50 protein-coding genes, 4 tRNA genes and 2 pseudogenes (1 of these 56 cut by a window edge) are annotated in these 55378 nt (G+C 62.7%); 36 read left to right on the top strand and 20 right to left on the bottom strand.

The window, feature by feature from the left end; all coding sequences use genetic code 11:
- Positions 1–321: 321 nt before the first annotated feature.
- Positions 322–2130: an SbmA/BacA-like family transporter gene (locus ACFY9W_RS18615; protein ID WP_391132832.1), complete on the top strand. Its 1809-nt coding sequence runs from the start codon at positions 322–324 to the stop codon at positions 2128–2130.
- Positions 2131–2251: 121 nt separating this feature from the next.
- Here the strand turns inward: ACFY9W_RS18615 and ACFY9W_RS18620 are convergent, their stop codons facing one another.
- Both ACFY9W_RS18620 and ACFY9W_RS18625 read right to left on the bottom strand, forming a co-directional pair.
- Positions 2252–3454 (bottom strand): MFS transporter, encoded by a 1203-nt coding sequence (locus ACFY9W_RS18620; protein ID WP_391132835.1) that lies wholly within the window; start codon positions 3452–3454, stop codon positions 2252–2254.
- Between the two features lie 84 nt (positions 3455–3538).
- Positions 3539–3853 carry a helix-turn-helix domain-containing protein gene (locus ACFY9W_RS18625; RefSeq protein ID WP_391132838.1) on the bottom strand — a complete coding sequence of 105 codons (315 nt, stop codon included), beginning with the start codon at positions 3851–3853 and terminating at the stop codon, positions 3539–3541.
- A 402-nt stretch (positions 3854–4255) separates the two neighbouring features.
- Between ACFY9W_RS18625 and ACFY9W_RS18630 the strand changes: the two genes are divergently transcribed.
- The 4 genes from ACFY9W_RS18630 to ACFY9W_RS18645 all read left to right on the top strand — a co-directional run bounded on the left by ACFY9W_RS18630 (position 4256) and on the right by ACFY9W_RS18645 (position 8785).
- Positions 4256–6496 (top strand): FepA family TonB-dependent siderophore receptor, encoded by a 2241-nt coding sequence (locus ACFY9W_RS18630; protein WP_391132841.1) that lies wholly within the window; start codon positions 4256–4258, stop codon positions 6494–6496.
- Positions 6497–6651: 155 nt separating this feature from the next.
- The gene (locus ACFY9W_RS18635) at positions 6652–6939 is read left to right on the top strand and encodes an iron transporter (RefSeq protein WP_391132844.1); all 288 of its coding nucleotides are present in this window, start codon (positions 6652–6654) and stop codon (positions 6937–6939) included.
- Positions 6936–8456, top strand: coding sequence for a PepSY domain-containing protein (locus ACFY9W_RS18640; protein WP_391132847.1), 1521 nt, complete (start codon positions 6936–6938; stop codon positions 8454–8456). The genes ACFY9W_RS18635 and ACFY9W_RS18640 overlap by 4 nt, the downstream gene beginning before the upstream one ends.
- The gene (locus ACFY9W_RS18645; protein ID WP_391132850.1) at positions 8453–8785 is read left to right on the top strand and encodes a DUF3325 family protein; all 333 of its coding nucleotides are present in this window, start codon (positions 8453–8455) and stop codon (positions 8783–8785) included. The genes ACFY9W_RS18640 and ACFY9W_RS18645 overlap by 4 nt, the downstream gene beginning before the upstream one ends.
- 104 nt (positions 8786–8889) lie before the next feature.
- On the opposite strand, the gene ACFY9W_RS18650 is transcribed toward ACFY9W_RS18645, so the two are convergent.
- A complete protein-coding gene (locus ACFY9W_RS18650; RefSeq protein ID WP_391132853.1) occupies positions 8890–9981 on the bottom strand; it encodes a pyridoxal phosphate-dependent aminotransferase in 1092 nt (363 codons plus the stop codon).
- Between the two features lie 163 nt (positions 9982–10144).
- On the opposite strand from ACFY9W_RS18650, the gene ACFY9W_RS18655 reads away from it, so the two are divergent.
- On the top strand, positions 10145–10684 hold the full coding sequence (locus ACFY9W_RS18655) for a histidine phosphatase family protein (RefSeq protein WP_391132856.1): 540 nt from the start codon (positions 10145–10147) through the stop codon (positions 10682–10684).
- Between the two features lie 3 nt (positions 10685–10687).
- Here the strand turns inward: ACFY9W_RS18655 and ACFY9W_RS18660 are convergent, their stop codons facing one another.
- Both ACFY9W_RS18660 and ACFY9W_RS18665 read right to left on the bottom strand, forming a co-directional pair.
- Positions 10688–11473 (bottom strand): sulfite exporter TauE/SafE family protein, encoded by a 786-nt coding sequence (locus ACFY9W_RS18660; protein ID WP_012271535.1) that lies wholly within the window; start codon positions 11471–11473, stop codon positions 10688–10690.
- A 105-nt stretch (positions 11474–11578) separates the two neighbouring features.
- The gene (locus ACFY9W_RS18665) at positions 11579–12172 is read right to left on the bottom strand and encodes a helix-turn-helix domain-containing protein (RefSeq protein WP_391132859.1); all 594 of its coding nucleotides are present in this window, start codon (positions 12170–12172) and stop codon (positions 11579–11581) included.
- A 114-nt stretch (positions 12173–12286) separates the two neighbouring features.
- Here ACFY9W_RS18665 and ACFY9W_RS18670 point away from each other — a divergent pair, with 114 nt between their 5' ends.
- The 3 genes from ACFY9W_RS18670 to ACFY9W_RS18680 all read left to right on the top strand — a co-directional run bounded on the left by ACFY9W_RS18670 (position 12287) and on the right by ACFY9W_RS18680 (position 15076).
- Complete coding sequence (locus ACFY9W_RS18670; RefSeq protein WP_391132862.1) at positions 12287–13423, top strand: FAD-dependent oxidoreductase; 1137 nt, start codon at positions 12287–12289, stop codon at positions 13421–13423.
- A 12-nt stretch (positions 13424–13435) separates the two neighbouring features.
- The gene (locus tag ACFY9W_RS18675; RefSeq protein ID WP_391132865.1) at positions 13436–13813 is read left to right on the top strand and encodes a Rid family hydrolase; all 378 of its coding nucleotides are present in this window, start codon (positions 13436–13438) and stop codon (positions 13811–13813) included.
- Positions 13814–14011: 198 nt separating this feature from the next.
- On the top strand, positions 14012–15076 hold the full coding sequence (locus tag ACFY9W_RS18680) for a hypothetical protein (RefSeq protein ID WP_391132868.1): 1065 nt from the start codon (positions 14012–14014) through the stop codon (positions 15074–15076).
- 155 nt (positions 15077–15231) lie between these two features.
- Here ACFY9W_RS18680 and mcpA read toward each other — a convergent pair whose 3' ends face one another.
- On the bottom strand, positions 15232–17118 hold the full coding sequence (gene mcpA, locus ACFY9W_RS18685) for a methyl-accepting chemotaxis protein McpA (protein WP_391132871.1): 1887 nt from the start codon (positions 17116–17118) through the stop codon (positions 15232–15234).
- Between the two features lie 142 nt (positions 17119–17260).
- Entirely contained in the window at positions 17261–18139 is an 879-nt protein-coding gene (locus ACFY9W_RS18690) for a LysR substrate-binding domain-containing protein (RefSeq protein WP_391132874.1), read from the bottom strand.
- 102 nt (positions 18140–18241) lie between these two features.
- Here ACFY9W_RS18690 and ACFY9W_RS18695 point away from each other — a divergent pair, with 102 nt between their 5' ends.
- On the top strand, positions 18242–18670 hold the full coding sequence (locus ACFY9W_RS18695) for a PACE efflux transporter (RefSeq protein ID WP_391132877.1): 429 nt from the start codon (positions 18242–18244) through the stop codon (positions 18668–18670).
- Positions 18671–18688: 18 nt separating this feature from the next.
- On the opposite strand, the gene ACFY9W_RS18700 is transcribed toward ACFY9W_RS18695, so the two are convergent.
- From ACFY9W_RS18700 to ACFY9W_RS18715, 4 genes are all read right to left on the bottom strand, one after another.
- Positions 18689–19750: a hypothetical protein gene (locus tag ACFY9W_RS18700; protein WP_391132880.1), complete on the bottom strand. Its 1062-nt coding sequence runs from the start codon at positions 19748–19750 to the stop codon at positions 18689–18691.
- A gap of 113 nt (positions 19751–19863) precedes the next feature.
- The gene (locus ACFY9W_RS18705; RefSeq protein ID WP_391132883.1) at positions 19864–20532 is read right to left on the bottom strand and encodes an FCD domain-containing protein; all 669 of its coding nucleotides are present in this window, start codon (positions 20530–20532) and stop codon (positions 19864–19866) included.
- A gap of 16 nt (positions 20533–20548) precedes the next feature.
- Entirely contained in the window at positions 20549–21253 is a 705-nt protein-coding gene (locus tag ACFY9W_RS18710; protein WP_391132886.1) for an FCD domain-containing protein, read from the bottom strand.
- A 44-nt stretch (positions 21254–21297) separates the two neighbouring features.
- Positions 21298–22611, bottom strand: coding sequence for a C4-dicarboxylate transporter DctA (locus tag ACFY9W_RS18715; protein WP_284355841.1), 1314 nt, complete (start codon positions 22609–22611; stop codon positions 21298–21300).
- Between the two features lie 309 nt (positions 22612–22920).
- Here ACFY9W_RS18715 and ACFY9W_RS18720 point away from each other — a divergent pair.
- Together ACFY9W_RS18720 and ACFY9W_RS18725 are read left to right on the top strand one after the other, a co-directional pair.
- Positions 22921–23349 (top strand): annotated as a pseudogene (locus tag ACFY9W_RS18720) (PAS domain-containing protein); the annotation flags it as partial.
- Between the two features lie 789 nt (positions 23350–24138).
- Positions 24139–24633 (top strand): annotated as a pseudogene (locus ACFY9W_RS18725) (methyl-accepting chemotaxis protein); the annotation flags it as partial.
- A gap of 4 nt (positions 24634–24637) precedes the next feature.
- Here the strand turns inward: ACFY9W_RS18725 and ACFY9W_RS18730 are convergent.
- Entirely contained in the window at positions 24638–26386 is a 1749-nt protein-coding gene (locus ACFY9W_RS18730) for a sigma 54-interacting transcriptional regulator (protein WP_391132890.1), read from the bottom strand.
- A gap of 223 nt (positions 26387–26609) precedes the next feature.
- On the opposite strand from ACFY9W_RS18730, the gene ACFY9W_RS18735 reads away from it, so the two are divergent.
- From ACFY9W_RS18735 to ACFY9W_RS18760, 6 genes are read left to right on the top strand one after another with little or no spacing between them, the layout of a single operon-like run.
- The gene (locus ACFY9W_RS18735) at positions 26610–27704 is read left to right on the top strand and encodes an ATP-binding cassette domain-containing protein (RefSeq protein WP_391132894.1); all 1095 of its coding nucleotides are present in this window, start codon (positions 26610–26612) and stop codon (positions 27702–27704) included.
- A complete protein-coding gene (locus ACFY9W_RS18740) occupies positions 27704–28801 on the top strand; it encodes an ATP-binding cassette domain-containing protein (RefSeq protein ID WP_391132897.1) in 1098 nt (365 codons plus the stop codon). Before ACFY9W_RS18735 ends, ACFY9W_RS18740 begins: the two co-directional genes overlap by 1 nt.
- Positions 28798–29661: an ABC transporter permease subunit gene (locus tag ACFY9W_RS18745; RefSeq protein ID WP_391132900.1), complete on the top strand. Its 864-nt coding sequence runs from the start codon at positions 28798–28800 to the stop codon at positions 29659–29661. The genes ACFY9W_RS18740 and ACFY9W_RS18745 overlap by 4 nt, the downstream gene beginning before the upstream one ends.
- Before the next feature lie 3 nt (positions 29662–29664).
- Complete coding sequence (locus ACFY9W_RS18750) at positions 29665–30465, top strand: ABC transporter permease subunit (RefSeq protein WP_391132903.1); 801 nt, start codon at positions 29665–29667, stop codon at positions 30463–30465.
- A 12-nt stretch (positions 30466–30477) separates the two neighbouring features.
- Positions 30478–30750: a DUF2160 family membrane protein gene (locus ACFY9W_RS18755; protein ID WP_391132906.1), complete on the top strand. Its 273-nt coding sequence runs from the start codon at positions 30478–30480 to the stop codon at positions 30748–30750.
- 39 nt (positions 30751–30789) lie between these two features.
- Positions 30790–32529 (top strand): carbohydrate ABC transporter substrate-binding protein, encoded by a 1740-nt coding sequence (locus ACFY9W_RS18760; protein ID WP_391132909.1) that lies wholly within the window; start codon positions 30790–30792, stop codon positions 32527–32529.
- Between the two features lie 172 nt (positions 32530–32701).
- Here ACFY9W_RS18760 and folD read toward each other — a convergent pair whose 3' ends face one another.
- A complete protein-coding gene (gene folD / locus ACFY9W_RS18765; RefSeq protein ID WP_391132912.1) occupies positions 32702–33556 on the bottom strand; it encodes a bifunctional methylenetetrahydrofolate dehydrogenase/methenyltetrahydrofolate cyclohydrolase FolD in 855 nt (284 codons plus the stop codon).
- 270 nt (positions 33557–33826) lie between these two features.
- Between folD and ACFY9W_RS18770 the strand changes: the two genes are divergently transcribed.
- From ACFY9W_RS18770 to ACFY9W_RS18785, 4 genes are all read left to right on the top strand, one after another.
- Positions 33827–33903, top strand: a tRNA-Arg gene (locus ACFY9W_RS18770).
- Positions 33904–33944: 41 nt separating this feature from the next.
- Positions 33945–34020 (top strand) — tRNA-His (locus ACFY9W_RS18775).
- Positions 34021–34072: 52 nt separating this feature from the next.
- Positions 34073–34157 (top strand) — tRNA-Leu (locus tag ACFY9W_RS18780).
- Between the two features lie 44 nt (positions 34158–34201).
- Positions 34202–34277 (top strand) — tRNA-His (locus ACFY9W_RS18785).
- 76 nt (positions 34278–34353) lie between these two features.
- Here the strand turns inward: ACFY9W_RS18785 and ACFY9W_RS18790 are convergent.
- Entirely contained in the window at positions 34354–34656 is a 303-nt protein-coding gene (locus tag ACFY9W_RS18790; protein WP_391132915.1) for an XRE family transcriptional regulator, read from the bottom strand.
- Positions 34653–35009 (bottom strand): type II toxin-antitoxin system RelE/ParE family toxin, encoded by a 357-nt coding sequence (locus tag ACFY9W_RS18795; protein ID WP_391132919.1) that lies wholly within the window; start codon positions 35007–35009, stop codon positions 34653–34655. The genes ACFY9W_RS18790 and ACFY9W_RS18795 overlap by 4 nt, the downstream gene beginning before the upstream one ends.
- Before the next feature lie 206 nt (positions 35010–35215).
- On the opposite strand from ACFY9W_RS18795, the gene ACFY9W_RS18800 reads away from it, so the two are divergent.
- The 7 genes from ACFY9W_RS18800 to ACFY9W_RS18830 all read left to right on the top strand — a co-directional run bounded on the left by ACFY9W_RS18800 (position 35216) and on the right by ACFY9W_RS18830 (position 44239).
- Complete coding sequence (locus ACFY9W_RS18800) at positions 35216–35515, top strand: DUF6388 family protein (protein WP_391132922.1); 300 nt, start codon at positions 35216–35218, stop codon at positions 35513–35515.
- Between the two features lie 246 nt (positions 35516–35761).
- Positions 35762–37075: a trigger factor gene (gene tig, locus ACFY9W_RS18805; protein WP_391132925.1), complete on the top strand. Its 1314-nt coding sequence runs from the start codon at positions 35762–35764 to the stop codon at positions 37073–37075.
- 91 nt (positions 37076–37166) lie between these two features.
- A complete protein-coding gene (gene clpP / locus ACFY9W_RS18810; RefSeq protein ID WP_012271562.1) occupies positions 37167–37808 on the top strand; it encodes an ATP-dependent Clp endopeptidase proteolytic subunit ClpP in 642 nt (213 codons plus the stop codon).
- Positions 37809–37916: 108 nt separating this feature from the next.
- Positions 37917–39200 carry an ATP-dependent Clp protease ATP-binding subunit ClpX gene (gene clpX / locus ACFY9W_RS18815; protein WP_391132928.1) on the top strand — a complete coding sequence of 428 codons (1284 nt, stop codon included), beginning with the start codon at positions 37917–37919 and terminating at the stop codon, positions 39198–39200.
- A 164-nt stretch (positions 39201–39364) separates the two neighbouring features.
- Entirely contained in the window at positions 39365–41761 is a 2397-nt protein-coding gene (lon, locus tag ACFY9W_RS18820; RefSeq protein WP_391132931.1) for an endopeptidase La, read from the top strand.
- A gap of 152 nt (positions 41762–41913) precedes the next feature.
- Positions 41914–42186, top strand: coding sequence for a nucleoid-associated protein HU-beta (gene hupB / locus ACFY9W_RS18825; RefSeq protein ID WP_003250246.1), 273 nt, complete (start codon positions 41914–41916; stop codon positions 42184–42186).
- 181 nt (positions 42187–42367) lie between these two features.
- Entirely contained in the window at positions 42368–44239 is a 1872-nt protein-coding gene (locus ACFY9W_RS18830) for a SurA N-terminal domain-containing protein (protein WP_391132934.1), read from the top strand.
- Between the two features lie 177 nt (positions 44240–44416).
- Here the strand turns inward: ACFY9W_RS18830 and ACFY9W_RS18835 are convergent, their stop codons facing one another.
- Positions 44417–45457, bottom strand: coding sequence for a patatin-like phospholipase family protein (locus ACFY9W_RS18835; RefSeq protein ID WP_391132937.1), 1041 nt, complete (start codon positions 45455–45457; stop codon positions 44417–44419).
- A 180-nt stretch (positions 45458–45637) separates the two neighbouring features.
- Between ACFY9W_RS18835 and ACFY9W_RS18840 the strand changes: the two genes are divergently transcribed.
- The 3 genes from ACFY9W_RS18840 to ACFY9W_RS18850 all read left to right on the top strand — a co-directional run bounded on the left by ACFY9W_RS18840 (position 45638) and on the right by ACFY9W_RS18850 (position 47585).
- Positions 45638–45916, top strand: coding sequence for a lipoprotein (locus ACFY9W_RS18840; protein WP_003250254.1), 279 nt, complete (start codon positions 45638–45640; stop codon positions 45914–45916).
- Positions 45917–45930: 14 nt separating this feature from the next.
- A complete protein-coding gene (locus tag ACFY9W_RS18845) occupies positions 45931–46698 on the top strand; it encodes a CHAD domain-containing protein (protein WP_391132941.1) in 768 nt (255 codons plus the stop codon).
- 89 nt (positions 46699–46787) lie between these two features.
- On the top strand, positions 46788–47585 hold the full coding sequence (locus tag ACFY9W_RS18850) for an acyl-CoA thioesterase domain-containing protein (protein WP_391132944.1): 798 nt from the start codon (positions 46788–46790) through the stop codon (positions 47583–47585).
- Between the two features lie 120 nt (positions 47586–47705).
- On the opposite strand, the gene ACFY9W_RS18855 is transcribed toward ACFY9W_RS18850, so the two are convergent.
- The 3 genes from ACFY9W_RS18855 to ACFY9W_RS18865 all read right to left on the bottom strand — a co-directional run bounded on the left by ACFY9W_RS18855 (position 47706) and on the right by ACFY9W_RS18865 (position 50535).
- Complete coding sequence (locus ACFY9W_RS18855; RefSeq protein WP_391132947.1) at positions 47706–48074, bottom strand: Mpo1-like protein; 369 nt, start codon at positions 48072–48074, stop codon at positions 47706–47708.
- A gap of 75 nt (positions 48075–48149) precedes the next feature.
- Positions 48150–49628, bottom strand: a complete 1479-nt coding sequence (locus ACFY9W_RS18860; protein ID WP_391132949.1) for a methyl-accepting chemotaxis protein — start codon at positions 49626–49628, stop codon at positions 48150–48152.
- 109 nt (positions 49629–49737) lie between these two features.
- Positions 49738–50535: a TatD family hydrolase gene (locus ACFY9W_RS18865; protein WP_391132952.1), complete on the bottom strand. Its 798-nt coding sequence runs from the start codon at positions 50533–50535 to the stop codon at positions 49738–49740.
- A gap of 158 nt (positions 50536–50693) precedes the next feature.
- On the opposite strand from ACFY9W_RS18865, the gene ACFY9W_RS18870 reads away from it, so the two are divergent.
- The 4 genes from ACFY9W_RS18870 (at position 50694) to greB (ending at position 53702) form a co-directional block, all read left to right on the top strand.
- Positions 50694–52112, top strand: a complete 1419-nt coding sequence (locus ACFY9W_RS18870) for a transglycosylase SLT domain-containing protein (RefSeq protein ID WP_391132955.1) — start codon at positions 50694–50696, stop codon at positions 52110–52112.
- 113 nt (positions 52113–52225) lie between these two features.
- Complete coding sequence (locus ACFY9W_RS18875; RefSeq protein ID WP_284355863.1) at positions 52226–52663, top strand: DoxX family protein; 438 nt, start codon at positions 52226–52228, stop codon at positions 52661–52663.
- A gap of 246 nt (positions 52664–52909) precedes the next feature.
- Positions 52910–53218 (top strand): hypothetical protein, encoded by a 309-nt coding sequence (locus tag ACFY9W_RS18880; RefSeq protein ID WP_391132958.1) that lies wholly within the window; start codon positions 52910–52912, stop codon positions 53216–53218.
- 10 nt (positions 53219–53228) lie between these two features.
- Positions 53229–53702 (top strand): transcription elongation factor GreB, encoded by a 474-nt coding sequence (gene greB, locus ACFY9W_RS18885; protein ID WP_391132961.1) that lies wholly within the window; start codon positions 53229–53231, stop codon positions 53700–53702.
- A gap of 126 nt (positions 53703–53828) precedes the next feature.
- On the opposite strand, the gene ACFY9W_RS18890 is transcribed toward greB, so the two are convergent.
- Positions 53829–55378 carry the 3' portion of an FtsX-like permease family protein gene (locus ACFY9W_RS18890; protein ID WP_391132964.1) on the bottom strand. The gene runs 958 nt beyond the window's last position, so only the last 1550 of its 2508 coding nucleotides appear in the window; its start codon lies off the right edge, out of view; it ends in the stop codon at positions 53829–53831.

The following is a 55378-nucleotide window of genomic DNA, read 5'->3' on the forward strand; positions in this document are numbered from 1 at the left end:
TTTCCCCATGTGAGAGTAGGTCATCGTCAAGATTCATTTCGCAAAACCCCTATCTGCGCATGCAGGTAGGGGTTTTGTCTTTGTGGGCCAAAAAAAGTCCCCTGGCCTCACAACAATCCCTGTGGGAGCGGGCACGCCCGCGAACACCGGCGCAGCCGGTGCCATCCACCGCGTCTCATGCTTCGCGGCTAAAGCCGCTCCCACAGGGACCGCGCCAGCTTCTGTAATCGCGCAGAGCAATCATGAAACCTGCGTCATGTATGCCTGCCGACTCACTGCTCAATGCTACGCTCGCGGAAATACTCAGCGCGGATACCCACCATGGACATGAACTGGCACCAGGCCCTGCAGGAAAGCCTGATCTGGCTTGCAATCGCCTCGTTCATCACCCTCATCTGCTTTGCTGCTGCCGCCACCGTGGCCGTACGTTGTACGCGCTGGGGCAGCCAGTTCTGGCAGCTTGCCGGGCCCTATTTCAGTTTCAGGCGCAGTTGGCGGCCGCTATTGGTGTTTGCGCTGCTGCTGGTGTTAACGCTGTTCTCGGTGCGCCTGAACGTGCTGTTCTCGTTCTGGTACAACGGCTTCTACAGCGCCTTGCAAGGCCTTGATCAAACCGCTTTCTGGTACCTGCTCGGCGTCTTTGCCGTATTGGCTACCATCCATGTGCTGCGCTCGTTGTTCACCTTCTATGTAACCCAGGCATTCAGCATTCATTGGCGAGTGTGGCTCACGGAGCGCCTGACCCACGACTGGATGCGCGGCGATGCCTACTACCGTGGCCAGTTCCTCGCCGAGCCGGTGGACAACCCCGACCAGCGTATCGAACTGGACGCCAACGCTTTTGTCAGCAACTCGGTAACCCTCGCCCTGGGCGCGGTCAGTGCACTGGTGTCGCTGGTAGCGTTCACCGGGATCCTCTGGGGGCTGTCGGCACCGTTGACCGTTGCCGGTGTGGAAATCCCGCGGGCGATGGTGTTTGCCGTGTACCTGTATGTCATTGTCGCCACCTGGATAGCCTTCCGCCTCGGGCGGCCTCTGATCCGCCTGAACTTCCTTAACGAGAAGCTCACCGCCAACTTCCGTTACGCGCTGATGCGCCTGCGCGAGAATGCCGAGAACATTGCCTTCTACCAGGGTGCCCTGGTAGAGCGGGGGACGTTGCTGGGCCGCTTTGGCGCGTTGATCGTCAATGCCTGGGCACTGGTATTCCGGAACCTGAAGTTCAGCGGTTTCAACCTAGGGGTAAGCCAGGTGGCCGTGGTATTCCCGTTTATCCTCCAGGCACCGCGCTTTTTCAGTGGGGCAATCAAGCTGGGCGATGTCATGCAGACTTCCCAGGCCTTCGGCCAGGTGCAAGATTCGCTGTCGTTCTTCCGTGAGTCCTACGATTCCTTCGCCCAATACCGTGCCACCCTCGACCGTCTGACCGGTTTTCTTGAAGCCAACGAACAGGCAAGTGCCCTGCCACGTGTCATCACCGAGCACCAGGCACATGCTCTGCAGATCACCCAGCTGCAAGTGCTGCGCCCGGACGGGCACGCCCTTATTGCCGACTTGGACCTCAGCCTACACGCCGGCCAGGCGCTGTTGATCAAAGGCCCTTCGGGAAGTGGCAAAACCACCTTGTTGCGTGCACTGGCGGGCCTTTGGCCCTACGCCGAAGGTGAAGTCCGGCGGCCGACAGGCCATCAAGCGCTGTTCCTGTCGCAACGCCCGTACTTGCCCTTGGGTGACTTGCGGACCGTTATTGCCTACCCGGCGACCAGCAAGCCTGAAGATGAAGCGCGCATGCAGCAGGTATTGCGCCAGGTCAACCTGGCCCACCTGGCCGAGCGGCTGAGCGTTAGCTGCGATTGGTCACACATTCTCTCGGTGGGTGAGCAGCAGCGCCTGGCGTTCGCTCGAGTGCTGTTCAACCGGCCGCAGGTAGTGTTCCTTGACGAGTCCACCTCGGCGATGGATGAAGGCCTGGAGCATACACTGTATTCGTTGCTGCGCACGGAGATGCCGGGCGCGCTGCTGGTCAGTATCGGCCATCGGAGCACGCTGGCGGGGTTCCATACGCACCGGCTGGAGGTGGATGGTCAGGGCGGCTGGTCATTGCTCAAGCAAGCTGTGCAACCTGCGTAAGCCTCACATGTATCTGGTCAGGACAGTGGGTGACAGCATGCAGGGCGCCGGCATCGTCCGCGGCGACCTGGGCGTGGTCGCCTTCAGCGTGCGTAGCCATGGTCCGGCGGCTTGGGCTGGCTCAGCGCAACAGCGTTACCCCCAGCAGGGTGGCGCTGGCAAACCCCGCGCCAACCAAAAAGGTTGCCTGGAACCCCGCACCATCCCACAACAACCCGGCCACCACGCTGGCCACCAGCAGCGCCACCCCGGTCAGCAGGTTGAACAAGCCGAAGGCGGTACCACGGAGGTTGGCGGGCGCGCTGTCGGCAATCATGGCTGCGAAGATGCCCTGGCTGAAGCCCAGGTGCAGGCCCCAGGCCGCCACCCCCAGGGCCAACCCGACCCAGCCCGGCAGCAGGGCCAGCAGCAGGTCGGCGACAATCAGCAGCCCCAGCCCTGTCATCAGCACTCCACGGCGGCCCACGCGGTCCGACAGCACCCCGGCAGGGTAGGCCGACACTGAGAAGGCCAGCGCCATCAGCACCAGCACCGCCGGCGCCCACATCGGCGCCAGGCCCATGTCCTGTGCACGCAGCAGCAAGAACGCCTCGCTGAAGCGAGCCAGGGTGAACAAGGTGGCCAGGCCGACAAGTCGCCAGTAGGCTGGCTCCAGGTGCACCAGTTCGTGCAGTGCCAGAGGGGCGCGCACCGGGCTTCTCGTGGTCGGCATTTCGGGTTCGCGTACGAAGACGACGAGGATATAAACCGCCACCAATGCGGGGATCACCGCCACCCAGAATACAGCCTGGAAATGGCTCGCGGTCAGCCACATCAACACCATCGCCAGCAGCGGCCCAAGGAAAGCCCCGACCGTATCCAGCGCCTGGCGCAGCCCGAAGGCGGCGCCACGCAACTCAGGCGGCGTGGCATCGGCCACCAGTGCATCGCGTGGCGCCCCACGAATGCCTTTGCCGACCCGGTCGACGAAGCGTGCCGCGGTCAACCACTCCACGCCGCCAGCCATGGGGAATACCGGCTTGGTCAGCGCGGCCAGGCCGTAGCCGATTACCGTCAGCAGCTTGCGCTTGCCCAACCGGTCGCTGAGGGCGCCGGAGAACACCTTGGTGATCGATGCGGTGGCTTCGGCAATGCCTTCGATAACACCCACCGCTACTACCGAAGTGCCGAGCACCGTGACCATGTACAGCGGCAGCAGGGCGTGGATCATCTCCGAGGAAATGTCCATGAACATCGATACGAACCCCAGCGCCCAGACGCTACGCGGGATTCTCGGCAGGGTTCTGCTGGCACTTGCTGAGCGGCTTTCTTCATGGCTGCGCATCTGGGGCCTCGGCAGAATTGCTACGTTCGAAACTGTAGTAGCCGGTGCGCGGATTTTCGCCGGGACACTCATTCAGGGACTCAGTCAACGCCCCTGAAGCACTTCGCGAAAAACGTCGGGGCGAGAGGCAGCAATATGGAGGAGGGACCGAGCGGCACCGGATGGTGAACGCCGACCCTGCTCCCATTCCTGAAGCGTACGCACCGAAACACCTAGCATTTCGGCAAACCTGGACTGGGAGAGCCCTGTTCTGCTGCGTGCCTCGGCGGCCTCGGTTACCTCTACCTGAAGTACCGCACCATAGCGGCCAGCTTTCACATCGCGAATGGACTCCAGTAATTCCTCACCGATGTTACGGCTGGCATCCCTCAGTCTCAGTTCGTTTTCAGTCAGGGGCATGGTTGAACTCCTTTTAGTGCAATCCAATGTTAGTTGATGTCGCGATTTTGCTTTGTTCGTCTGAGCTCAAGCAGCGTGAGGATGTATCGACTGGTTGCTGATCAGCCCGTTCCTGCTGAAATCGCCAGGGCCGCTGTGCGCGGCTCATCGCATGCAAGCCAGCTTCTACAAGGGCCGTACAAGCAATTGCCTGTTGCGCACGGCCACTGCTCTACTCCGCGTTCCAGCAAAGTTCCGTTACAAACATGTAAACTTCGTAAATAAGATTTACTCGCATTTGCAGCGCCCTATATTTACCACCCCTGTTGGCCACCAAACTGTGTTTGCGAGGCCGGTGGGCGAGGGCTCCCGGTTTCCAACAGGGATGTGCCGTTTCGCTCATGAATCGCAGGAGATGTACCCATGCAGTGCAGAACTTCACCCAATAGCCTGGCCCTGGCGTTCGTCGCGCTGGCGTCGCCGGCCATGATGGCCACCGCGGCTGAAGCCGAGGAGCAGCGTGCGGGTGAGGTGCTGGAAGTGCCGGTCGCCGAGAACGCGCTGGTGATCCAGGACACCCTGGTCACAGCCGAGCGCGAGGCCCGCCAGGCCCTGGGGTCGTCGATCATCACTGCCGAAGACATCAAGCGCCACCCGCCGTCCAACGACCTGTCCGACATCATCCGCCGCGAGCCCGGTGTCAACCTGACCGGCAACAGCGCCAGCGGCGCACGGGGCAACAACCGGCAGATCGACCTGCGTGGCATGGGCCCGGAGAACACCCTGATTCTCATTGACGGCAAGCCCTCCAGTGCACGCAACGCTGTGCGCTATGGCTGGAACGGCGACCGCGATACCCGCGGTGAAACCAACTGGGTGCCGGCCGAAGCGGTCGAGCGCATCGAGATCCTGCGCGGGCCGGCGGCTGCACGCTACGGCTCCGGCGCCATGGGCGGGGTGGTCAACATCATCACCAAGCGCCCCACCGACGAGCTCAAGGGCAGCGTCAGCCTGTACACCCAACTGCCGGAAGACAGCGCCGAGGGTGCCAGCCAGCGTGCCAACTTCAACCTTGGCGGCGGCCTTACCGATAATCTCGGTTTCCGGCTGTATGGTGGCCTGGCCAAGACCGACGCCGACGACCTGAATATCAACGCCAGCCATGCCAACAGCGCACTGGTTGCCGGCCGCGAAGGTGTGCGCAACAAAGACATCAACGGCCTGCTGAGCTGGAAGCTCAACGACGAGCATCGCCTCGAAGCCAGCGCAGGCTACAGCCGCCAGGGCAACATCTACGCTGGCGACACCATGAACAGCAACGGCGGCAGCGACGTCGCGCTGATTTCCAGCCTGTATGGCCACGAAACCAACGTGATGCAGCGCAGCACCTACGACCTGACCCACCTGGGTGATTTCACCTGGGGCACCAGCAAAACCACCCTGGCCTATGAATACGTGCGCAACTGGCGCCTCAATGAGGGCCTGGCCGGTGGCCCGGAGGGGGCGATCAACGACAGCGGTGCGGCGATGTCGCGGCTGCGCAACACCCGCTTGAGCAGTGAGGTCAACCTGCCGTTTGCAGTAGGCAGCACTGAGCACGTGCTGACCCTGGGCGGCGAGTACCTGTACGAGTCGCTCAACGACCAGGGGTCGTTCCGCCCGCAAAGTTTCGACCCGAGTGCCTCGGGCAGTGACGCGATCAGCGGCTTCGACCGCAGCGAAACCAAAATGACCGCCAAAAGCTACGCGTTGTTCGTCGAAGACAACATCGTCATCGGCGACACCACCGTGACGCCAGGCCTGCGCTTTGACCACCACGAGATGTTTGGCGACAACTTCAGCCCAAGCCTGAACCTGTCGCACAAGCTGACCGAGGCACTGTCGGTCAAGGGCGGTATCGCGCGCGCCTACAAGGTGCCGAACCTGTACCAGTCCAACCCCAACTACCTGCTCTACAGCCGCGGCCAGGGCTGCAGTGTGCAGCAGACCAACTCCGGCGGCTGCTACCTGCAAGGTAACGCCGACCTCAAGCCGGAGATCAGCGTCAACAAGGAAATCGGCCTGCTGTACGACCGCGGCACCTGGCGTACCAGCGCTACCTATTTCCGCAACGACTACAAGAACAAGATCATCGGCGGTACCGATGTGCTCTACGCCATCAACAGTGGCCGCCGCGTGACCCAGTGGGAGAACGCGGGTGAAGCGCGGGTGGAAGGCATCGAAGGCAACTTCTTCATCGAGTTGACGCCGAGCCTGGACTGGAACACCAACCTGACCTGGATGCTTGACAACGACAACCGCGAGACCGGAGAGCCGCTGTCGGTGATCCCGGAATACACCGTCAACACCACCCTCGACTGGCGTGCCACCGAGCAGCTGTCGTTCCAGGTGGCGGGCACCTACTTCGGCAAACAGAAGTCGCCGACCTACAACTACCGCACTCAGCAGGACTACGACCAGGCAGCGCAGCAGGACGTCGAGGCCTATGGCCTGGTGGATCTGAGTGCCGGGTACAAGTTCAACGCCAACTACGACGTGCGGGTAGGGGTGAACAACGTGTTCGACAAGCAGATCCTGCGGGGCGGCAATGCCAGCAGTTCGGGGGCCAACACCTACAACCAGCCGGGCCGGGCGGTGTTTGCTGCGCTGAATATCAACTTCTGACACAAGGGGCCGCTTTGCGGCCCTATCGCCGGCAAGCCAGCTCCCACAGGTACCGCACAGCATTCGAACCTGGTGCAATTCTTGTGGGAGCTGGCTTGCCGGCGATTGGCTGCGCAGCAGCCCCGGCCTCATCACCGGACCTCAAGGAATCTCCGATGATCAACCTCCCAGCCTGGCTGCTGATCCTTTCCCGCAGCGCCGCCGCACTGCTCGGCGGCTATGCCCTCAGCTACGCCGCCACTGCATGCCTGGCCCGCATCCTGCCGCTGTCTGCCGTAGACGCGATCATTGTCGCGACCCTGCCTGCGTTCATTTTCTACACCGCTGCCATCCTCTGGGCTTTCGCCTGCCGTGATGCCCTGCGCGCCTGGGCGCCGCTGGCGCTGGCTGCGCCCCTTGCCCTGATTGGCTTCTGGCCGCTGGTACTGGAGCGGCTGGCATGAAGAGCACCTTTACCCAATCGATGGCCTGGCTGCACACCTGGGCCGGGCTGGTCTTCGGCTGGCTGCTGTTCGCAATCTTCGTCACCGGTACCCTGGCGGTATTCGACAAGGAGCTCAACCACTGGATGCAGCCGGAAATTCCGGCCACCCAGGTGTCCCAGGCCGACGCTGCACAGCGTGCCATCGCGTACCTGCAGGCCCATGAGCCGCAGGCGGGCAACTGGGGCATCAGCCTGCCAAGCGAGCGTTCGCCTGGGCTGCGTGTGTCCACGGGTGACCGGCGCCATGGCGTTGGCGTACAACTCGACCCACTCACCGGGGAAGCCATCGAGGTGCGTGACAGTGTCGGCGGCAACTTCTTCTTCCGCTTCCACTTTACCCTCGACCTGCCACGCAACTGGGGCATCTTCGTGGTCGGCGCGCTGGCGCTGGTGATGCTGGCGGCGTTGGTCACCGGCATCGTCATCCACAAGAAGATCTTCAAGGAGTTCTTCACCTTCCGGCCGAACAAGGGCCAGCGCTCGTGGCTGGACTTTCATAACGCCAGCGCGGTGCTGTTGCTGCCATTCCACCTTATGATCACCTACACAGGCCTGGTGATCTTCATGCTCATCTATATCCCCGCCGGGGTTGATGCGCTGTTCGCCGGTGACAACCGTGCCTACTTCCAGGCCCAGGGCAATGCCCGCGTGGAGCAGCCCCGTGGCCTTGCCAGGCAGCCGGCTGCGCTGGTCGATGTGGCACCGCTGCTGGCCCGGGCCGAGGCGCAGCTGGGGCCGCTGGGCGGCTTGAATATACGCAACCCGAACACAGCGGCGGCGCGTATCGAAATTCGCCCCGAGTTGGGCAACCGCATCGCCTTGGCCAAGGGCCAGGCCATGGTCTTTGATGGCGTCAGCGGGGCGTTGCTCAGCGACGTGCCGCAGTGGCGCGCGGCCCCGCTTACCCAACGGGTCATGGTCGGGCTGCACTTTGCCCAGTTTGGCGGCTACCCGATGCGCTGGCTGTACTTCATCTGCGGGCTGGTCAGTTGCCTGATGATCGCCAGCGGCCTGGTGCTGTTCTGCGTGAAACGCGGGCGTAAATACGCCACTGCCACCGCCGAGGGTTCAGCGCGACGCTGGTACCGGGTTGCCGAGGTGTGCAATGTGGCTTTCATCAGTGGCCTGTTGCTGGCCTGCGTGGGGCTGTTGTGGGCCAGTCGCTTGCTGCCCGTTGAGTTGGCGCAGCGTGAGGGCTGGGAAGTGCGTGCGTTCTTTGGCGTATGGCTGTTGGCGTTGTTGCATGCCGGTATCAGGCCGGCACGCCGGGCCTGGGTTGAGCAACTGCTGCTGGCGGCATTGCTGTGCATCGGGCTGGGTGCGTTTGGCGGCCTTGAGGACGCGATGCGCCTGGGGGTGGCGGCCTGTGCGTTGGTGCTGGGCATATTGCTTGGGCTTGCGGCCTGGCGGGTGCGGCAAGCGCAGCCCGTGCAGCAGAAGGCCGGGGCAGGGCGACGACAGGAGGCTGAGGCATGATGATGTGGATTACAGGCGGCGTGCTGTTTGCCTACGCGGGCATGCTCGGGTTGTGCCAAGGGCTGGAGCGGCATTACAAACAGGTATGGAACCGGGCTTGCCCGCGCGTGTTGCGAATCGGCCTGCGCGGTGCAGGGTGGTTGGCGTTGCTGGCCAGCCTGGTGCTGTGCGCCCGGGCCTGGGGTTGGGCCATGGGGCCGGTGGCCTGGTTTGGCGCGATGTCGCTGGCAGGGATGCTGTTGGTGATGCTGCTGCCGTACTGGCCAAGGCTGGCGGTGAGGTTGGTGATGGCGTTGCCTGTTTGGGGGCTGATTGTGATGATGACCTGATCTGGCCTCATCGCCGGCAAGCCAGCTCCCACAGGATTACCGCAGCCTGTCATGCCAGTGCAGTACCTGTGGGAGCTGGCCTGCCGGCGATGAGGCCCCCGCGGTCAGCCAGGCACCACCTTGGCGAACGCCGCGCGAAAGCGCTGCATGTCTCGCTCATCGCCCACACTCACCCGCACCCAGTTCGGCCAGCTCGGCCAGATTCGCCCCACCAGCACGCCTTGCTCTGCCAGGCGCTCGACCACCGGCTGCCCGGGCCCGCGCATATCGATCATGAAACAGTTGGCCTGCGACGCAGTACAGCGCCAGCCGCGTTCGGCCAGCCAGCCGATGGTCTGGTCGCGCATGCGGGCGTTGTCGGCCTTGCGCTGCGGCACCAGCTGGCGGTCCTGCAAGCTGGCCAGGCCTGCCAGCAAGGTGGGGGCTGCCGCGACATTCTGGCCGTCAAACGCTTCCAGCCGCTGTAGCAGCGGTGCCTGGCCAATCGCCAACCCCAGGCGTGCGCCCGCCATGCCGTACAGTTTGGAAAACGTCTGCAACACCAGTAGCTCTGGGTGGTCATTGACCAGATCGATGCAACTCTGTGCATCGCTGAAATGAATGTAGGCCTCGTCCACCAGCACCACGCTACCTGCCGGCTTGCGCGCCAGCAGCCGTTCGATGTCCTGGCGTGGGGTAACGGTGCCGGTGGGGTTGTTGGGGTTGCACAGGTAGATCAACCCCGCTGCCGGGTCGGCCGCCAGCATGGCGTCGACATCATGGGCGAACCGGGCATCGAGGGCGATGCTGTGCACCCGGGTGCCACGCCCCACGGCGGCTTCGGCTGGCGCTTCATAGGACGGTTCCGGGACCACGAGGCTGCGTGACCCGGTGAACGCCATCACCGCGTGCTGCAACGCCAGCTTCGAACCGCAGAACACTTTCACCTGGTCCGGCGTCAGACCGTGTTCGGCGGCGAACAGGTCGATCAACCGGTATTGCGCATCATAGGGGTAGCGCCCACACAGGCCGATACCTTCTTGCATGGCTTCGCGCGCCGCCGGGCTTGGGCCCCAGGGGCTTTCGTTGTAGTTGATGCGTGCCGGGCCGCCATTGGTAGCCGGGGAGGGTGATGCAGCGTTGGCCCAGTTGATCTGCCCGAGCAGCGGCAAGGCCATGCCCAGGCCCACCAGCGAGCGACGTGTCATTGCGGTCATGCGTCGACGTCCCTGTTGTCATTGGTCACTTCAGGGACGAAGTTCGGCCGCAGGAATTAATGGTGGCAAATCGCTGCTGGCGTGGTCGGCATCGACATTGTTGCAGCCAAACGCTTTGCGGCATGCTAAACCTTGCGCCCCAGCCTGCCACGAGAAACGCCTGGTGAAAGCCACCCGCCTGACCCTGATCTGCCATGCCCTGACCCAGGCCCAGAAGACCGGGCGCCTGCACTGTGCCGGCGACGGTATCCTGCCACTGGCGCAACCGCCGGCAGCCACCCTGCCTGGTGTGCAACTGCTGACTGCGCCGGAGCGGCGCGCCTTAGAGACGGCAGCATGGGTGTCGGGGCCGGTGCGGGTCGAGCCGGCCTTGGCCGATTGTGACCTGGGGGGGTGGAAGGGGCTGGCATTGAAGCAGTTGCAGGCCGAGCAGCCTCAGGCACTGGCGCAATGGCTACACGATCCGGCAAGTGCGCCGCACGGGGGGGAGTCATTCGCCGCGCTTTGTCAGCGCGTGGCGGGCTGGTTGGCAAGCTTCGACAAGCCGGGCGAATGGCTGGCGGTAACCCACCCCATGGTCATCCGCGCCGTGCTGGTACACGTGCTGGGCTGCCCGATGAGTGCCGGGCAGCGTATTGATGTATTGCCGCTGTCACGCCTGGCGTTGAGCTTTACCGGGCAGTGGCGCCTGCGCCTGGTTTGAGCTTCAGAACGCCAGCTTGTAGCCGATCAGCAGCAGCATCGCCGCCAGGCATGGGCGCAACACGCGGTCGGAGATCCGCCCGGTGAGGTGGCTGCCCAGGTAGATGCCCGGCAGCGAGCCCAGCAGCAGGTAGCCCAGCAGCGACCAGTCCATGTTGCCCATGCCCGCGTGGCCCAGGCCTGCGACCAGGGTAAGCGGCACGGCGTGAGCGATTTCGGTACCGACCAGGCGGCGGGTGACCAGGAACGGGTACAGCAGGAACAGCGCCACGGTACCCAGTGCACCGGCACCGATAGAGGTGAGGGTGACCATCACCCCCAGCACCACGCCAGTCAACACGGTGAGGATGTTCAGGCTGCGATCACTGAGGTGGTAGTGGTCACCGGCATGGCGGCTGGCAAAGGCTTGCAGGCGTGATTTGAACAAGATGGCCAGTGCAGTCAGGATCAGCACCACCGCCAGGCCTTGCTTGATGATGGCGTTGAGCGCCGAGGTGTCGGTGTGCAGGGTGCTGAGGAACCACAGGGTCAGCGCAGCGGCGGGTACGCTACCCAGGCTGAGCAGGCCGGTGATCTTCCAGTCAATGTTCTTCTGGCGCGCATGCACCCAGACACCACTGGCCTTGGTGATTGCCGCATAGAGCAGGTCGGTGCCGACGGCCGTAGCCGGGTTGATGCCAAACCACAACAGGATCGGGGTCATCAGCGAGCCGCCACCTACGCCGGTCATGCCGACGATGAAACCCACAACCAGTCCAGCAATGGTGAAACCAAAAGAACCTACATCCATACGCTACTCGACTGCCCAACTTTGCCCGTTATCGGATGCAGCCAGCATATAGATTTTTTTATAGCCAAATAGACTTGTTCGTTATTAGGTTATAACCGCGTCGGCTTAACGATCGGTCATCACCACCATCACGTGGGCATCGCCGCCGTCCTCGCTCTCGGACAGGTAGATGTGCCCCACCTGGCTGTCGAAGTAGGCGGTCTCCTGCGGCCCGATACTCACAGCTTCGCCGGTCTCGAATTCGATGCGTACGCGCCCGCTCAGCACCAGCGCGAACTCTTGCCCGGGGTGGCGGATAAAATCGTCGAACTGGCCGCGTTCACGGGCGATGATGCGGGCATAGGCCGGGGTCATGCGGCGTTCGGGGAAGTCGCCGGCGATGGGGTGGTAATCGTAAGTGCCGGTCGAATAGCCCGCCGCCGCCGGCAACGAATCGACCACCACGGTCACGGGTACCGGTGCGCTGACCGTAGCGCCGGAGCGGAACAATTGAGCGATATCGACATTCAAGGCCCGGGCAGCGGCGGCGAGCTTTTCATAGCTGACCGATACCTGCGCCAGCTCCATCTTCGACAAGGTGGACAGCGGTACGCCACTGGCTTCGGACAATTGCTTGAGGGTCATCTGGCGCGCCTTGCGCACCTGGCGCAGGCGCTGGCCGACTACAGCACGGTCCAGCAGGGGTAGGGCAGCGGGCATTCAGGGTTCTCGGCATACGGCATTGGTCGGGCATCTTACCTTGGGCACTTGCGTATTTCTAAATTCTCATATATTAGAATTCTCATAAATGATAATTCATTGGCAGGAGCGTTCATGACCCCGACCTACGACACCCTCATCATCGGTGCCGGCATTGCCGGTGCCTCACTGGGCTATCGCCTGGCCGGGCAACAGCGGGTGCTGCTGCTGGAGCGTGAGTCGCAGCCTGGCTACCACTCGACCGGGCGTTCGGCCGCCATGTTCATGGAGGCCTACGGTACCCCGCAGATCCAGGCGCTGACCCGCGCCAGCCGGGCGTTCTACGAGTCGCCACCGCAAGGGTTCTGCGAGCACCCGTTGCTGGAACCGCGTGGCTGCCTGTACGTGGCCAACGTGGAGCAGCGTGCGCTGCTTGAACAGACCCACGCGCAAAACCTGGCCAACGGCACCGAGGTCAGCCTGCTGGACCGCGATGCCGCCCTGGCCCTGGTGCCGAGCCTGCGTGGCGAATGCCTTGCCGGCGCGGTGCTTGAGCCCGGCGCCATGGACCTGGATGTGCATGCGCTGCACCAAGGCTTCCTGCGCGGCTATCGCGCCGCAGGTGGTGAGCTGCGTTGCAACGCCGAGCTGATCCAGGCCTGGTACCTGGACGACCTGTGGCAGGTGGAACTGGGCGATGGCAGCCGGGTGCAGGCGCGCCAACTGGTGAATGCCGCAGGCGCCTGGGCCGACCGCGTGGCCGAGCAGTGCGGTGTGGCACGTATCGGCCTGCAACCGTGCCGGCGCAGCGCGTTCACATTCCCCGGCCCGGCAGACCAGGACTTCGCCCGCTGGCCAGCGGTGATCGGCGTCGACGAAAGCTTCTACTTCAAACCCGATGCCGGGCAGCTGCTGGGGTCACCGGCCAATGCCGACCCGGTCGAACCCCAGGACGCCGCCCCTGAAGAGTTCGATGTGGCGTTGGGCATCTACAACATCGAGGCCATGACCACCCTGGCGATTCGCCGCCCGAGCCACACCTGGGCCGGGTTGCGTTCGTTCGTCGCCGATGGCGATCTGGTGATCGGCTTCGATGCGCAAGCCCCCGCGTTCTTCTGGCTGGCGGCACAAGGTGGCTATGGCATCCAGTCGGCTGCAGGCGCCTCGCGCCTGGCGGCCGATTTGCTGCTTGGCCAGCCCCTGTGTCCTGGCCTTGTCAGCCAGGGTGTGGCGCCCGAGCGCCTGTCCCCGGCCCGTTTCCAGCAACCTTGAAAGGAACATCCCATGAGCAATGATATCCAGCGTTTCCCCAGCAGCCTGCCGTTCCCGTTCTCCCGTGCAGTGAAGGCGGGTGGTTTCCTGTTTCTCTCTGGCCAGGTGCCCATGACTGCCAGCGGCGAAGTCGTGCTCGGTGACATCCAGGCCCAGACCCGCGCTGCCTGCGAGCGTATTGCCGAAAGCCTGGCGGCGTGCGGTGCGCGTTTCGACCAGGTGGTAAAGGCCACGGTATGGCTGTCGGACATGAGCCACTTCGCCGGTTTCAACGAGGTGTACAAGGAATTCTTCGGCGCGGCGCTGCCGGTGCGTTCGACGGTGGCCTCGGCATTGGCGCTGGGGGTGGACGTGGAAATCGAAGTGCAGGCGTTTGTCGGCCAAGCATGACCGAGGCACGAACCCATGTGGGAGCGGGCGTGCCCGCGAAAGAGCCAACACGGTGGATGGCACCGGCTTTGCCGGTGTTCGCGGGCACGCCCGCTCCCACAAGGGTTGCGCAAGCCTTGAGATTTCGGAGCAACACAGCTGCTCCTGCAAAAGGCATGCGGTGGCGGTAAGACAACAACAATAAATCCAGAGGTTCACATGCAAGAGCAACTGAAGATTGCCGGCGCATTTGTCGGCGTGATCGTGGGGGCGGGGTTCGCTTCGGGGCGGGAACTGTTGTTGTTCTTTGTCGATTTCGGCGTGTGGGGGCTGGTTGGCGCCATGGTCAGCGCGGCCCTGTTCACCTTCCTCGGGATGGCCCTGGCCGGGCTGGGCAACCGCCAGCAGGCCACCTCGCACAAGGATGTGATCCAGGCCATCTGCGGCCGCCACCTGGGCCTGTTCGTCGACTGGCTGATCACCTTCTTCATGTTCGCCGTCACCGTGGTCATGCTGGCCGGTGGGGGTGCGCTCCTGGAGCAGCAGTTCGGCATACCGGCGTTGACCGGTAGCGTGCTGGTGACGCTGGTGGTAGTGGGCATTGTCTGCCTGGACGTGCGCAAGGTGATTCTGGCCATTGGCGCCATCACTCCGCTGTTGATCCTGGTGGCATCGGCGATCGCGTTGTATGCCGTGTTCACCCGCGAGCAGAGCTTCGCTTCGCTCGATCACCTGGCCAGCCAGCAGCAGGCCGGCACCCGTCACTGGCTGTTGGGCGCATTTTTGTATGTGTCGTACAACATCGTTGCGGGTGCGCCGATCCTGGCCATTCTGGGCGGCTCCGCCAAGGGTGAGAAAACCGCAGTGTGGGGAGGCTTGCTGGGAGGCGCGGCGTTGGGCGGCCTGATGCTGGTGATGAGTGCCGGCCTGCTGTCACGCCTGGACAGCGTGGCCGACCTGCCCATGCCGATGCTGTCGATTGCCAATGAGGTGTCGCCGTTGCTGGGGCTGGTGATGTGCCTGATCATCTTCGGCATGATCGTCAATACCGCGGTGGGTACGCTGTTTTCGTTCCTTTCGCGGCTGCTGCCGGCGGGGACCGCGAAGTTCCGCTGGGGCTCGGTGGTCACCGGTGTGGTGGCGTTTGTCTGCAGCCTGGTGGGGTTCATCAGCCTGGTGGGCGAGGTGTACCCGTTGTTTGGCTACCTGGGGTTCGTGCTAATGGCGGCGGTGTTGCTGGCGTGGGTGCGGCGGGGCAGGGCTGTAAAGGCAGCGGTGGCATAAGGGGGCTGCTGCACAGCCCAATCGCCGGCAAGCCAGCTCCCACAGGTACAGCGCTGCCCTTGAGCCTTGTGATATCCCTGTGGGAGCTGGCTTGCCGGCGATTGGGCCGGTACAGGCGGCAACAGTCAGTGGCCGTTGACGCCTGATTGCAACGATTAAATCCTGAAGCTGCCTACCAGTTGCTTCAAACGCCCGGCCTGCTGGGCCAGTTGGTCGCAATGGCGCAGGGTGTCGTTGAGGTTTTCCACCCCTTGCTGGTTCAGGGCGTTGATCTGGGTGATGTCCAGGTTGAGGCTCTCGACCACGGCGGTCTGCTCCTCGGTAGCGGTGGCCACCGACTGGTTCATGCCATCGATTTCGCCGATGCGCTGGGTGACGCTGGCCAGGCGTACGCCGGCCTGGTTGGCCACCTGCACGGTCTGTTCGCTGGACACCTGGCTGGTGTTCATGGTGTGCACCGCTTCGCGCGAGCCTACTTGCAGGCTGGTGATCATGCGGTGGATCTCTTCTGCCGACTCCTGGGTGCGATGCGCCAGGTTGCGCACTTCGTCGGCCACCACGGCAAAGCCACGGCCGGCCTCACCGGCACGGGCTGCCTCGATCGCGGCGTTCAGCGCCAGCAGGTTGGTCTGCTGCGAGATGCCCTTGATCACGTCCAGGATCTTGCCGATTTCGTCGGTGCTGGCGTTGAGCGTTTCGATCTGCGCGCAGGACTCGCTGATGCGCTGCGACAGGGCGGTCATGGCGCTGATCGCTTCTTCGACCACTTCACGCCCACCGTGGGCCTGCTCGCTGGCGCCACTGGCATGCTGCGATGCATCGGCCGCGTTACGGGCGATTTCCTGGGTAGCGGCGCCCAGCTCGTTGATGGCTGCAGCCACGCTGTTGGTGCGCATGCTCTGTTCTTCAGAGCCGCTGATCGATGCGTTGGACGCGCTGACCACTTTCTCCGACAGGTCATGCACCAGGCGGGTGGCCGAAGACACTTCGCTGATCGAGGCATGGATGCGCTCGACAAAGCGGTTGAACGAAGTGGCCAGCTCGCCGAATTCGTCCTTGTTCTGCACGGTCAGGCGGCGGGTAAGGTCACCTTCACCCTCGGCGATGTCGCGCATGGCGCGGCCCATGGTGGTCAGCGGGCTCATCAGCACCGGGATCAGCAGGCCTAGCACGCCGGCGATGGCTGCCACGGCAATCAGCATGGCGATGATCGCGGAGGTGCGGAACTGGCTGAGTGCGGCGTAAGCCTTGTCCTTGTCGATCGACAGGCCGATGTACCACTGCGCAGACGGCAGGCCGGCCACCGGGGCGAAGGAGATGATGCGGTCCTGGCCGTTGAGGGTGACATCCTGCATGCCGGCGGCAACCCGCAGGTTGCTGCCGGGGTAGATGTCCTTGAGGTTCTTCATCACCTGGTCTTTGTCTGGGCTGACAATCACCTGGCCGTTGGCGTCGGCCAGGAAGGCGTGGCCGATGCCGCCGAAGTCGACCGAGTTGATGATCTCGACCAGGGTATCGAGGGTCACGTCACCGCCGACCACACCGACCAGCTCGCCATTGTTCTTGCTCTTCACCGGTGTGGCGATGGTCACCATCAGGCCACCGACCGCCCCTTGGTACGGGGCGGTTAGCACGGTTTGCCCGGCGCTGGTGGCGGCGCCATACCATGGGCGCTGGCGGGGGTCGTAACCGGCAGGCATCTGGGTATCCGGGCGCTGGGTGAACACACCGTTGGCCTGGCCCAGGTAGGTGAACAGGAAATTACGCGTGTAGGACGGCTGCTCGATCAGCCCCGCCAAGGTCTCGCCGGCACCTTGCTGGCCGATATCCTGGGCCAGGTTTTCCAATACCAGGATGCGCCCGCTCATCCAGTTCTGCACGCTGCTGGCGGTCAGTGCGCCGGCTTGCTGCACCGAAGCTTCGATGTTCTGGCGGATGGTGTTGCGTTGCAGGTAGTCGTTGTAGAGTGTGAACAGGGCAAATGCCAGTACCACGACGCCGCAGGCGCTGAGCAGGATCTTGTGGCGAAATTTCAGGTTCATGTTTCGAGACCTTGAGCCAATGAGGGGAGGGCGCAGCGCACTCATGACGCGCTGCGGGGCCTGTCGACCGAGATATCGGCTCAGGGGCTAAAAGATTGAAGTGCTTACAGAAATTTCTTACGGTCGTTTCGACAGACGGTATTCACTGGCGACTCAGTTGCTCGATCAGCAACCGTGCGGCTTGCTGCAGCGGCTGTTGTTTTCGCCACAGGATGTGCACCGGCAGCTGCAATTCGTTGCGCGTATTGCGAAAGTCCAGGCGCACCAGGCGCCCGCTGGCCAGCAGCGGCGTAACCCGCGACAGCGGCAGGTCGCCCCAGCCAAGGCCGGCTTCCACCATCTGCAATGCCAGGTCGAAGCTGTCGGTGGACCAGTGCGTCGCGCCGATCAGCGGGCGCGGGTCGGCCAGCGGCAGGTCGCGGCTGCGCACCAGAATCTGCCGTACCCGGGTCAGGTCTTCCAGGTAATGGATACGCCCCTCTTGCAAGGCTGGATGGGTGGGTGACAGGGTGGCCACCAGCGACTCCATGCCGATGTGCTGGAAGCCCCGGCGGGCGTCGACCTGCAGGCCGGCAAAGGCCACGCACAGGTCGGCACGGCCGCTGTCCAGCAGGTGCAGGGCTTCTTCCTGCGGGGCGCTGAGCAGGGCGATGTCCAGCAGCGGGTGGCGCTCGCCGAGGTGGGCGATGGCTGCCAGCAACGGCCGGTGGTCGATGTCTGGTACCACTGCCAGGGTCAGGCTGCTTTCCAGCCCCTGGGACAACTCCAGGGCGTGTACCTGCAGCAGCCCCAGTTGTTCGCCAATCAGCCTGGCGTGGGGTTCGAGGGCCAGGGCCTGTGCGGTTGGGCGAACTTCACGTGGGCCGCGTTCGAACAGGCTATAGCCCAGTTCCGCCTCAAGGTTGCCAATGGCCATGCTCACGGCCGACGGCACCCGCTGAAGGGCGCGCGCAGCCGCGGAAAACGAGCCGCGATCGAGCACGGCAAGAAACAATTGGATGTTGTCGCTGGAAAAGTTCATGGCAGCCTCCTGTCAGTAGATCTGACAGCTGCTGACTTTTGCTGTCAAGCATGATGAAGCATGATCGCGCCCCATCGCTTTTGTCATTGGAGGTAACCCCGGGTGCAGGGACTTAAACGCAAACTGGTCTACGTGACTTTCTATGAACTGATCGGGCTGTGCATGTCGACACTGGGGCTGGCTTACCTGTCCGACACCGAGGCGTCGCACACTGGGCCGCTGGCCGTCATGATCACCACCATCGCCATGCTCTGGAACCTGGCCTACAACACCTTGTTCGAATACTGGGAAAGCCGCCAGGCCAAGCGCGGGCGTAGCGTGGCAAGGCGGGTGGCGCATGCCATCGGTTTTCAGCTGACCCTGGTGGTGTACCTGATTCCGTTGATTGCCTGGTGGCTGCACATGACGCTGATGGAGGCGTTGCTGGTGGACATGGCGTTCATCGTTCTGGTGCCTTGCTACACCTTTGCCTACAACTGGGCATTCGACCGGGTGTTCGGGTTGCCGAACTCGGCCATGGCTACAGCTTGATGTAGCCTGAACCGGCCCCTAAGGTGGCAGGCGAATGATCAAAGGCTCTTGCTGCTGCTTCACTTGCTGCTCCACAGGTTGTTCAACCGGCCGCGGCACACTGGCCAGCAAGCTGTCTTCAACCTGCCCCGACAGGTAGTACACACCCGCCATGGCCCCGCTCTGGCGGTTTTCCATCAGTTCCTGCCATTCCTCGTTCAGCGCCACGTTGAGGATCACCCGCAACTGCTCGACCATCTGTGGGTGATCGCGGTCATGGGTCATCATGCCGTAGCCGGCCGCGGCGATCGAAATCATCGCCCCCGCCACCTTGCCCACTGCCGACGCCACGGCGCTGGCGATCCCGCGCGGGGCAAGGGTGGCGCCGAGCTTTTCGCTGGCGCGGGTGGCCACTGAGTCAAGCCCGACGTCAGTCTGCCCAGGGCCTTTGCTGGCCAGTTGGTGCAGGTGCTGGCGCATGGCTTGCCAGGCCGATTGCTGCTCAAGCGACTTGGCCCTTAACAGTTGATACAGGCTGGCATTGCGCGCATCCGGTGGGCCCAAATGGATGGCGGGGATGCGGTTGAGGCGTTGGCTGAACTGCTCGGGGGGCGCGTTGTAGCGGCTGATGATGGCCGGTAACTGCTGGCCAAGCAGTTGCAGGTACAACTCGCAGGCGCGGTCGCGTATACCCTCGGGGTTGATCTGTTCGGCCACCGGCTCGATCACCCGCTCGTGGTACTGCTCCTGCAGGTACAGGGCCAGGCGTTTTTCTGCAGGCTCCCGGCCTTCGCCGCTGTCGAGCTTGTACCAGGCCACCTTGAGGGTAAGCCACTGCTGGGTCCAGTAGCCGGTAAACCAGGGGATGAAGTCGCTTTCGGTGCGCTGCTGCACCTGCTCCTTCCACACCCGCATGGAGCGCCGGGCATAGTCGTTGGCCGAGCCGGCGGCGCCCACCGAGGCATCGATCAGCTCCTGGTCGATGCGTTGCCAGGCGGCGGGGGTGAGTACAGCGGGCGGCGGCGGGGCAGGCGGGCGCTTGCTTGCGCAGGCGCCGAGGGCCAGCAGAAGGCACAGCAATAGAAGGGTTTTGGAACTCACGCGACCGCCTCCCTGGTAGAGGCTGGGGTGGTGTTTCGAGTATAGGGGCGGCAGTGAGCTACTGCCGTGCAGCCCATCGCGACACAAGGCCGCTCCTACAGGGGATCGCGTAATTACGCCAGGTCGAGTTTTTCTTCCAGGCGGTCCAGGTGCTTGTGCATCAAACCCAGCGCTGCCTCGGCATCGCCTTGCTCCACGGCATCGATAATGGCCGCATGCTCTTCCCACGCACAGTGATCGCAGCACGGTGATTCGTAGCGGGCAATGATCAGCGAGGTCATCGGCACCAGGCCATTGAGAAAGCGCGCCAGTGGCGCATTGGCAGCCACTTGCGCCAGCTTCAGGTGGAACTCGCCGCCCAGGCGGATCGCCGCGCAACGCTCACCGCTTTCGTGGTGCTGGCGTTCGCGTTCTACCAGTTGCCGCAGTTGGCGCACCTGAGCCGGCCGGGCACGCTGGGCGGCCAGGGTAATCAGCGTGGTTTCGGCCAGGCGCCGGGCACTGAGTACCTGGCGCGCCTGGTCCGGGTCGGGCGCGGCCAGGTGCGCGGTGTGGCTGGGGCGCTGCACCACCACCTGCTGGTCGCTGAGGCGCCCGAGCACACGGCGGATCACGGTGCGGCTGACGCCAAAGGCATGGCCCAGTGCCTGCTCGGGCAACAGCGCACCCGGTGGCAAGCGCTGTTCGAGAATGGCGTCGAACAGCCGCGGGTAGATCTGCTCGGCCGACAGGCGGGTTTCGCCAGCCGCGAGCAGGGCAGGCAAATGGGGGGCGGCGTTCATGGGCGCTCTCCTGGGGTCATGGGTGCGGGTGTTCGTCCGGGATGTTCAGCGAAATGCCCATGCGCTGGCCTTCAGCCAGAATGTGCTGGCGCATCTGGGCGCTGGCCTGGGCACTGTTGCGTTCACGTATGGCGCGCACCACGGCTTCGTTTTCCTTCAGCCTCGCCGCCAGGTGCTCTGGCGAGTTGCGCAGCATGTCGGCGCTTTGCTTGAGGGCATTGCCGGTCTGCTGCACCACACTCTGGAAAATCGGGTTGGTGGTGAGGGCGAACAACGCCTCATGGAAGGCGATGTAGGCTTTTACCCCGGCTTCGCTGTCATCGGCCTCCAGTGCTTCGCGCATGTCCATCAGGGTGAGACGCAACTGGCCGATGTCCTGGCTGTTGGCCGACTGCGCCACCAGCCCGACAATGAAGGGTTCCAGGGTGTAGCGCAGCTCCAGCACATCGGCCAGGCTGGCTGCGGCACTGGTGTCCATGCCCTGTTCCACGGTAACGGCGTCGGCATCCAGTACCAATACGCCCTTGCCCGGCAGCGAGCGCACCAGGCCCAGGGTTTCCAGCACAGTCACCGCTTCGCGCAAGCTGGGGCGGCTGATGCCCAGTTGTTCAGCCAGCTCGCGCTGGCCCGGCAGCATGTCGCCGGTGCGCCATTGGCCCCGGGCCAGGGCCTGGCGCAGTTTTTCCACCACTGAGTTGACGACGGTCGATGAGCTGATCACGGTTCGCTCCTGCAAGGGCCGGCGTTACCGCCGGCCGCTTTGGTTCAGAATTCCTGTTGATGGTGCGTGTTGGGCTGCTTGCGCGGTGTGGGCGTGAAGCCCAGCTTGCCGTCGAGCACGTTCTGCGCACGCTCCAGGTCAATGTCCTTTTCCCAGCGGGCGATGGCCACGGTGGCCACGCAGTTGCCAATCAGGTTGGTCAGCGCCCGGCCGATGCCCATGAACCAGTCCACTGCCAGCACCAGCACCAGGCCGACCACCGGAATTGCCGGCACGGCGGTAAGGGTGGCAGCGAGGATCACCAGCGCCGAGCCTGGGATGCCGTGAGCACCCTTTGAAGTCACCAGCGACACCAGCAGGATGGTCAGCAGGTCGGTCATTTCCAGTGGCGTGCCGGTGGCATTGGCAATGAACACGATGGCCAGGGTCAGGTAGATGGAGAAACCATCGAGGTTGAACGAGTAACCGGTAGGGATTACCAGGCCGACCGTGGAGCTGCCGATCCCCAGATGCTCCAGCTTGCGCATGATCTGTGGCAGCACGGCGTCGGAAGACGCGGTCCCCAGGACGATGGTCAGCTCTTCACGCAGGTACTTGATCAACGGCAGCAGCTTCAGCCCGGACAGGCGCATCACGGTACCCAGCACGATCAGCACGAAGCCGGCGCAGGTGAGGTAGAACAGCGCCACCAGCCCGCCCAGGTGTTGCAGCGATTCCAGGCCGTACTTGCTGGTGGTGAAGGCGATGGCGCCAAACACGCCGATGGGGGCCAGGCGCACGATCATGCCCATGATGCGGAAGATCACGTGGCTCAGTTCGTTGATCAGCCGCGAGATGCCGGCTGCCGAATCACCCACCAGGTTCAGCGCGCTGCCGAACAGCACCGAGAACAGCAGCACCTGGAGAATGTTGTTGTCGGCGAAGGCGCCGATCACCGAGGTGGGGATCAGGTCCATGAAGAACGCCGTGGCGCCATGGATGTGCTGGCCGCGCTCGGCCAGGCCGTTGGCGTCGGCGCTGGACAGCTGGTCCAGGTGGATGTTGGCACCACTGCCGATGCCACTGCTGAAAGCGAACACCAGGCCGATCACCAGCGCCAGGGTGGTGAGCACTTCAAAGTAGATCACCGACTTCAGGCCGATGCGCCCGACCTTTTTCAGGTCGCCCGCGCCCGAAATACCGCTGACTACCACGCAGAACACGATCAGGCCGATGAGCATCTTGATCAGCTTGATGAAGCCGTCGCCCAGGGGTTTGAGTTGCAGGGAAAGGTCGGGGAAGCTGAGACCGCAGGCGATGCCGAGGGCAAGGCCGAGCACGACTTGCAGGAATATCGAACGCGAGCACCATTTGAGCATGGAAGGAGTCTCTGATCGGTGTCCTTGCTTCGGTAGCCGCACGGGGCGAAAGAGCGCAGGACTTAATTATTGTGGTCTTACCGGTTTGTTCAGCGCGAGGCCATAAAAGCGCGAAAAAACCTGGATTGCAAGGGTTTTTGGCCTTACCGGTCTGACCAGTTATGGGGCAATCCGGCCTGCCAGGCTCTAGTTCGGTGCGTGCCTTGAAAGGGGCTCGTATGAATCTTTGCAGGGCGTGGCCAGTGCCTTGAACACCTCTGCAATCCGCTTGCCAAGCGCGGTGGCGACCGTGAAATCCTGGATAACGGCATGATTAGTAAGGTTTATTTGCTTTATGCAGTGGGATTCGTAGAATCCGCGCCTGACTTGGCGGTCACAAAAGGGCATTTTGGGGGGGATTCTTCCCGGAAGCGTTTGGCAGCACACGCCCGGCATCCCAATGAATGGAGCCTCATCGTGCGTCTCAACCTTCCGGTCACCCCGGTCGAGCAGCGTTTCCCCTCTGATCAGCGGCTGATTTCAGCGACTGATACCGCCAGCCTGATCACGTATTGCAACCCCGAATTCGCCGCCATCAGCGGCTACAGCGAGGCTGAACTGATCGGCAGCCCGCACAACCTGGTGCGCCACCCGGACATGCCGCCAGCGGTATACGCGCTGATGTGGCGCTACCTGAAGGCTGGCAAGAGCTGGATGGGCATCGTCAAGAACCGCTGCCGTAACGGCGACTATTACTGGGTCAACGCCTACGTCACCCCCATCCTCGAAGGCGGGCGGGTAGTCGGCTACGAGTCGGTTCGGGTGTGCCCCACCCGCGAGCAGGTGGCACGTGCCGAGGCGCTTTATGCTCGGCTACGCGATGGGCAGGGCGCAGTCTCCTGGCCACACCGGCTGACGTTGCTGGCGCAAGCCTTGGCCCTGCCATTGGCTGGTGGGCTGCTGGCGCTGGGCGCCAACCAGCTGTGGCCTGGCCTGGTGGGGCAGGGGCTGACCGCTGGGCTGTTCCTGGCCTATGGCCTGTGGACGCGCAACGCCTTCGGGCGCCAGATGCAGAAGGTGATCGAGGGCGCTGGAGATGCCTTCGCCGACCCGGTCGCAGCCCTGACCTACAGCGACCTGCCGGGCCATGCAGGGCAACTGCAACTGATGCTGATCAGCGAAGAGGCACGGCTGAAAACCGCATTGACGCGGTTGAGCGACCTGGCCGCGCAAATGGCCGAAGCTGCCTACGATGCCGGGCAGTTGTCGCGCAGCACCGAGGCGGCATTGCTGGATCAGCGTGCAGAAACCGACCTGAGTGCCACGGCGATGAACCAGATGGCGGCCTCCATCGGGGAAGTGGCCAACCATGTACAGTTGACCGCCGCCGAGGCGCACACCGCGCACCAGTTGGCCGAGCAGGGCAGCCAGGTGGCCGATGCCAGTGGCGCGGCCATTCGCACCTTGGCCGGCACCGTTACACAGATCAACCAGGCGGTCAGCCACCTGGCCGGTCAGACCGGTGCCATCGCCGATGCTGCAGGGATGATCCGTGGTATTGCCGAGCAGACCAACCTGCTGGCCCTCAACGCCGCCATCGAGGCGGCGCGTGCGGGTGAACAGGGCCGTGGCTTTGCCGTGGTCGCCGATGAGGTGCGGGCACTGGCCGACAAGACCCGCCAGTCCACCCTGCATATCCAGGCCATCATCGACACACTGCGCAGTGGCGCCGAACAAGCCGTGGCCATTGCCAGCCAAGGCATTACGGGGGCCGAACAAGGCGTTGCCCAGGTGCAGCAAGCGCGCCAGGCGCTGCATGGCATTCGTGACGCGGTGCAGCGCATCAGCGACATGAGCCAGCAGATGGCCGCCGCTTCGCAGCAGCAGTCCGCCGTGGCTGATGATGTGTCGCGGCAGATCAATGGCGTGGCCGGCATCGCCCAGCACAGTGCCAACAGCGCCAACGCCGCTGCTTCGCGGGGTGCCGAACTGGAACAGGTGTGTGCCGGATTGCGCGCCCTGGTGGAACGCTTCAACCGCTAAGGCATCATCGCTCGCGCAATCGCTTGTACAGTGTGGTCCGGCTGATCCCCAGCTGGCGTGCCACCGCTGACAGGTTGCCATTGGCCTGCGCCACCCGCGTTTGCAAGTCCACTTCTTCAGTCGCTGGCAGCAGCGGTATCGACGACTCGGCAAGAAAACCTGCAGGCAAGTGCTCGATACCCACTGCCCCGTCGCCCGCCAGGGCCAGCGCCACCTGCAACACACTCACCAGTTCCCGCAGGTTGCCTGGCCAGGGGTGTTGGTCGAGCAGCTCGATAATGCCCGACGGCAGCCGCGCAGGCTGCCCGGGTTCGCGGTAGCGGGCATGCACCTGTTCGATCAACTGTCGCCGGTCTGCCCGCTCGCGCAGTGGCGGCAGCATCACTGCCAGCCCTGCTATGCGGTAATACAGGTCCTGGCGAAAGCGCCCGGCACGCACTTCTTCAGCCAGGTCGCGGTTGCTTGCCGACACCACGCGAATGTCCACCGCCACCGGTTCGCCGCTGCCCAGTGGCTGGATGCTGCGCGACTGCAGCACACGCAGCAGGCGGGCCTGGGTAGGCAGGGGCATGTCGCCAATCTCATCCAGAAACAGGATGCCGTGGTCGGCCTTGCGGATCAGCCCCGGGTTGCCCTTGTGGTGCGCGCCCGTGAACGCGCCTTTGTCATACCCGAACAGCTCCGACTCCACCAGTTCGGCCGGGATCGCCGCGCAATTGACGGCGATCAGCGGCTGGCCGGCGCGGCTGCTGGCGCGGTGCAGGGTTTCTACGAACACTTCCTTGCCCACACCCGTTTCACCCTGCACCAGCACCGGAATGTCCTTTTCCAGCAGCAGGCCGGCCTGTACCCGCGCTTTTTCCAGGCGCGCATCGACATGACCGGCTTCGGGCTGGCGGGTAGCTTTGCGCGGGGGCTGCCACTGGCAATGAAAGCGGTTGCGCCCGGTGGCCTGAAGGGCGAAGGGCTGTTGTCGGGGGTGGCTGAGCAGTTGCTGCAGGGGTACCTGGAACAGTTGCTCGATGTTCTGCCGCAGCGGGTTACCGCCGAGCAGGCTGTCGGCCCGGTGATTGGCGGCCAGCACCTGCCCGTGCCCATCGAACACCAGCAGGCCGGCCCAAGGGCTGTCGAGGTTGTCGGAGGCACTGTTGAAGATCAGTTGCGCATGCTGGTCGGCGTGTTCGGCAAGGATCAGGCGGTTTTCCAGGCTCTGGCTCATCATGCGCACCAGGCCCAGTGTCTGGCTGGCGGGCAGGTAGCCGTCGCTGGCCACGTCGAGCACCCCGACCAGTTGCCTCGTAGCGTCGAACAGGGGGGCGGCGGCGCTGGACATGTAGCGGTTCTGGCGCAGGAAGTGTTCGTCCTGGCCAACGTGAATCGCCTCGGCGCAGACCAGCGTGGTGCCCAGGGCATTGGTGCCGACGCCACGCTCGTGCCAATGGGCGCCGGCGCTGAAACCATGCTGCTGGCGCGGCTCGATGAAACGCCGCGAGCCCCAGCTGTCGAGCAGGCAGCCGCTGGCATCGGCCAGCATCACCAGGTAGCTGGCGTTGCCCAGCAGGTGCGCGTATTGCGGCAGCACTTCCTCACGGGTCAGGCACAGCAGGGCCTGGCGCTGTTCCAGCAGGGCGCTGAGTTCGGCGCGGGTCAGGCAGTCGAAATCCGGGGCCTGCTGCGGCTGCAGGCCGTGATCGCGGCAGCGGGCCCAGGAGGCCTGGATCAGTTGGGCATGGGGCGAAGCGGATGCAGCCATGGGCCTGTCCTGTGTGGTTGTTGTTATGGGCGGACCGCTGTTCAGTGTTGTTCACCGGTGTTCATTGTCAAACTGGCGTGTGTTCAGTTGTTCAGTGATTGTGTTCACTTGCGAACCGGCGATTTGCCCGTGCTGGCGCCCAGGCCCCGTGCCAGAGCGTCGAGGGGCAACTGGCACGGAACTGGCTGTGGCTGGCGGACAACAACGACAAGAAGGCCATGCCATGTCCCTGGTGCTGGAGCAGGTCAGCCGCAGCGTCGACAACCAGCCGTGGATCGTTGATGCATCACTGCGTTTCGAGCCCGGTTCGTTCAACGTGCTGCTGGGCCGCACCCTGGCCGGCAAGACCAGCCTGATGCGCCTGATGGCCGGGCTCGACCGCCCGGACCGGGGCCGTGTGCTGATGGATGGCAAGGATGTGACGGGTGTGCCGGTGCGCCAGCGCAATGTGTCGATGGTGTATCAGCAGTTCATCAATTACCCGACCTTGAGCGTGTACGAAAACATCGCCTCGCCGTTGCGCCAGGCGCGCATGGCCGAGGCGGAAATCCGCCGGCGGGTGCAGGAAACCGCCGAAATGCTGCGCATCGAACCCTACCTGCAGCGCCTGCCGCTGGAGCTGTCCGGTGGCCAGCAGCAACGCACGGCCATGGCCCGGGCGTTGGTCAAGGATGCCTCGCTGATCCTCTTCGACGAGCCCTTGGTCAACCTCGACTACAAGTTGCGTGAGGGCCTGCGCCAGGAGCTGCGCGAGCTGTTCGCGGCGCGCCATTGCATTCCCGTGTACGCCACCACCGAACCCAACGAAGCACTGGCGCTGGGTGGCACCACCACCCTTGTGCATGAGGGCCGTATCGTGCAGAGCGGGCCCACCGCCGAGGTGTATCAGCGCCCCGGCAGTGTGCTGGCTGCCGAGCTGTTTTCCGAGCCGCCGATCAACCTCGTGCCTGGCCGTATCAGTGGCAATGAAGTGAGCCTGGCCCAGGCCGTGCACTTTGCCCGCAATGCCGACTTGCAGGCGCTTGCCGAAGGCGACTACCGCTTTGGTGTGCGCCCCAGCCATATCACGCTGGTACCGGCCCACGACGATGACCTGGAGCTGTCGGTGCTGGTGGAGCTTGCCGAGATCAGTGGTTCAGAGACTTTCCTGCATGTGCGCAATGAGCATTGGCGCGTGATCCTTCACCTGCCGGGGGTGCACGAATACCAGGTGGACACGCCGATTCGCGTGTTCATCCCCACACACAAGCTGTTCGTCTTCGACAGCAACGGGGCGTTGGTGCAGGCCCCGGGGCTGCGCCAGGCAAGGAGAGGGTGATGGCCGAGATCCGCCTGCGCCAACTGGCGCACAGCTACAGCCGCCAGCCTGCCAGCGAGGCGGACTATGCCCTGCACGCGCTGGAGCATGTATGGGAGCAGGGCGGTGCCTACGCGCTGCTTGGGCCATCCGGCTGCGGCAAGTCGACCTTGCTCAACATCATTTCCGGGCTGCTGACACCGTCCCATGGCGAAGTGCTGTTCGACGGCAAGCCGGTTAACCAGCTGTCGCCGCAAGCACGCAACATAGCCCAGGTGTTCCAGTTCCCGGTGGTGTACGACACCATGACGGTGTTCGACAACCTGGCCTTCCCGCTGCGTAACCAGGGGCTGGATGAAGCCCGGGTGCGTGCCCGGGTGGAAGAAATAGCCGAAGTGCTCGACCTGGCCGGTGTGTTGCGCAAGAAGGCACGCAACCTCAGTGCCGACGAAAAACAGAAAGTCTCCATGGGCCGCGGCCTGGTGCGTGATGACGTGTCTGCGATCCTGTTCGACGAACCGCTCACGGTGATCGACCCGCACCTGAAGTGGAAGCTGCGGCGCAAGCTGAAGCAGATCCACGAGCAGTTCAACATCACCATGATCTACGTCACCCACGACCAGCTGGAGGCGTCGACCTTCGCCGACAAGATCGCGGTAATGCATGGCGGGCGCATCGTCCAGTTCGGTACCCCGCGCGAGCTGTTCGAGCGGCCGCGGCATACCTTTGTCGGCTATTTCATCGGCAGCCCTGGGATGAACCTGATCGAGGTGCATGCCGAGGCAGGCGGGGTGGTGTTTGGCGATGTCCACCTGACGCTGCCCGACGGCCTGCGTGAACGCCTTGCGGCGACGGCGGGCGGGCGCTTGCAAGTGGGTATCCGGCCAGAGTTCGTACAGCTGTGGGACAGCCCGTTCGATGGCGCCATCCCGGCTCGGGTGCTGGATGTCGAGGACCTGGGCACCTACCGCATCGTCACCGTCGAACTGGGCGGTGTTGCGCTGAAGGCGCGCCTGGGCGAGGACCGCCCTTTGCCCGTGGATCGGGCCTGGGTCAACCTGCCGTCGCAATGGCTGATGCTGTACGTCGACGATGTGCTGCTGGAGGCTGACCGATGAACAAGGTGCAGAACAACAAGGCCTGGTGGCTGGTGCTGCCGGTGTTCCTGCTGGTGGCGTTCAGTGCGGTGGTGCCGATGATGACCGTGGTCAACTACTCGGTGCAGGATATTTTCGACCAGTCCAACCGCTACTTCGTCGGCGCCGACTGGTACCGCCAGGTGCTGCGCGACCCGGCGTTGCATGACGCGCTGCTGCGCCAGTTCATCTACTCTGCCTGCGTCTTGCTGATCGAGATCCCGCTGGGCATCGCCATTGCGCTGACCATGCCGACCAAGGGGCGCATGGCCTCGGTATGCCTGATCGTCATGGCCATCCCGTTGCTGATCCCGTGGAACGTGGTGGGCACTATCTGGCAGATCTTCGGCCGCGCCGATATCGGCCTGCTTGGCGCTACCCTGGCCAAGCTCGGGGTTGGCTACAACTATGCCGGCGACCCGTTCGATGCGTGGCTTACCGTGCTGGTGATGGACGTATGGCACTGGACCTCGCTGGTGGCGCTGCTGTGCTATTCGGGGCTACGCGCCATTCCCGATGTTTACTACCAGGCTGCGCGTATCGACCGCGCCTCGGGTTGGGCGGTGTTCCGCCATATCCAGCTGCCCAAGCTGAAGAACGTGCTGCTGATCGCGGTGATGCTGCGCTTCATGGACAGCTTCATGATCTACACCGAGCCCTTCGTGCTGACCGGTGGCGGGCCTGGCAACGCCACCACCTTCCTCAGCCAGACCCTGACGCGCATGGCGGTGGGGCAGTTCGACCTGGGCCCGGCTGCGGCGTTCTCCCTGGTGTACTTCCTGATCATCCTGCTGGTGTCGTGGCTGTTCTACACAGCCATGACCCATGCCGACAAGGACTAGCCCATGAGCACGCGCAAAACGCTGGCCTTGCTGCTGTATTTCTTCTTCCTGCTGGTGCCGATCTACTGGTTGTTGAACATGTCGTTCAAGAGCAACACCGAGATCCTGGGCGGGCTGACCCTGTGGCCACAGGCGTTCACCCTTGAAAACTACCGGGTGATTTTCACCGATGCCAGCTGGTACAGCGGTTACATCAACTCGCTGTACTACGTGTGCCTGAACACGCTGATCTCGCTACTGGTGGCGTTGCCAGCGGCCTATGCCTTCTCGCGCTACCGCTTCCTCGGCGACCGGCACCTGTTCTTCTGGCTGCTGACCAACCGTATGGCGCCCCCAGCGGTGTTCCTGCTGCCGTTCTTCCAGCTGTACTCGTCGATCGGCCTGTTCGATACCCATATTGCCGTGGCTTTGGCCCACTGCCTGTTCAACGTGCCCTTGGCGGTGTGGATCCTGGAAGGGTTCATGTCGGGCGTGCCGAAGGAGATCGACGAAACGGCCTACATCGACGGCTACAGCTTCCCGCGCTTCTTCGTGAAAATCTTCATCCCGCTGATTGGCTCCGGCATCGGCGTCACGGCATTTTTCTGCTTCATGTTTTCCTGGGTTGAACTGCTGCTGGCGCGCACCCTGACCTCGGTGAATGCCAAACCGATTGCCGCCGTGATGACCCGTACCGTGTCGGCATCAGGCATCGACTGGGGGGTGCTGGCGGCGGCAGGGGTGCTGACCATCTTGCCGGGCATGCTGGTGATCTGGTTTGTCCGCAACCATGTGGCCAAGGGCTTTGCCCTGGGCCGGGTGTAAGGAGGGCAACGCATGGAGTGGATGGCCTGGACCTTGCCGACGGCGCTTTTTTTCGCCGCGGTTGGCGTGCTGCTGCTGGGTATGACCCTGCTCGAACTGCGCCGCCCCTGCGTAGAACGGCGGGGCTTCCTGCCGCTGGTCACCAGCCGTGGTGATCGCTTGTTCATCGGCCTGCTGGCCAGCGCCTACCTGCACCTGCTGGTGGTCGGCGTCAGCGACTGGCCATTGTGGGTGGCCTCGCTGCTGTCGCTGGCGTGGCTGCTGGTGGTGCTGCGCTGGGGCTGAACGAGCGGCCCTGTGGAATAACCGAAACGGGAGATCACAATGTTCGACAACAAGCACAACAGGCGACATTTGACCCTGGCCGCCTTGCTGGTACTGGCTAGCGTGCACGGTCCAGCCTGGGCTGACCAGTACGAAGACGCGGCCAGGAAATGGCTCGGCAGCGAGTTCAAGCCTTCGACCCTTACTCCGGAGCAGCAGCTGGCCGAGTTGAAGTGGTTCATCAAGGCAGCAGAGCCATTCCGTGGCATGAAGATCAACGTGGTGTCGGAAACCATCACCACCCATGAATACGAGTCCAAGGTGCTGGCCAAGGCCTTTAGCGAAATTACCGGCATCCAGCTGACCCACGACCTGTTGCAGGAAGGTGACGTGGTGGAAAAACTGCAGACGCAGATGCAGTCGGACAAGAACATCTACGACGGTTGGGTCAACGACTCCGACCTGATCGGTACGCATTTTCGCTACGGCAAGGTGGAATCGATTACCGATCTGATGGCCAACGAAGGCAAGGACTACACTTCGCCGACCCTCGACCTGAAGGACTTTATCGGCATTTCCTTCACCACTGCGCCTGATGGCAAGGTCTACCAACTGCCCGACCAGCAGTTCGCCAACCTGTACTGGTTCCGCGCCGACTGGTTCGAACGGCCAGAGCTCAAGGCCAGGTTCAAGGAAAAGTACGGTTACGAACTGGGTGTGCCGGTTAACTGGTCGGCCTATGAGGACATTGCCAAGTTCTTCACCGAAGACGTCAAGGAAATCGACGGCAAGCGCGTTTATGGCCACATGGACTACGGCAAGAAGGACCCTTCGCTGGGCTGGCGTTTCACCGACGCCTGGTTCTCGATGGCCGGCGGCGGCGACAAGGGGTTGCCAAACGGTTTGCCAGTGGATGAGTGGGGCATTCGCGTGGAGGACTGCCACCCGGTAGGCTCCAGCGTGACCCGCGGCGGCGACACCAATGGCCCGGCTGCGGTGTATGCCACGCAGAAGTACGTGGACTGGATGCGCGCCTATGCGCCCAAGGAAGCCCAGGGCATGACCTTCTCCGAGGCGGGCCCGGTGCCAGCACAGGGCAACATTGCCCAGCAGATTTTCTGGTACACCGCGTTTACCGCCGACATGACCAAGCCGGGGTTGCCGGTAGTGAATGCCGACGGCACGCCGAAATGGCGCATGGCACCCTCGCCGAAGGGGCCGTACTGGGAGGAGGGGATGAAGCTGGGTTACCAGGACACGGGCTCATGGACCTTCTTCAAATCCACCCCCGAGAAGCAACGTTTGGCGGCGTGGCTGTATGCCCAGTTCGTCACCTCCAAGACGGTGTCGCTGAAAAAGACCATCGTCGGCCTGACGCCGATTCGTGAGTCGGACATCAACTCCCAGGCCATGACCGACCTGGCGCCCAAGCTGGGTGGGCTGGTGGAGTTCTACCGCAGTCCGGCACGGGTGCAGTGGACGCCAACCGGCACCAATGTGCCGGATTATCCGCGGTTGGCGCAGCTGTGGTGGAGCCACATTGCCGAAGTGGCCAGTGGCGAGAAGACCCCGCAGGAGGCCCTGGATGGCCTGGCGCGGGACCAGGACCGCATGATGGAACGTTTGCAGCGGTCCAACGCCCAGGCCACCTGTGCACCCAAGCTCAACCCGGAGAAGGATGCCCAGTACTGGTTTGACCAGCCCGGCGCACCCAAGCCCAAGCTGGCCAACGAAAAGCCCGAAGGCGAGACGGTCAGCTACAACGAACTGCTGAAGTCATGGGAGGCGGCCAGGAAGTGATCGGCTGAGCACCGCGTGGGCTTCTTCGCGGGCTCGCCCGCTCCCACAGGAAAGGGGTATGGGAATCCTGTGGGAGCGGGCAAGCCCGCGAAGAGGCCAGCAAGGCCAATGCATGAATCACAGGCAAAAAAAACGGCACCTGCCAGAGGTGCCGTTTTCATTTTGCGCCGTGTTACTTGTGCAGCTCTTCCGCCGCATACAGCGTGTTTTCCAGCAGGCAAGCGCGGGTCATCGGCCCAACGCCACCTGGCACCGGGGTGATCCAGCCGGCACGTGGCAGGGCGGTCTCGTAGACCACGTCGCCGACCAGCTTGCCGTCTTCCTGGCGGTTGATACCCACGTCGATGACGATGGCACCTTCCTTGACCCACTCACCCTTGACCAGGCCCGGCTTGCCGGCAGCCACGACCACCAGGTCGGCACGCCCGACATGGCCGGCCAGGTCCTTGGTGAAGCGGTGGCAAACGGTAACGGTGCAACCGGCCAGCAACAGTTCCATGGCCATCGGGCGACCCACGATGTTGGAAGCGCCGACGATGACTGCATTCATGCCGTACAGGTCCTGACCGGTGCTTTCCAGCAGGGTCATGATGCCTTTTGGCGTGCACGGGCGCAGCAGCGGGATACGCTGGGCCAGGCGGCCGATGTTGTAAGGGTGGAAACCGTCCACATCTTTATCCGGGCGAATGCGCTCAAGCAACGGCGATGCGTCCAGGTGAGCTGGCAGCGGCAGTTGCAGCAGGATGCCGTCGACAGCCGGGTCGTCATTGAGGCGGTCGACCAGCTCGGTCAGGGCCTGCTGCGTGGTTTCGCTGGGCAGGTCGAATGCCTGCGAAATGAAGCCGACCTCTTCGCAGTCCTTGCGCTTGTGCGAGACATAGACTTGGGAGGCGGGGTCGGTGCCGACCAGGATCACTGCCAGGCCCGGTGTACGCAGGCCTTGCTGGCGACGCTCCACGACACGTTGAGCGATCTGCTTGCGCAGGTTGGCGGCGATCGCCTTGCCATCGATTAGGTGTGCAGTCATAGACGCGTGATTAACCATCGAGAAGGAAACAATAAAGAGGGCGCATTCTCGCACGACACGGCCCATGGGCAAAGGCGGGTGGTCGGGCAAATCCCCTAACCCCTTAAATAATTTAAATTTTTTTTAAAAAGGTGTTGACGACTTACAGGGTCGACTATAAGATTCGCCGCACTTGTCGGGCACAGCCTAGCACTGGTTGGCTAAGTCGGGCAGAATGAGTGGTTTAGCAGTTCGCTGTTAAGGTCTCATTCGGTTAGGCTTCAAGCTTAAGCGCCCGTAGCTCAGCTGGATAGAGCATCCGCCTTCTAAGCGGATGGTCGCAGGTTCGAGTCCTGCCGGGTGCGCCATTAGGCAGCTTTGGCAAGCAAGTAGGCTGTAATGCAATATGGTGGGCGTAGCTCAGTTGGTAGAGCGCTGGATTGTGATTCCAGTTGTCGTGGGTTCGATTCCCATCGTCCACCCCATATTCTTCAAGGGCGCCTCGATAGCATCTGGCGCCTTTGTTTTAAGCGTTACGCGGACGTGGTGAAATTGGTAGACACACTGGATTTAGGTTCCAGCGGCGCAAGCTGTAAGAGTTCGAGTCTCTTCGTCCGCACCATGCTTCTGTAAGGTTGTACCGCAACATCGTAACACCGCAATATGGTGGGCGTAGCTCAGTTGGTAGAGCGCTGGATTGTGATTCCAGTTGTCGTGGGTTCGATTCCCATCGTCCACCCCATATTCTTGAAGAGGCGCCTTGATCGTGAGATCAGGCGCCTTTTTTGTTTTTGGGTCTTCAGCAGTGGCTGGCTTGCTCAGGCGAGGGCGGGGCCGTTCTCCGGTACCAGGCGTACCTCTACACGTTGCCCAAGGGCTCGCGCTGCGCTGGCCAACGTGGCCAGTGTCATGCCTGGGTCATTCTGGTCCAGTGCGCGATCAACGGCAGTTCGGCTGGTGTGCATGCGTTCGGCCAGTACCTTCTTGCTGATTTTTTGCGCCTTCATGGTTTCGGCGATCTGCCAGGCGATCACGCGCTTGAGGGCGGCTGCAGATACCTCTTCGGCAAGCTGCTCGCCTGCCAGAAAGTCGTCGAAATCGGTGCCTATATGTGGGTTCATTGCGGGTGCCTCTCTATGGCGGCTTTGCGCTGTCTGGCGGTGGCCAGGTCTGGCGCGGGTGTTTTCTGGCTCTTCTTGATGAAGCCGTGAAGCAGGATCATGGTGTTTCCGTCCACGGTAAAAAGAACCCGGGCGATTCGGTTTGCCAGGTTTATCCTGGCTTCCCACAAGGCATTTTCGAGCTTTCTGACAAGGGGCATGCCGAGTGGCCAACCAATCTGAATTGTCTTGATCTCGGTGCCTATAAGGTACTTGTCTGTGGGCTGGAGGGATGCCAGCCATTCGCGTACGGGTTCGTTGCCGGCCTCGGTGCGATAGAAGTGTGCTTTGAGTGTCAGCTTGTTCCTGTCCATGGAAGTGTACCAAAAAAGGTACTCCATTCAAGCTGTCGGCGCGTCCCCATGCCATGGGGCGTCTCCTGCGATGCCGTAAGGCAATTCGCCGGGCGGTAAATCAATGCGACTTGCCCCTTGTAATCCTCTAGTGACACCCCAATAAAAGCTGTTAGATTTCAGCCGGTTGAAACATCGGCCCATTTGGCCGGTAGAGGAACAGCCCGATGATCGCAAAAGAATCCCGTCAGGCCCTTGCGCTACAGCGCTTTGCCGAAGCCAATCCGCAGCTGCTTGAGGAAATCCGCGAGCTGGATGCGCGCGAGCAAGCCCAGCAGATCGAGTGGGCGTTCGAGGAAGCAGCCGACGAGCAGGGTATTCAGCCCTGGGAGCTGGCGCTGCAGTTGATCGCCGAAACTCCGGAGCAGCTGAAGGCCATGCGCCTGGAAACGCATCGTGAGGTGGCCGAGGCGCTGGGGCTGGAATGGGAAGAGTACTGCCAGTTCAACGAAATCGATCCTGAATAAAGGAAGCGAGGCCGTTGTTGGCGGTTGTTTGACAAGGTATTTCGGCTGCAGGGCGCCCAGGTGTCGTGCGGCCCTTATTGAAACAGGCTCGGCGGTATGCCGTGCGGGCCTTGAAAGTTAATCGACCGGCGTGGTTTCCCGTCGTCCCGTGTGGGGTGACTTCTGCTGCGCGACTCACTAGAATGCTTGCCCTTGATTCTGGAGTCGGGCTAACGCCGGCTAACGTCTGTGCAACGAGGAATATCCATGCAAGTTTCTGTTGAAAACACTTCCGCTCTCGAGCGCCGCATGACCATCGCCGTTCCGGCCGAGCGCGTCGAGAACGAAGTCAACAAGCGTCTGCAGCAGACTGCCAAGCGCGCCAAGATCGCGGGCTTCCGTCCTGGCAAAGTGCCGATGAACGTGATCCGTCAGCGCTTCGAAGCTGACGCTCGTCAAGAGGCTTTCGGTGACCTGGTCCAGGCTTCCTTCTACGAAGCCATCGTCGAGCAGAAACTGAACCCGGCTGGCGCTCCGTCCGTAGAGCCAAAATCCTTCGAAAAAGGCAAGGATCTGGAATTCGTCGCCGTCTTCGAAGTGTTCCCTGAGTTCACTGTTGCTGGCCTGGAGTCGATCAACGTCGAGCGCCTGAGCGCCGAAGTGGCTGACGCCGACCTGGACAACATGCTGGAAGTGCTGCGCAAGCAGAACACCCGCTTCGAGGCCGTCGAGCGCGCCGCGCAGAACGACGACCAGGTCAACATCGATTTCGTCGGCAAGGTCGACGGTGAAGTGTTTGCCGGTGGTTCGGCCAAGGGCACCCAGCTGGTACTGGGCTCCGGCCGCATGATCCCAGGCTTCGAAGAAGGCCTGGTTGGCGCCAAGGCTGGCGAAGAGCGCGTTGTCAACGTGACCTTCCCAGAGGACTACCAGAACCTGGACCTGGCTGGCAAAGCCGCCGAGTTCACCATCACCGTCAACAGTGTTGCCGCCCCTGCGCTGCCAGAGCTGAACGAAGAGTTCTTCGCCCAGTTCGGCATCAAGGAATCGACCCTGGAAGGCTTCCGCAACGAAGTTCGCAAGAACATGGAGCGTGAACTGCGTCAGGCGATCAAGACCAAGGTGAAGAACCAGGTCATGGACGGTCTGCTGGCCGCCAACCCGATCGAAGTGCCAAAAGCGCTGCTGGAAAACGAAGTCAACCGTCTGCGCGTGCAGGCTGTTCAGCAGTTCGGTGGCAACATCAAGCCTGAGCAGCTGCCAGTCGAGCTGTTCGAAGAGCAAGCCAAGCGCCGCGTAGTGCTGGGCCTGATCGTGGCCGAAGTGGTCAAGCAGTTCGAGCTGAAGCCGGACGACGCCAAGGTTCGCGAAATGATCGAAGAAATGGCTTCGGCCTACCAGGAGCCTGAGCAGGTCATCGCCTGGTACTACAAGAACGACCAGCAACTGAACGAAGTGCGTTCGGTTGTGCTGGAAGAGCAAGTTGTAGATACTGTTCTGCAGAAAGCGACTGTGACCGACAAGTCGGTCTCGTACGAAGAAGCCGTAAAACCAGCTGAGGCTCCTGCCGCTGCTGAGTAACAGGCTACTCTCGTAGGAAACCCCCACAAGCCAGCCTTCGCGCTGGCTTGTGCGTATTCAAGCCATGACTATTTGGGAGTGAGCGCAGGACATGTCCCGCAATTCTTATATTCAGCAGAGCTCTGACATCCAGGCCGCAGGCGGTCTGGTCCCGATGGTTATCGAGCAGTCCGCCCGTGGCGAACGCGCCTATGACATCTACTCGCGCCTGTTGAAGGAGCGAGTGATCTTCCTGGTAGGTCCTGTAGAAGACTACATGGCCAACCTGGTGGTGGCGCAGATGCTGTTCCTTGAGGCGGAAAACCCGGACAAGGATATCCATCTTTACATCAACTCCCCTGGCGGTTCGGTGACTGCCGGCATGTCGATCTACGACACCATGCAGTTCATCAAGCCGGATGTCTCCACCATCTGCATCGGCCAGGCCTGCAGCATGGGTGCCTTCCTGTTGACTGCCGGTGCCAAAGGCAAGCGTCACTGCCTGCCCAACTCGCGGGTGATGATTCACCAGCCGCTGGGCGGCTTCCAGGGCCAGGCTACCGACATCCAGATCCACGCCCAGGAAATCCTCAGCATCAAGGCGCGTCTCAACGAGCTGCTGGCCTACCATACCGGCCAGGACCTCGAGACCATTCAGCGTGATACTGAGCGTGACAACTTCATGAGCGCCTCGCGCGCGGCCGAGTACGGCCTGATCGACTCGGTCTACGACAAGCGGCAACTGGCCTCCTGAACCGGGGTGCCAGAGCAGGCAGGCGCCCAAAGCGCCTACCTGCGGACTTGAAAAAGCCCGCAATTGCCTTCATCTTGTGTTGCAAGCCTACCGGATTGGATCGATCGAATGACTGACACCCGTAACGGCGAGGACAGCGGCAAATTGCTCTATTGCTCCTTCTGCGGCAAAAGCCAGCACGAAGTGCGCAAATTGATTGCCGGGCCCTCGGTATTTATCTGCGACGAGTGCGTCGACCTGTGCAATGACATCATCCGTGAGGAGGTGCAGGAAGCCCAGGCCGAGAGCAGCGCGCACAAATTGCCTTCGCCGAAAGAAATCAGCGGCATCCTTGACCAGTACGTCATTGGTCAGGAGCGCGCGAAAAAGGTGCTGGCCGTAGCGGTGTATAACCACTACAAGCGCCTGAACCAGCGTGACAAGAAGGGCGACGAAGTCGAACTGGGCAAGAGCAACATCCTGCTCATCGGGCCGACCGGCTCGGGCAAGACCCTGCTCGCCGAAACCCTTGCACGGCTGTTGAACGTACCGTTCACCATTGCTGACGCCACCACCCTGACCGAAGCCGGTTATGTGGGTGAGGACGTCGAGAACATCATTCAGAAGCTGTTGCAGAAGTGCGACTACGACGTGGAAAAGGCCCAGATGGGCATTGTCTACATCGACGAAATCGACAAGATTTCGCGCAAGTCGGACAACCCGTCCATCACCCGGGACGTTTCGGGCGAGGGCGTGCAGCAGGCACTGCTGAAGCTGATCGAAGGCACTGTGGCTTCGGTCCCGCCGCAAGGCGGCCGTAAACACCCGCAACAGGAATTCCTGCAGGTTGATACCCGCAATATCCTGTTCATTTGCGGTGGTGCCTTCTCGGGCCTGGAAAAGGTCATCCAGGGCCGTTCCACCAAGGGTGGCATCGGTTTTGGCGCCGAAGTACGCAGCAAGGAAGAGGGCAAGAAGGTTGGTGAGTCCCTGCGTGAGGTCGAACCGGACGATCTGGTCAAGTTTGGCCTGATTCCGGAGTTCGTTGGCCGTCTGCCAGTGCTGGCTACCCTCGACGAGCTGGACGAGGCTGCTTTGATGCAGATCCTCACCGAGCCGAAGAACGCCCTGACCAAGCAGTATGCCAAGCTGTTCGAGATGGAAAGCGTCGACCTGGAGTTCCGCAGCGATGCGCTCAAGGCTGTCGCTCGCAAGGCCCTGGAGCGCAAGACCGGCGCCCGTGGCCTGCGTTCGATCCTCGAAGGCGTCCTGCTCGACACCATGTACGAAATTCCTTCGAAGAAGGATGTCAGCAAGGTGGTGATCGACGAGAGCGTCATCGATGGTAGCTCGCAGCCGCTGATGATCTACGAGAACAGCGAGCCACAAGCCAAGGCCGCGCCAGACGCCTGATCCAGGCAAAGGCCGGTTGATGGTTGCAAGCAAGGAAGGGGCCTACGGGCCCCTTTCTGCTTTTCCTGCGCTAGCGCTTGTAATTTCCCAAGCGTGCCCCCACATTAGGTCCAAGCATCATTTCCACCGGTTTCCGGCCATAAGGCCGCTGTAGAGGCGAAATCATGAAGACCACCCTCGACTTGCCTCTTTTGCCATTGCGCGATGTCGTTGTTTACCCGCACATGGTTATCCCGCTGTTCGTGGGGCGCGAAAAGTCCATCGAAGCCCTTGAGGCAGCGATGACGGGCGAAAAGCAGATCCTCCTGCTGGCCCAGAAGAATCCAGCCGACGACGACCCGGGTGAAGACGCCCTGTACCGCGTCGGTACCGTTGCCACCGTACTGCAATTGCTGAAACTGCCTGACGGCACCGTCAAAGTGCTGGTCGAGGGCGAGCAGCGCGGCGCCGTGGAGCGTTTTACCGAAGTAGAAGGGCACATCCGTGCCGAAGTCTCCCTGATCGACGAAACCGACGCTGCCGAGCGCGAGTCGGAAGTGTTCGTGCGCACGTTGCTCTCGCAATTCGAGCAGTACGTGCAGTTGGGCAAGAAAGTCCCTGCCGAAGTGCTGTCTTCGCTGAACAGCATCGAAGAGCCGGGGCGCCTGGTCGACACCATGGCCGCACACATGGCCTTGAAGATCGAGCAGAAGCAGGAAATTCTCGAAATTGTCGACCTGACCACGCGTGTCGAGCATGTGCTGGCGCTGCTGGATGCCGAAATCGATCTGTTGCAGGTCGAAAAGCGTATTCGCGGTCGGGTCAAGAAGCAGATGGAGCGTAGCCAGCGCGAGTACTACCTGAATGAGCAGATGAAGGCCATTCAGAAAGAACTCGGCGATGGCGATGAAGGCCACAACGAAATCGAAGAGCTGAAAAAGCGCATCGAAGCCGCTGGCCTGCCCAAGGATGCCCTGACCAAGGCCCAGGCCGAGCTGAACAAGCTCAAGCAGATGTCGCCGATGTCGGCTGAGGCCACCGTGGTGCGTTCGTACCTCGACTGGCTCGTACAGGTGCCGTGGAAGGCCCAGAGCAAGGTGCGCCTGGACCTGACCAAGGCCGAGGAAATTCTCGATGCCGACCACTATGGCCTGGAAGAGGTCAAGGAACGCATCCTCGAGTACCTTGCCGTGCAAAAGCGCGTCAAGAAAATCCGTGGTCCGGTGCTGTGCCTGGTTGGCCCGCCCGGCGTCGGCAAGACCTCGCTGGCCGAGTCGATCGCGGCTGCCACCAACCGCAAATTCGTGCGCATGGCCCTGGGTGGCGTGCGTGACGAGGCCGAAATCCGTGGCCACCGCCGTACCTACATCGGCTCCATGCCAGGTCGCCTGATCCAGAAAATGACCAAGGTGGGCGTGCGCAACCCGCTGTTCTTGCTCGATGAAATCGACAAGATGGGCAGCGACATGCGTGGCGACCCGGCTTCGGCGCTGCTGGAAGTGCTCGACCCGGAGCAGAACCACAACTTCAACGACCACTACCTGGAGGTTGATTACGACCTCTCGGACGTGATGTTCCTGTGTACCTCGAACTCGATGAACATCCCGCCGGCGCTGCTTGACCGGATGGAAGTCATCCGCCTGCCGGGTTACACCGAGGACGAGAAGATCAACATCGCGGTCAAGTACCTGGTGCCCAAGCAGGTCAAGGCCAACGGCTTGAAGAAGGAAGAGCTGGAGGTCGACGTTTCGGCGATCCGCGACATCATCCGCTACTACACCCGCGAAGCCGGTGTGCGGGGCCTGGAGCGGCAAATTGCCAAGGTCTGCCGCAAGGTGGTCAAGGAACATACCGGGCAGAAACAGGTCAAGGTCAAGGTGGCCAGCGAGCAGCTGGAGCACCTGCTGGGCGTGCGCAAGTTCCGCTACGGCCTGGCCGAGCAGCAGGACCAGATCGGCCAGGTCACCGGCTTGGCATGGACCCAGGTGGGCGGCGAATTGCTGACCATCGAATCCGTGGTCATCCCCGGCAAAGGTCAGCTGATCAAGACCGGCTCGCTGGGTGATGTGATGGTCGAGTCGATCACTGCCGCGCAGACCGTGGTGCGTAGCCGCGCCCGCAGCCTGGGTATTGCCGCCGACTTCCATGAGAAGCACGACGTGCATATCCACATGCCGGAAGGCGCCACGCCGAAGGACGGCCCAAGCGCCGGTATCGGCATGTGCACCGCGCTGGTGTCGGCGCTGACGCAGATTCCGGTGCGTGCCGACGTGGCCATGACCGGTGAAATCACCCTGCGTGGCCAAGTGCTGGCCATCGGTGGGCTGAAGGAAAAACTGCTGGCGGCACACCGTGGCGGGATCAAGACGGTGATCATTCCAGAGGAGAATGTTCGCGATCTGAAGGAGATTCCTGAAAATATCAAACAGGATCTGCAGATCAAACCGGTCAAATGGATTGACGAAGTCCTGCAAATTGCGCTGCAATACGCCCCGGAGCCCTTGCCAGATGTGGCTCCTGAGATTGTCGCGAAAGATGAAAAGCGCGACGGTGATGCTAAGGAAAGAATTAGCACACATTAGTAGTTTTAGGCTGGGGGGCTTTCCTTGACAGTTTTTTCGGGGCCTTGCTATAAAGCGGCACGCTATTGTCATCAGGCCACCCAGCGCACGTTTCATAAGCTTTTCATTACATACTTAGAAACAAACTCAATAGAGAAATAAGGGGACTTAGAGTGAACAAGTCGGAACTGATTGACGCTATCGCCGCATCTGCTGACATCCCGAAAGCTGTAGCCGGCCGTGCGCTGGACGCAGTCATCGAATCCGTCACCGGCGCCCTGAAGCAAGGTGACGATGTGGTACTGGTTGGCTTCGGTACCTTCTCGGTCAAGGAGCGCGCCGAGCGCACCGGCCGTAACCCGCAAACCGGCAAGGCGATCAAGATCGAAGCCGCCAAGGTTCCAGGTTTCAAGGCAGGCAAAGGCCTGAAAGACGCCGTCAACTAAGTCGTCTTTCAGCCGGACCCGGCCTGGCCTGGTCCGAGCACGGTGAAGGCGGGGCGCAAACGTTCCCGCCTGACACGTTTGCTAAGCAAAGGCGCATCCTCGGATGCGCCTTTCTTTTATCAGGTTTCTACCCACGCTCCGCGGTTGTCGACGCAGTGGTACAGCCGTTTCTGGGGGACGCATGCTGCAAAATATCAGGGACAATTCACAAGGTTGGATTGCCAAGACCATCATCGGCCTTATCGTCGTTTTGATGGCGTTGACCGGTTTCGAAGCCATTTTCCAGGCCGCCACCCATAGCCAGGACGCCGCCAAGGTGAACGGCCAGACCATCAGCCAGAACGAGCTGAGCCAGGCGGCCGACATGCAGCGCCGTCAGTTGATGCAACAGCTGGGCAAGGATTTCGACCCGGCGCTGCTGGATGACAAATTGCTGCGTGAAGAGGCGCTCAAGGGCCTGATCAGCCGCAAGCTGCTGTTGCAGGGCGCCGAAGATGCCAAGTTCGCCTTCTCCGAGGCCGCGCTGGATCAGGTGATCCTGCAGACGCCGGAATTCCAGGTGGACGGCAAGTTCAGTGCTGACCGTTTCGACCAGGTCATCCGCCAGATGGGCTACGGCCGCATGCAGTTCCGTGACATGCTCGCCGAAGAAATGCTCATCGGCCAGCTGCGCACCGGCCTGGCCGGTAGCAGCTTTGTCACCGACCAGCAGGTCGATGCCTTTGCCCGCCTGGAGAAGCAGACCCGTGACTTCGCCTCCCTGACCTTCAAGGCCGACCCGGCTGCGGTAAAGGTCAGCGACGAAGAGGTCAAGGCGCACTACGACCAGCACGCGAAGGAGTTCATGTCGCCTGACCAGGTGGTGATCGACTACATCGAGCTGAAGAAGTCGGCGTTCTTCGATCAGGTCAAAGTGACTGACGAAGAGCTCAAGGCCCAGTACGAGAAGGAAATCGCCAACCTCGCCGAGCAGCGCCACGCCGCGCACATCCTCATCGAGGTCAACGACAAGGCCACCGACGCACAGGCCAAGGCCCGTGCCGAAGAGATCGGGCAGCGCCTGGCCAAGGGCGAAGACTTTGCCGCGCTGGCCAAGGAGTTCTCCCAGGACCCGGGTTCCGCCAACAACGGTGGTGACCTTGGCTTCGCCGGCCCTGGTGTGTACGACCCGGCGTTCGAAGAGGCGCTGTACAAGCTGCGGGATGGCCAGGTATCGGCACCGGTGCGCACCGAGTTCGGCTACCACCTGATCAAGCTGTTGGGTGTGCAGGCACCGGAAGTTCCGAGCTTCGCCAGCCTGAAGGACAAGCTGACCCGCGACCTGAAGATTCCGCTGGTCGAGCAGCGTTACGTCGACGCCAGCAAGCAGCTGCAAGATGCTGCCTACGAGGCTTCCGACCTGGCCCAGCCGGCCCAGGACCTGAATCTCAAGGTGCATACCTCCGCAGCCTTCGGCCGCGAGGGTGGCGAAGGCATTACCGCCAACCGTTCGGTGGTGCAGGCAGCGTTCTCCGAAGAAGTGCTGGACGAGGGTGCCAACAGCACGGCCATCGAGCTCGACCCGGAAACCACCGTGGTACTGCGCGTCAAGGAGCACCGCAAGCCGGAGCAACTGCCGCTTGAGGCCGTGGCCAAGAACATCAGCGAGCAGCTGGCTAAAGAGAAGGCGACTGCCGAACTCAAGGCCAAGGCGGACAAGCTGATCGCCGGCCTGCGTGACGGCTCCATCGCGGCGGGCAGCGTGCATGAAGGGCAAGGCTGGAAGGCCTATGAAGCCGTGACCCGTGGCGAGGACGGTATCGACCCGGCCGAACTGCAAGCACTGTTCCGCCTGGGCAAGCCGCAAGCCAAGGACAAACCGGTGTATGGCAGCGTAGTGCTGCGTGACGGTAGCCTGGTAGTGCTGCAGCTCAAGGGCGTCAACGAAGGCGCTACTGCCACCGACGAAGAGAAGCAGCAGATCCGCCGCTACCTCGCGTCGCGTGCAGGCCAGCAGGACTTTGCGGCCTTCCGCAAGCAGCTGGAAGCCAATGCGGACATCACCCGGTACTAAGGTGATCGTTGCATGAAGAAACAGGCCGCCTCGCGCGGCCTGTTTCGTTTCTGGCGCCTGTAAGGGCCTCATCGCCGGCAAGCCAGCTCCCACAGGTACCCCACAAAGCCTGAAGCCTCTGTGATACCTGTGGGAGCTGGCTTGCCGGCGATGAGGCCCATACAGGCAATACAAAGCCTACCGCTTCACGCCCTCATAGCTATCCAGCGTATCCCGCGCAATCTCCCGCCCCAACGCAATCAGCTCTGGCGCCTTGTAGAACTCGAAAAACCGGCATACCCGCTTGGGCACGTTGATCAGCACATCCGGTGGATAGCCGGCGATCTTGTACTGCGCCAACGACGTCTGCATGACTTCGAAGCTCTGGTTGATCAAGTCCAGCAGCGAAGCAGGCCCCACGTTGTCGATGATGAACGAGCCGGTCGCCGACTTTGGCGCGCCCTCGCGTTCCGGCGCCGCCGCCGGTTGCTGGCCTTCCGGGTCGGCGGCATCTGCCAGCCACGGGTTCGGCGGTGCCAGCCCTTCGGCGACGATTTCCTGTTCGATGCGCATCAGCTCCTCCGCTGGCTTGCGGCGGAACGGCAAGCGGGAGCCAAGCGAGCTCAACAGGGCGTCAAAACGCATCTTGAACGCCGCCGGGCGCTCGATCACCGGCAACTGATACTGCTTCTGGTTGGTGGCGTTAAGATTGACCGCGATGATCAGGTCGCAGTGGCTGGATACCACCGGCACGATCGGCAGCGGGTTGAGGATGCCGCCGTCGACCAGCATGCGGTTGCCTTGCATCACCGGCGTAAACAGGCTGGGAATGGCCGCCGAGGCGCGCATGGCCTGGTGCAGGCAGCCCTCCTGGAACCAGATTTCCTGCTGGTTTGTGAGGTCGGTGGCAACGGCTGTGTAAGGGACGCGCAGTTGTTCGATGTTGATTTCGCCGACGATCTTGCGGATCTGCCCGAACACCTTGTCGCCGCGGATGGCACCAAGGCGAAAGCTGACGTCGACCAGGCGCAGCACATCCAGGTAGTCCAGGCTTTCGATCCAGTTGCGGTAGTCCTTCAGCTTGCCAGCGGCGTAGATGCCGCCAATCACTGCGCCCATGGAGCAGCCGGCGATGCAGGCGATGTCGTAGCCGCGGCGTTCGATTTCCTCGATCACGCCAATGTGTGCATACCCCCGGGCGCCGCCCGATCCCAGTACCAGTGCCACACGTTTACTCATGAGCTTTCCTCGGGCTGTGCAACCATGGTCCTACAATGCACCCTGGGTGGCCTGTGCTTCAATGTAGATCGCGCTGAGCTACTGTGATAATGCTGGCCACGCAAAGCAGGCTGGCCAGGGCACTTTTCTGATGCCCGGGCGTCGAACAGCCACTGTTTTTTCACCATTGAGGTCATACCGATGAAAGCCTGGATCTGCCTTCCACTGATTGCCCTGGCCCTCGCTGGCTGCGCGGGCAAGACGGCCTACCGTGACAGCTGCGCGACCCAGCTGGATGCCGCCTGGAAGGAACTGGACCTGGCCAAGGCCGAAGGCTTTGCCGGTGCAGTGAGTTACTCCAAGGCCTTGTCACTGCTGACCGGGGCCAAGACCCAGCAGCAGTTCGAAGGTTACGAAAGCTGCACGCGCAAAGCTGAAAAGGCGCGCTTCTACATTCGTGAGTCCCGCGCCGGGCGCTGACCAAGGAGCGTCGTATGTCTGCCATGCTCGACCATGTCGTTGCCCAGATGCTGACGGTGCAGGTTCGCCTGTTGGCCTGTCGCGAGCGCCTGGCTGCCGATACCGACAGCGAGGCCCTGCACGACCTGCGTATCAGCCTGCGGCGCCTGCGCAGCCTGCTGAGGCCTTTGCGCGGGATGCCTGGCGTGGAGCAGCTGGAGGCTGCAGCCGGAGCGTTGGGCACCCTGACCACGCCGTTGCGTGACCGGGAGGTGTTGGCAGCCGAGCTGATCGGGCGCGGATACGCCGCAGCTGGGCAGCGGCGCCTGGAAGGGCGTGGCAGGACCTTTGCCAGCGTTGCCGCCAGCCCGCAGCTGACCCGGGTGCTGGCGATTGTTGATGCGTTCCCACTGTTCCTGCGGGCGGCCGGGCGCGAAGGGCTGGCCAGGTCGCTGGACAAACGCATCGACAAGCGCCTGGTCAAACAGTGGCACAAGTTGCACGAAGCCTTGCAAGACCCTGCTCACGACCGCCACCGGCTGCGCTTGCTGATCAAGCGTGCGCGCTATGGCGACGAGGCCTACCCGCAACTCGATCACGCCGGCAAGAAACTGCAGCGCTTGCTGAAAAAGGCACAGGGCGACCTGGGCGACTGGCATGACCGCCTGCAGTGGCTGCTACAGGCGCGTGAGCATGCCGACCTGAGCCCCTGCAAGGCCGTTTGGGAGCAGGAACTGCACGAGGCTGAGCGCCAGTCGGATGTGACGCTGGATGCCCTGTTGCAGGCGCTGGCGCGTCGCTAGCCCGAAAAATGACCGATATGCGGGCTGATCGCTCGGGGTTTGCTGGCTAGGATGGGCAGAACTTATTCGCTGCTGGCAGGAGCCGGTCAATGAACTTCAATCAACTGCTCGACGCTGTACGGGCCAACCCGGCTTCTGTCAGCATCCCGCCCAGCTGGGCCCAGGGGCGCGCTGCCTTTGGCGGGCTGATGGCGGCCATGGTTTATGAAACCATGCGCCTCAAGCTCACCGATGGCCGCCCTGTGCGCTCCCTGGCCATCAGCTTCGTTGCGCCCGCAGCAGCCGATGTGCCAATCCGTTTCGAGGTGGAAGTGCTGCGTGAAGGCAAGGCGGTCAGCACGTTGCTGGGGCGTGCCGTTCAGGATGGCCAGGTGGTAACCCTGGTGCAGGGCAATTTTGGCGCAGGGCGGCCTTCCGTGGTTGATGTACCGGCGTTGCCGGCCATGGAAATGAAAGCACTCCAGGATGCGGCCCCCGAACTGCCCTATATCAAGGGCATCACCCCCGAGTTCATGCGGCATGTCGCCTTGCGTTGGGCGGTGGGTGGGTTGCCGTTCAGTGGCAATCAGTCGCGCAAGATGGGTGGCTGGGTGCGCTTGCGGGACGTGGCAGAAGAACAAGTCAATGAAGCGCACCTGCTGGCGCTGGTCGATGCCTGGCCGCCAAGCCTGATGCCGTTCATCAAGCAGCCTGCTGCGGGCAGCACGTTGACCTGGACCATCGAATTCATCCAGCCTACGGCGAAACTGTCGACCCTGGACTGGTGCCGGTATTGCGTGGAAACCGAGCATGCACGCGATGGATATGGGCACGCTGCTGCAGCGTTGTGGACGGCAGAGGGCGAATTGCTGGCCTTGAGCCGCCAGACCGTCACCGTTTTCGCCTGAATCAATCCTGGGAGCGCTGCGCGCTCCTTTCGCGACGCAAGGCCGCTCCCACAGGAACTGCGCAGATTCCTGTGGGAGCGGCCTTGCGTCGCGATTGGGCTGCAAAGCAGCCCCTTGGCGTCAATGCCGGTGCTTATGCCGCTCCCGCCAGGCCTTCCACCATGCCCCGCTCAACACAAAGCGCGGGAAGGTAATGAACTGCTCGGTCAGCAAGCGTTGCACGGCATCCTGGTGGTTGGCGAATGGCTCGGGCTGTTCCGCCTCCAGACGGTGGCCCTGGCGTTGCAAGCCAAGGCCTGCAATCAGGGCGATCACGCCGACGGCAATTTGCCCCAGGTCCAGGGCGAACAGGCCAGAGAGAACCAGCAGCGCCCCAAGAATGAACAGCGGCACGGCAATCAGATGCAACACCAGGTTAGCCGGGTGGCGGTGGTTGTGGTGGTAGCCGCGCCATTGCCAGGCGGGCAGGTTGGGCAGGCGTTTACTCATGGGCATTTCCTCTCGGACATGCTCAAAGCTTAGTGCGGCCCCCGGGCGGGGGCCAATCGAGGCTGGCTATGGCGATTATAGCTTGAGCTGGCCAATGGCCTTGTTCAGTTCGCCAGCCAGGGTAGCCAGTTCGTTGCTGGTGGTCGCCGAGCCTACTGTCTGCTGCACGGTTTGTTCAGTGACATCACGGATGCTCACCACCGCGCGGTTCATTTCCTCGGCCACCTGGCTTTGCTGCTCTGCGGCCACGGCAATCTGGGTGTTGCTTTCGCGCATCTGCGCCACCGCACTGGTGATCTCGGCCAGCGCTGCGCCTGCTTCCTGGGCCTGTCGCACACAGTCGTCAGCCTTGTACGAGCTTTCCTGCATGAACTCCACGGCATCGCGGGTGCCCGACTGCAGCGCCGATACCATCGTGGTGATCTCGTCGGTAGAGGTTTGCACACGCTTGGCCAGGTTACGCACCTCGTCGGCCACAACGGCAAAGCCGCGGCCCAGGTCGCCGGCGCGTGCGGCTTCGATGGCAGCGTTGAGGGCCAGGAGGTTGGTCTGCTCGGCGATGCTGTGGATCACGCTGACCACACTGTTGATCTTCTGGCTGTCTTCGGCCAGCTGGCGGATCATTTCGGCGGTTTGCTGTACGCCGCTGGACAGCCCGGAAATCGAATCCTGTACCCGGCTGACCACCTCTTTGCCGCTGCCGGCCAGGGTATCGGCGGCCTGCGACAGGTCACGGGTGGCGCCGGCATGCTGGGCAATGTGGTGCACCGTCGCCGACATTTCGTTGATGGCAGTGGCGGCCTGGTCGGTTTCGCTCTGCTGGCCAAGCATGCCGTGACGCACGTCGCTCATGCTGGCGGCCAGGCGCATGGCGCCCGAGTCCAGTTGCGCCGCCGTATGGGCAACGGTGCTGACAACGCGGTGGTAGGTGGCCTGCATGGCATTGAAGGCCCCGGCCATCTGGCCAACCTCGTCACCGCAGGCCAGTGGCACGCGGGCAGCCAGGTCGCCGGTCTTTTCCACGTGCAGCATCACATCCTTCAGGGTATTGAGCTGGCTGAGCAGGAAGCGGATCAGCAACTGCGAAGCGCCCAGCATGGCCAGCATCAGGATCAGCACGCACACCGCATAATTGCTGAAGCGCTCGAAGAATACCTGGCGCAGGCTGGGGGCCTGGGCCAGCACGGCCAGGTGCTGGTCGCCATTGCGCAGCACCTGCGCGCCGCGCAGCGGGTTGTCGCCAAGGACCCATGCGCTTGGCAGTGCGACCCAGCCCTGGGCGTTGCGCAGGGCGTCAAGGGTTTCACCGGCAAAGGTTGGCGTTTGCCCGGTCGACCAGCTGATGACGTTGGGCGGGCGCGGCAGTGCTTGCCCGGCGGGCCAGGCGGCCAGCAACTGGGCTTGCGCTGCCGCCTGGGCCTGCGCCGCGTCGGCCCGGGCGCGTTGCTCCAGGTGCACGGCGTAGAGCACCAGCAGCAAGGTCGTGACAAAGGCCACCGCGTTGACGGCCCAGAATTTGTATTTCAGGGAAACATTGCTAAGCCAGGCACCCATGGGCAGGTCTTCTCTGAGTTGAGCGGGAACAATATTGGCAAGGTGCCATCATTGTGCCCGCATCTGCCCAGCACGATGTTGATGCATATCAACAACCCAAGCGCGGGGTTCAGGGCAGTTGGAAGAACGCCCGGGCCGTCGCGGTGGTATGGGCTGCCGTATGCCCGGGCGCTTCACCGCGGTGCAAAGCCACTTCACGCAGCACCTCTGGCAAGAATGCGGGTTCGTTACGCCCGTTTTTCGGCTTGGGCCGCAGGCTGCGGGGCAGCAGGTAGGGTGCATCGCTTTCCAGCATCAGTCGCCCTTCGGCAATGTTGCCCACCAGCGGGTGCAGGTGGGTACCGCGGCGCTCGTCGCAAATCCAGCCGGTAATGCCAATGTGCAGGTCCATGTCCAGGTAGGCGAACAGCGCCTCTCGCTCGCCGGTAAAGCAGTGCACGACTGCGCCGGTCAGGTGGTCCCGATAATCCTTGAGGATCGCCAGCAAGCGCTCACTGGCATCGCGCTCATGCAGGAACACGGGGAGCCGAAGCTCCGCGGCCAAGGCCAACTGGGCTTCCAGGGCTTTTTCCTGCAGTGGGCGAGGGGAGAAGTCGCGGTTGAAATCCAGGCCGCATTCGCCCACGGCGCGCACGCGTGGTTCACTCAACAGCTGGCGCAACTGGCGCTCGCTGCCGGCATCCCAGGCTTTGGCGTCGTGCGGATGAACACCCGCTGTGGCATACAAGTGTGCGCCGCTTGTATCCAGCTGTTGGCACAGCTCCAGCGCCTGCTCGCTGACCGCCAGGCTGGTGCCTGTCAGCACCATCTGCGTGACCCCGGCTTCAAGGGCGCGCTCGACGATTGCCGCCTGCTGGTCTTGGAAACTGCTATTGGTCAGGTTGACGCCGATATCGATCAGTTGCATGGTGCTATCTCGTGCCGCGGGGCGGCCAGCATAGCAAAAACCGCGTTTTTCTAAAAAAAACCAAGAACTTCATGCTGTTGCCGTGGTCTTTTGCCGTCATTTCTCAATCGGCGGTGCAACCCATGGATGCCGCCCACCGACCATGGACACGTTTTCGCATGCTGCGATGCTGGCTCACCTCCCTGTTGACGCTCGGGCTGACCATTGGGCTTACACTGCCCAGTGATGCCCATGCGCGCGCGCCAGGCCCGCAGCAGAATATTCCACCTGCCAAGGTGCGTGACCTGCAACAGATTCGCACCAGCCAGGTGCTGAGGGTGCTGGTCAATCAAAGCCGCAACAGCTCCGGTGAGGTCAAGGGCGAGCCGGTCGGCATCGAATACTATCGCCTGCGCGCCCTGGAGCATTACCTCAATGCCCGTGCCGCCGATGGCCAGGAGATCCAGCTCAAGCTCATCCCGCGGGCCAAGGAGCAGCTGCTGGGCGCCCTGGCCCGTGGCGAGGGCGACCTGGCAGCGCCGGGCGAGCTGCTTGACCCCAGCACAGTGCGCGGCGTCAGCAGCAGTGCGCCGATCCTCGATCAGGTACCGCTGATGCTGGTTGGGCGCAAGGGCGAACGAAGCTTCAGCAAGGTAGAACAGCTTTCCGGGCGTACCGTGGCGTTGACCAGCGCCAGTGCGGCCGGGCCGCTGATCCAGCAGGTGAACCAGCAACTGGCATTGCGCAAACGGCCGCCGATCAAGGTGGAGTGGGTCGACTCGACACTGGCGGTGGAGGATGTGCTGGAGATGGTGCAGGCCGGCATCTACCACCTCACGGTAGTCGAGCAGCCCATTGCCCGACGTTGGGCGCGCGTGATGCCGCGCCTGCGCCTGGATAGCCGGGTGCACCTCGGGGCGCCGCAAGCCATGCGCTGGTATGTGGGGCGTGATGCGCCACAATTGCTGACTGCGGTCGATCACTTCCTGAAGGGGTACCGCGCGCCAGACAACCAGGATGCTGCATTCGAACGCATCTACCGCCGCCAGTACCGGGTGCACAACCCGTTGGCCGGCAAGGACCGCCAGCGCCTGGCCTCGGTGCGGGCGGTGCTGCAGAAGCATGGCCAGGCGCAGCAGATCGACTGGCTCAACCTGGCCGCACTGGCGTTCAAGGAGTCGACGCTCAACCCGGCAGCACGCGGCACTGGCGGTGCCCACGGGCTGATGCAGATAACGCCTTCTGCGGCCCAGCGGGTAGGGGTGAGCAACACCGCCACAGTGGATGGCAATGTGCAGGCCAGTGCCCGCTACCTCGCGCTGATTCGGCGCAAGTTCTTCGCCAGTGCCAAAATCAACGAGCGTGAGCGCATGGCCTTTGTGCTGGCGGCCTACAACCTCGGGCCTGAGCGGGTCCAGGCCATGCGTGCCGAAGCCCGGCGCCGGGGCCTGAACGGTAACCAGTGGTTCTTCCAGACCGAGCGCATCGCCATGGAGCAGGTGGGCATGGGGCCGGTCAACTTCGTTAATAGCGTCAACAAGTACTTCCTGGCGTTCAACCGGGAGCGTGCTGCCCTGGAGCGTGTGGCCAAGCGTTGATAAATCGATTTAATCGATTGTTATGTTGGGTTTTTTGCGATTTTCATATCAGGTGAATTGATTATGATGGCGCCCATACCAACACAACTTCTCCGCTTCAAGGACGCTTCGACATGAACAACACAACCCTCAATGCCCTGTTCTCCACCCGTGCCGGCGCTGGCCTCAGCGTTATCCGCATCCTGGTTGGCATCATTTTCATGGCACATGGCGCGCAAAAACTGTTCGGACTGTTTGGCGGCTATGGCCTGGAAGGTACCGGCCAGTGGATGGAAAGCATCGGCCTGGCCCCGGGCTACCTGATGGCCCTGCTGTCCGGTAGCGCCGAGTTCTTCGGCGGCCTGGCCCTGGTGATCGGCCTGCTGGCCCGCCCGGCAGCCCTGGCGCTGACGGTGACGCTGGTGGTGGCAATCCTCTCGGTTCACATCGGCAACGGCCTGTTCATGTCCAACAACGGCTATGAGTTTGCCCTGGCGCTGCTGGCCGGCACTGTTGCGGTCATGATCGAAGGCGCTGGCCGCTTCTCGCTCGACCGCCTGATCGCCCGGTAATCAGCTGCAAGCTGTGAGCTACAAGCCGCAAGCAAGAGCGGGCCAGTACTCGGCCTGCTTTTGCTTGCGGCTTGTAGCTTGCAACTTGTAGCTCATCGCTCTAGCATACCGCCTGCGCCGATTTAAACAGCTACTTGCGGGGCGCAGGAAAGCCCCCTCCGGGCCATCCGAAATACCGCTAAAGCGCTGGTTCGGTGACGCCTCCCACCGCTGCCCAGCGGGATTCGCGAGGCGGAGAAAAGCTCCATGAGTTGCCCACGTACCAGTGTCTGTTTGAGCCCTTTGCCTGCCAACCAGGCGTCCCGCACACCGCGCATCCTGCTCGGCGGCCAGCATCAGCCCACACTTTTGCGTCACCTCGAAGGCCTGTCCCGGCGCAAGGGCCAGGCACGCGCCTTTCTGATCCAGTTCGCCGAAACCGGCTGCCATCTTGCGCAGTATGGCAACGACCGTTTCGACCTGGCCGTGATCCAGGCCCCGGCGCCGGGTGAGGCCGCCGACGTCATCGGCCATCTCACCCGCATCGCGCGCCAGGGCCTGATTACCCGCCGCTGAGGAGCGCCTGTTGAGCACCAACATCATCACCACGGAAGGCCATGAGGCGCTGAAAAAAGAGCTGGATCACCTGTGGCGGGTGTATCGCCCGGAAATCACCCAGAAGGTCGCCTGGGCGGCATCGCTGGGTGACCGTAGCGAGAACGCCGACTACCAGTACAACAAGAAGCTGCTGCGCGAAATCGACCGCCGGGTGCGTTACCTGCGCAAGCGTCTTGAGGATGTGAAGGTGGTGGCTTATTCGCCACAGCAGGAAGGCAAGGTCTTTTTCGGCGCCTGGGTCGAGATCGAGAATGATGATGGCGAGACCATGAAGTTTCGCATTGTCGGCTATGACGAGATCTACGGGCGTAACGATTACATCTCGATCGACTCGCCCATGGCCCGTGCCTTGCTCAAGAAAGAGGTAGGCGATGAGGTGGTGGTGCACACGCCGACCGGTGAAGCGACCTGGTATGTGAACAGCATCACTTACGGCCAGTGACTTGGTGTCGACTGAGCCGGCCTCTTCGCGGGCTTGCCCGCTCCCACAGGGTTATCACAGCATTAGAAAGCTGTGCCGGACCTGTGGGAGCGGGCAAGCCCGCGAAGAGGCCGGTACAGGCAACCATCAGCTGTCGCGCAAAACCGCCAACGGGCTGGCATTCAAAGCCCGCCGCGTCCCCAACACCCCCGCACCGCCTACCAGTAGCGCCCCTGCCAGCGGTAATGCCAGCAACCACGGGTGCGGGCTCCACTGCAAGTCAAAGGCATAGCGGTACAACACCAGTGTGATCAGCTCGCACCCCACTGCCGCCAACAGCCCACTGGCCGCGCCCAGCAAACCGAACTCGATACGCCGCGCCTTCACCAGCAGCGGCCGCGCCGCTCCCAACGCACGCAGCAAGGCCCCTTGGCGAATGCGTTCATCCAGCGTTGCCTGCAAGCCAGCGAACAGCACTGCCAGCCCGGCCGCCAGCACAAACAACAGCACATATTCCACCGCCAGGGTCACCTGGGCGAGGATGCTGCGCAATTGGTCGAGCAAGGCATCCACCTGCAGGATCGTCACCGCGGGGAATGCCCGCGACAGCGCCACCACATCCAGGTCATGGCCCGGCGCCAGGTAGAAGCTGGTCAGGTAGGTGGTCGGCAGCCCCTGCAGCGTGCCAGGCTGGAAGATCATGTAGAAGTTGGGTTGGAAGCTGTCCCAGTGCACGCTGCGCAGGCTGCTGACGCGGGCCTGGCGTTGCTGGCCGCCGATGTCGAAGGTCAGCAGGTCGCCCATTTGCAGTTTCAGGCTGGTGGCCAGTTCCGCCTCTACCGAAACCCCGGGGATTTCATCGTCGGCAGGCATGGCTTGCCACCAGTTGCCGGCAGTCAGAGCGTTGCCTTCGGGCAGTTCGGCGGCCCAGGTCAGGCTGAGGTCGCGCTGTACGGCGCGCTCGCCTGCCGACTCCTTGCTGACGATTTGCTGCACCGGTTTATCGTTGATTTGCACCAGGCGGCCGGGTGTCACCGGGTACAGGGGCGCTGAAGCGGCGTTGACCTGGTGCAGGCGTTGCGCAAACGGTTCACGGTCATCCGGCAGGATGTTCAGGGCGAAATGGTTGGGCGCATCCTTGGGCAACTGGGCTTGCCAGGTGTCCAGCAATTCAGCGCGTAGCAGGGCGACCAGGGCCATGGCCAGCAGGATCAGGCCGAAGGCCAGGGCTTGCCCTGCGGCGGCCGTGGGGTGGCGCAACAGCTGGCCCAGCCCCAGGCGCCAGGTCAGCGGCGCACCGGCCAGCAACTGGCGCAGGCTGCGCAAGCCGAGCAGCAGCAGGCCGCCGAGCAGCAACGCAGCGACCAGGCCGCCACCGAGCAAGGCGAAGGTGAGCAGCAGGTCAAGGCTGAGGCGCCACATGATCAGGCCCAGGGCGAGCAGGGCGGCGCCGTACACCAGCCAGCTGCTGGGTGGTATCGGCAACAGGTCGCGGCGCAGTACCCGCAATGGGGGCACCTGGCCCAGTGCAGCGATGGGGGGCAGGGCGAAGCCGGCCAGCGCCACCAGCCCAGTGCCGATACCGGCCAGGGCAGGCACGATACCACCGGCAGGTACTACGCTGGGCAGCAGGCCATGCAGCAGACGGAACAGGCCCAGTTGGGCCAGCCAGCCGAGCAAGGCCCCGGCCAGCGCGG

The organism is Pseudomonas sp. NPDC008258 (assembly GCF_042956345.1).
Classification (GTDB): Bacteria; Pseudomonadota; Gammaproteobacteria; order Pseudomonadales; family Pseudomonadaceae; genus Aquipseudomonas.

Excerpts from the sequence above, each read along its gene's own strand:
- ACFY9W_RS18615 (WP_391132832.1), top strand. The coding sequence starts at position 322 with ATGGACATGAACTGGCACCAGGCCCTGCAGGAAAGCCTGATCTGGCTT.
- ACFY9W_RS18620 (WP_391132835.1), bottom strand. The coding sequence starts at position 3,454 with ATGCGCAGCCATGAAGAAAGCCGCTCAGCAAGTGCCAGCAGAACCCTG.
- ACFY9W_RS18625 (WP_391132838.1), bottom strand. The coding sequence starts at position 3,853 with ATGCCCCTGACTGAAAACGAACTGAGACTGAGGGATGCCAGCCGTAAC.
- ACFY9W_RS18630 (WP_391132841.1), top strand. The coding sequence starts at position 4,256 with ATGCAGTGCAGAACTTCACCCAATAGCCTGGCCCTGGCGTTCGTCGCG.
- ACFY9W_RS18635 (WP_391132844.1), top strand. The coding sequence starts at position 6,652 with ATGATCAACCTCCCAGCCTGGCTGCTGATCCTTTCCCGCAGCGCCGCC.
- ACFY9W_RS18640 (WP_391132847.1), top strand. The coding sequence starts at position 6,936 with ATGAAGAGCACCTTTACCCAATCGATGGCCTGGCTGCACACCTGGGCC.
- ACFY9W_RS18645 (WP_391132850.1), top strand. The coding sequence starts at position 8,453 with ATGATGATGTGGATTACAGGCGGCGTGCTGTTTGCCTACGCGGGCATG.
- ACFY9W_RS18650 (WP_391132853.1), bottom strand. The coding sequence starts at position 9,981 with ATGACCGCAATGACACGTCGCTCGCTGGTGGGCCTGGGCATGGCCTTG.
- ACFY9W_RS18660 (WP_012271535.1), bottom strand. The coding sequence starts at position 11,473 with ATGGATGTAGGTTCTTTTGGTTTCACCATTGCTGGACTGGTTGTGGGT.
- ACFY9W_RS18665 (WP_391132859.1), bottom strand. The coding sequence starts at position 12,172 with ATGCCCGCTGCCCTACCCCTGCTGGACCGTGCTGTAGTCGGCCAGCGC.
- ACFY9W_RS18670 (WP_391132862.1), top strand. The coding sequence starts at position 12,287 with ATGACCCCGACCTACGACACCCTCATCATCGGTGCCGGCATTGCCGGT.
- ACFY9W_RS18675 (WP_391132865.1), top strand. The coding sequence starts at position 13,436 with ATGAGCAATGATATCCAGCGTTTCCCCAGCAGCCTGCCGTTCCCGTTC.
- ACFY9W_RS18680 (WP_391132868.1), top strand. The coding sequence starts at position 14,012 with ATGCAAGAGCAACTGAAGATTGCCGGCGCATTTGTCGGCGTGATCGTG.
- mcpA (WP_391132871.1), bottom strand. The coding sequence starts at position 17,118 with ATGAACCTGAAATTTCGCCACAAGATCCTGCTCAGCGCCTGCGGCGTC.
- ACFY9W_RS18690 (WP_391132874.1), bottom strand. The coding sequence starts at position 18,139 with ATGAACTTTTCCAGCGACAACATCCAATTGTTTCTTGCCGTGCTCGAT.
- ACFY9W_RS18705 (WP_391132883.1), bottom strand. The coding sequence starts at position 20,532 with ATGAACGCCGCCCCCCATTTGCCTGCCCTGCTCGCGGCTGGCGAAACC.
- ACFY9W_RS18715 (WP_284355841.1), bottom strand. The coding sequence starts at position 22,611 with ATGCTCAAATGGTGCTCGCGTTCGATATTCCTGCAAGTCGTGCTCGGC.
- ACFY9W_RS18730 (WP_391132890.1), bottom strand. The coding sequence starts at position 26,386 with ATGGCTGCATCCGCTTCGCCCCATGCCCAACTGATCCAGGCCTCCTGG.
- ACFY9W_RS18735 (WP_391132894.1), top strand. The coding sequence starts at position 26,610 with ATGTCCCTGGTGCTGGAGCAGGTCAGCCGCAGCGTCGACAACCAGCCG.
- ACFY9W_RS18740 (WP_391132897.1), top strand. The coding sequence starts at position 27,704 with ATGGCCGAGATCCGCCTGCGCCAACTGGCGCACAGCTACAGCCGCCAG.
- ACFY9W_RS18745 (WP_391132900.1), top strand. The coding sequence starts at position 28,798 with ATGAACAAGGTGCAGAACAACAAGGCCTGGTGGCTGGTGCTGCCGGTG.
- ACFY9W_RS18750 (WP_391132903.1), top strand. The coding sequence starts at position 29,665 with ATGAGCACGCGCAAAACGCTGGCCTTGCTGCTGTATTTCTTCTTCCTG.
- ACFY9W_RS18755 (WP_391132906.1), top strand. The coding sequence starts at position 30,478 with ATGGAGTGGATGGCCTGGACCTTGCCGACGGCGCTTTTTTTCGCCGCG.
- ACFY9W_RS18760 (WP_391132909.1), top strand. The coding sequence starts at position 30,790 with ATGTTCGACAACAAGCACAACAGGCGACATTTGACCCTGGCCGCCTTG.
- folD (WP_391132912.1), bottom strand. The coding sequence starts at position 33,556 with ATGACTGCACACCTAATCGATGGCAAGGCGATCGCCGCCAACCTGCGC.
- ACFY9W_RS18790 (WP_391132915.1), bottom strand. The coding sequence starts at position 34,656 with ATGAACCCACATATAGGCACCGATTTCGACGACTTTCTGGCAGGCGAG.
- ACFY9W_RS18795 (WP_391132919.1), bottom strand. The coding sequence starts at position 35,009 with ATGGACAGGAACAAGCTGACACTCAAAGCACACTTCTATCGCACCGAG.
- ACFY9W_RS18800 (WP_391132922.1), top strand. The coding sequence starts at position 35,216 with ATGATCGCAAAAGAATCCCGTCAGGCCCTTGCGCTACAGCGCTTTGCC.
- tig (WP_391132925.1), top strand. The coding sequence starts at position 35,762 with ATGCAAGTTTCTGTTGAAAACACTTCCGCTCTCGAGCGCCGCATGACC.
- clpP (WP_012271562.1), top strand. The coding sequence starts at position 37,167 with ATGTCCCGCAATTCTTATATTCAGCAGAGCTCTGACATCCAGGCCGCA.
- clpX (WP_391132928.1), top strand. The coding sequence starts at position 37,917 with ATGACTGACACCCGTAACGGCGAGGACAGCGGCAAATTGCTCTATTGC.
- lon (WP_391132931.1), top strand. The coding sequence starts at position 39,365 with ATGAAGACCACCCTCGACTTGCCTCTTTTGCCATTGCGCGATGTCGTT.
- ACFY9W_RS18830 (WP_391132934.1), top strand. The coding sequence starts at position 42,368 with ATGCTGCAAAATATCAGGGACAATTCACAAGGTTGGATTGCCAAGACC.
- ACFY9W_RS18835 (WP_391132937.1), bottom strand. The coding sequence starts at position 45,457 with ATGAGTAAACGTGTGGCACTGGTACTGGGATCGGGCGGCGCCCGGGGG.
- ACFY9W_RS18840 (WP_003250254.1), top strand. The coding sequence starts at position 45,638 with ATGAAAGCCTGGATCTGCCTTCCACTGATTGCCCTGGCCCTCGCTGGC.
- ACFY9W_RS18845 (WP_391132941.1), top strand. The coding sequence starts at position 45,931 with ATGTCTGCCATGCTCGACCATGTCGTTGCCCAGATGCTGACGGTGCAG.
- ACFY9W_RS18850 (WP_391132944.1), top strand. The coding sequence starts at position 46,788 with ATGAACTTCAATCAACTGCTCGACGCTGTACGGGCCAACCCGGCTTCT.
- ACFY9W_RS18855 (WP_391132947.1), bottom strand. The coding sequence starts at position 48,074 with ATGAGTAAACGCCTGCCCAACCTGCCCGCCTGGCAATGGCGCGGCTAC.
- ACFY9W_RS18860 (WP_391132949.1), bottom strand. The coding sequence starts at position 49,628 with ATGGGTGCCTGGCTTAGCAATGTTTCCCTGAAATACAAATTCTGGGCC.
- ACFY9W_RS18865 (WP_391132952.1), bottom strand. The coding sequence starts at position 50,535 with ATGCAACTGATCGATATCGGCGTCAACCTGACCAATAGCAGTTTCCAA.
- ACFY9W_RS18870 (WP_391132955.1), top strand. The coding sequence starts at position 50,694 with ATGCTGCGATGCTGGCTCACCTCCCTGTTGACGCTCGGGCTGACCATT.
- ACFY9W_RS18875 (WP_284355863.1), top strand. The coding sequence starts at position 52,226 with ATGAACAACACAACCCTCAATGCCCTGTTCTCCACCCGTGCCGGCGCT.
- ACFY9W_RS18880 (WP_391132958.1), top strand. The coding sequence starts at position 52,910 with ATGAGTTGCCCACGTACCAGTGTCTGTTTGAGCCCTTTGCCTGCCAAC.